52 protein-coding genes and 3 pseudogenes (2 of these 55 only partly in view) are annotated in these 55,618 nt (G+C 71.9%); 24 read left to right on the top strand and 31 right to left on the bottom strand.

Annotated elements, in window-relative coordinates; translation table 11 throughout:
- Positions 1-1,077, bottom strand: the 5' portion of a protein-coding gene (locus ABZ624_RS27845; protein WP_360094576.1) for a peptidoglycan recognition protein. 363 nt of this gene lie to the left of the window's left edge; 1,077 of the gene's 1,440 nt are visible here — the first part of the coding sequence; it begins with the start codon at positions 1,075-1,077; its stop codon lies off the left edge, out of view.
- Positions 1,078-1,188: 111 nt separating this feature from the next.
- On the opposite strand from ABZ624_RS27845, the gene ABZ624_RS27840 reads away from it, so the two are divergent.
- The 3 genes from ABZ624_RS27840 to ABZ624_RS27830 all read left to right on the top strand — a co-directional run bounded on the left by ABZ624_RS27840 (position 1,189) and on the right by ABZ624_RS27830 (position 5,186).
- On the top strand, positions 1,189-1,944 hold the full coding sequence (locus tag ABZ624_RS27840; RefSeq protein WP_360094498.1) for a TIGR03089 family protein: 756 nt from the start codon (positions 1,189-1,191) through the stop codon (positions 1,942-1,944).
- 125 nt (positions 1,945-2,069) lie between these two features.
- Positions 2,070-3,197, top strand: a complete 1,128-nt coding sequence (locus tag ABZ624_RS27835; RefSeq protein WP_360094495.1) for an LCP family protein — start codon at positions 2,070-2,072, stop codon at positions 3,195-3,197.
- A 228-nt stretch (positions 3,198-3,425) separates the two neighbouring features.
- Positions 3,426-5,186, top strand: coding sequence for an LCP family protein (locus ABZ624_RS27830; protein WP_360094492.1), 1,761 nt, complete (start codon positions 3,426-3,428; stop codon positions 5,184-5,186).
- A gap of 77 nt (positions 5,187-5,263) precedes the next feature.
- On the opposite strand, the gene ABZ624_RS27825 is transcribed toward ABZ624_RS27830, so the two are convergent.
- Positions 5,264-6,292 carry a glycosyltransferase family 2 protein gene (locus ABZ624_RS27825; RefSeq protein WP_360094489.1) on the bottom strand — a complete coding sequence of 343 codons (1,029 nt, stop codon included), beginning with the start codon at positions 6,290-6,292 and terminating at the stop codon, positions 5,264-5,266.
- 254 nt (positions 6,293-6,546) lie between these two features.
- Here ABZ624_RS27825 and ABZ624_RS27820 point away from each other — a divergent pair, with 254 nt between their 5' ends.
- The gene (locus ABZ624_RS27820) at positions 6,547-7,908 is read left to right on the top strand and encodes an LCP family protein (RefSeq protein WP_360094486.1); all 1,362 of its coding nucleotides are present in this window, start codon (positions 6,547-6,549) and stop codon (positions 7,906-7,908) included.
- A 64-nt stretch (positions 7,909-7,972) separates the two neighbouring features.
- Here ABZ624_RS27820 and ABZ624_RS27815 read toward each other — a convergent pair whose 3' ends face one another.
- Positions 7,973-8,533, bottom strand: a complete 561-nt coding sequence (locus ABZ624_RS27815) for an acyl-CoA thioesterase (protein ID WP_360094483.1) — start codon at positions 8,531-8,533, stop codon at positions 7,973-7,975.
- 119 nt (positions 8,534-8,652) lie between these two features.
- Here ABZ624_RS27815 and ABZ624_RS27810 point away from each other — a divergent pair, with 119 nt between their 5' ends.
- Both ABZ624_RS27810 and ABZ624_RS27805 read left to right on the top strand, forming a co-directional pair.
- Positions 8,653-9,969 (top strand): LCP family protein, encoded by a 1,317-nt coding sequence (locus ABZ624_RS27810; RefSeq protein WP_360094480.1) that lies wholly within the window; start codon positions 8,653-8,655, stop codon positions 9,967-9,969.
- 785 nt (positions 9,970-10,754) lie between these two features.
- Entirely contained in the window at positions 10,755-12,380 is a 1,626-nt protein-coding gene (locus tag ABZ624_RS27805) for an LCP family protein (RefSeq protein WP_360094477.1), read from the top strand.
- 90 nt (positions 12,381-12,470) lie between these two features.
- Here the strand turns inward: ABZ624_RS27805 and ABZ624_RS27800 are convergent, their stop codons facing one another.
- On the bottom strand, positions 12,471-12,833 hold the full coding sequence (locus ABZ624_RS27800; protein ID WP_360094474.1) for a four-helix bundle copper-binding protein: 363 nt from the start codon (positions 12,831-12,833) through the stop codon (positions 12,471-12,473).
- 162 nt (positions 12,834-12,995) lie between these two features.
- On the bottom strand, positions 12,996-14,153 hold the full coding sequence (locus ABZ624_RS27795) for an acyl-CoA dehydrogenase family protein (RefSeq protein ID WP_360094471.1): 1,158 nt from the start codon (positions 14,151-14,153) through the stop codon (positions 12,996-12,998).
- Positions 14,154-14,334: 181 nt separating this feature from the next.
- Between ABZ624_RS27795 and ABZ624_RS27790 the strand changes: the two genes are divergently transcribed.
- Positions 14,335-15,678, top strand: a complete 1,344-nt coding sequence (locus ABZ624_RS27790) for a UDP-glucose/GDP-mannose dehydrogenase family protein (protein ID WP_360094468.1) — start codon at positions 14,335-14,337, stop codon at positions 15,676-15,678.
- 98 nt (positions 15,679-15,776) lie between these two features.
- Here the strand turns inward: ABZ624_RS27790 and ABZ624_RS27785 are convergent, their stop codons facing one another.
- A complete protein-coding gene (locus ABZ624_RS27785; protein ID WP_360094465.1) occupies positions 15,777-16,283 on the bottom strand; it encodes a CGNR zinc finger domain-containing protein in 507 nt (168 codons plus the stop codon).
- Positions 16,284-16,381: 98 nt separating this feature from the next.
- Between ABZ624_RS27785 and ABZ624_RS27780 the strand changes: the two genes are divergently transcribed.
- Both ABZ624_RS27780 and ABZ624_RS27775 read left to right on the top strand, forming a co-directional pair.
- Complete coding sequence (locus ABZ624_RS27780) at positions 16,382-16,753, top strand: VOC family protein (RefSeq protein ID WP_360094462.1); 372 nt, start codon at positions 16,382-16,384, stop codon at positions 16,751-16,753.
- A gap of 20 nt (positions 16,754-16,773) precedes the next feature.
- Positions 16,774-17,160 carry a VOC family protein gene (locus ABZ624_RS27775; RefSeq protein ID WP_360094459.1) on the top strand — a complete coding sequence of 129 codons (387 nt, stop codon included), beginning with the start codon at positions 16,774-16,776 and terminating at the stop codon, positions 17,158-17,160.
- A gap of 96 nt (positions 17,161-17,256) precedes the next feature.
- Here ABZ624_RS27775 and ABZ624_RS27770 read toward each other — a convergent pair whose 3' ends face one another.
- Genes ABZ624_RS27770 through ABZ624_RS27760 form a run of 3 tightly spaced genes read right to left on the bottom strand, consistent with a single transcriptional unit; the run spans position 17,257 to position 20,107 of the window.
- Positions 17,257-18,444: a dipeptidase gene (locus ABZ624_RS27770; RefSeq protein WP_360094456.1), complete on the bottom strand. Its 1,188-nt coding sequence runs from the start codon at positions 18,442-18,444 to the stop codon at positions 17,257-17,259.
- Between the two features lie 5 nt (positions 18,445-18,449).
- Positions 18,450-18,971: a 5-(carboxyamino)imidazole ribonucleotide mutase gene (gene purE, locus ABZ624_RS27765; RefSeq protein WP_360094453.1), complete on the bottom strand. Its 522-nt coding sequence runs from the start codon at positions 18,969-18,971 to the stop codon at positions 18,450-18,452.
- A complete protein-coding gene (locus ABZ624_RS27760; protein WP_360094450.1) occupies positions 18,968-20,107 on the bottom strand; it encodes a 5-(carboxyamino)imidazole ribonucleotide synthase in 1,140 nt (379 codons plus the stop codon). The genes purE and ABZ624_RS27760 overlap by 4 nt, the downstream gene beginning before the upstream one ends.
- A 182-nt stretch (positions 20,108-20,289) precedes the next feature.
- On the opposite strand from ABZ624_RS27760, the gene ABZ624_RS27755 reads away from it, so the two are divergent.
- Positions 20,290-20,796, top strand: a complete 507-nt coding sequence (locus ABZ624_RS27755) for a GtrA family protein (RefSeq protein WP_360094447.1) — start codon at positions 20,290-20,292, stop codon at positions 20,794-20,796.
- Between the two features lie 6 nt (positions 20,797-20,802).
- On the opposite strand, the gene ABZ624_RS27750 is transcribed toward ABZ624_RS27755, so the two are convergent.
- Together ABZ624_RS27750 and ABZ624_RS27745 are read right to left on the bottom strand one after the other, a co-directional pair.
- The gene (locus ABZ624_RS27750; protein ID WP_360094444.1) at positions 20,803-22,074 is read right to left on the bottom strand and encodes an ATP-binding protein; all 1,272 of its coding nucleotides are present in this window, start codon (positions 22,072-22,074) and stop codon (positions 20,803-20,805) included.
- A gap of 54 nt (positions 22,075-22,128) precedes the next feature.
- The gene (locus tag ABZ624_RS27745; RefSeq protein WP_020940464.1) at positions 22,129-22,806 is read right to left on the bottom strand and encodes a response regulator transcription factor; all 678 of its coding nucleotides are present in this window, start codon (positions 22,804-22,806) and stop codon (positions 22,129-22,131) included.
- A gap of 493 nt (positions 22,807-23,299) precedes the next feature.
- Here ABZ624_RS27745 and ABZ624_RS27740 point away from each other — a divergent pair, with 493 nt between their 5' ends.
- On the top strand, positions 23,300-24,805 hold the full coding sequence (locus tag ABZ624_RS27740) for an oligopeptide:H+ symporter (RefSeq protein ID WP_360094440.1): 1,506 nt from the start codon (positions 23,300-23,302) through the stop codon (positions 24,803-24,805).
- 64 nt (positions 24,806-24,869) lie between these two features.
- Here ABZ624_RS27740 and ABZ624_RS27735 read toward each other — a convergent pair whose 3' ends face one another.
- The 8 genes and pseudogenes from ABZ624_RS27735 to ABZ624_RS27700 all read right to left on the bottom strand — a co-directional run bounded on the left by ABZ624_RS27735 (position 24,870) and on the right by ABZ624_RS27700 (position 31,708).
- Positions 24,870-26,135 (bottom strand): hypothetical protein, encoded by a 1,266-nt coding sequence (locus tag ABZ624_RS27735; protein WP_360094573.1) that lies wholly within the window; start codon positions 26,133-26,135, stop codon positions 24,870-24,872.
- Positions 26,136-26,137: 2 nt separating this feature from the next.
- Positions 26,138-27,247 (bottom strand): hypothetical protein, encoded by a 1,110-nt coding sequence (locus ABZ624_RS27730; protein WP_360094437.1) that lies wholly within the window; start codon positions 27,245-27,247, stop codon positions 26,138-26,140.
- A gap of 64 nt (positions 27,248-27,311) precedes the next feature.
- Positions 27,312-27,683: a hypothetical protein gene (locus ABZ624_RS27725; protein WP_360094570.1), complete on the bottom strand. Its 372-nt coding sequence runs from the start codon at positions 27,681-27,683 to the stop codon at positions 27,312-27,314.
- Positions 27,684-27,804: 121 nt separating this feature from the next.
- A pseudogene (locus ABZ624_RS27720) lies at positions 27,805-28,536 on the bottom strand (hypothetical protein); the annotation flags it as partial.
- Between the two features lie 216 nt (positions 28,537-28,752).
- On the bottom strand, positions 28,753-29,463 hold the full coding sequence (locus tag ABZ624_RS27715) for an LPXTG cell wall anchor domain-containing protein (RefSeq protein ID WP_360094434.1): 711 nt from the start codon (positions 29,461-29,463) through the stop codon (positions 28,753-28,755).
- 331 nt (positions 29,464-29,794) lie between these two features.
- Positions 29,795-30,397 carry an aminoacyl--tRNA ligase-related protein gene (locus ABZ624_RS27710; protein ID WP_360094431.1) on the bottom strand — a complete coding sequence of 201 codons (603 nt, stop codon included), beginning with the start codon at positions 30,395-30,397 and terminating at the stop codon, positions 29,795-29,797.
- A gap of 51 nt (positions 30,398-30,448) precedes the next feature.
- Positions 30,449-31,009: an ATP-binding protein gene (locus ABZ624_RS27705; protein WP_360094428.1), complete on the bottom strand. Its 561-nt coding sequence runs from the start codon at positions 31,007-31,009 to the stop codon at positions 30,449-30,451.
- Between the two features lie 321 nt (positions 31,010-31,330).
- Positions 31,331-31,708 (bottom strand): STAS domain-containing protein, encoded by a 378-nt coding sequence (locus ABZ624_RS27700; RefSeq protein WP_360094425.1) that lies wholly within the window; start codon positions 31,706-31,708, stop codon positions 31,331-31,333.
- Positions 31,709-31,954: 246 nt separating this feature from the next.
- On the opposite strand from ABZ624_RS27700, the gene ABZ624_RS27695 reads away from it, so the two are divergent.
- Together ABZ624_RS27695 and ABZ624_RS27690 are read left to right on the top strand one after the other, a co-directional pair.
- Positions 31,955-32,851 (top strand): RNA polymerase sigma factor SigF, encoded by an 897-nt coding sequence (locus tag ABZ624_RS27695; RefSeq protein WP_360094567.1) that lies wholly within the window; start codon positions 31,955-31,957, stop codon positions 32,849-32,851.
- A 304-nt stretch (positions 32,852-33,155) separates the two neighbouring features.
- Positions 33,156-34,754 carry an RICIN domain-containing protein gene (locus ABZ624_RS27690; RefSeq protein WP_360094422.1) on the top strand — a complete coding sequence of 533 codons (1,599 nt, stop codon included), beginning with the start codon at positions 33,156-33,158 and terminating at the stop codon, positions 34,752-34,754.
- Between the two features lie 15 nt (positions 34,755-34,769).
- Here the strand turns inward: ABZ624_RS27690 and hutI are convergent, their stop codons facing one another.
- From hutI to hutU, 4 genes are all read right to left on the bottom strand, one after another.
- On the bottom strand, positions 34,770-35,945 hold the full coding sequence (gene hutI / locus ABZ624_RS27685) for an imidazolonepropionase (RefSeq protein ID WP_360094419.1): 1,176 nt from the start codon (positions 35,943-35,945) through the stop codon (positions 34,770-34,772).
- Positions 35,946-35,965: 20 nt separating this feature from the next.
- The gene (locus ABZ624_RS27680) at positions 35,966-37,309 is read right to left on the bottom strand and encodes a formimidoylglutamate deiminase (protein WP_360094564.1); all 1,344 of its coding nucleotides are present in this window, start codon (positions 37,307-37,309) and stop codon (positions 35,966-35,968) included.
- Positions 37,300-38,502 carry an allantoate amidohydrolase gene (locus tag ABZ624_RS27675; RefSeq protein WP_360094561.1) on the bottom strand — a complete coding sequence of 401 codons (1,203 nt, stop codon included), beginning with the start codon at positions 38,500-38,502 and terminating at the stop codon, positions 37,300-37,302. The genes ABZ624_RS27680 and ABZ624_RS27675 overlap by 10 nt, the downstream gene beginning before the upstream one ends.
- A gap of 98 nt (positions 38,503-38,600) precedes the next feature.
- A complete protein-coding gene (gene hutU / locus ABZ624_RS27670) occupies positions 38,601-40,265 on the bottom strand; it encodes a urocanate hydratase (RefSeq protein ID WP_360094416.1) in 1,665 nt (554 codons plus the stop codon).
- Positions 40,266-40,411: 146 nt separating this feature from the next.
- On the opposite strand from hutU, the gene ABZ624_RS27665 reads away from it, so the two are divergent.
- From ABZ624_RS27665 to ABZ624_RS27645, 5 genes are all read left to right on the top strand, one after another.
- The gene (locus tag ABZ624_RS27665; protein ID WP_360094413.1) at positions 40,412-41,806 is read left to right on the top strand and encodes a diaminopimelate decarboxylase; all 1,395 of its coding nucleotides are present in this window, start codon (positions 40,412-40,414) and stop codon (positions 41,804-41,806) included.
- A 179-nt stretch (positions 41,807-41,985) separates the two neighbouring features.
- Positions 41,986-42,369, top strand: a complete 384-nt coding sequence (locus ABZ624_RS27660) for a hypothetical protein (RefSeq protein ID WP_360094410.1) — start codon at positions 41,986-41,988, stop codon at positions 42,367-42,369.
- Positions 42,366-43,181, top strand: coding sequence for a transcriptional regulator (locus ABZ624_RS27655; protein WP_360094407.1), 816 nt, complete (start codon positions 42,366-42,368; stop codon positions 43,179-43,181). The genes ABZ624_RS27660 and ABZ624_RS27655 overlap by 4 nt, the downstream gene beginning before the upstream one ends.
- A 31-nt stretch (positions 43,182-43,212) precedes the next feature.
- Positions 43,213-43,716: a roadblock/LC7 domain-containing protein gene (locus ABZ624_RS27650; protein WP_360094404.1), complete on the top strand. Its 504-nt coding sequence runs from the start codon at positions 43,213-43,215 to the stop codon at positions 43,714-43,716.
- A gap of 45 nt (positions 43,717-43,761) precedes the next feature.
- On the top strand, positions 43,762-44,136 hold the full coding sequence (locus ABZ624_RS27645; protein ID WP_360094401.1) for a hypothetical protein: 375 nt from the start codon (positions 43,762-43,764) through the stop codon (positions 44,134-44,136).
- Here ABZ624_RS27645 and ABZ624_RS27640 read toward each other — a convergent pair whose 3' ends face one another.
- The 3 genes and pseudogenes from ABZ624_RS27640 to ABZ624_RS27630 form a co-directional block, all read right to left on the bottom strand.
- Complete coding sequence (locus ABZ624_RS27640; protein ID WP_360094398.1) at positions 44,137-44,721, bottom strand: hypothetical protein; 585 nt, start codon at positions 44,719-44,721, stop codon at positions 44,137-44,139.
- A gap of 99 nt (positions 44,722-44,820) precedes the next feature.
- Positions 44,821-45,693: a MurR/RpiR family transcriptional regulator gene (locus ABZ624_RS27635; protein ID WP_360094395.1), complete on the bottom strand. Its 873-nt coding sequence runs from the start codon at positions 45,691-45,693 to the stop codon at positions 44,821-44,823.
- Positions 45,690-46,067 (bottom strand): annotated as a pseudogene (locus tag ABZ624_RS27630) (histidine ammonia-lyase); the annotation flags it as partial. The pseudogene ABZ624_RS27630 and the gene ABZ624_RS27635, both read right to left, overlap by 4 nt.
- Before the next feature lie 155 nt (positions 46,068-46,222).
- On the opposite strand from ABZ624_RS27630, the gene ABZ624_RS27625 reads away from it, so the two are divergent.
- On the top strand, positions 46,223-46,663 hold the full coding sequence (locus ABZ624_RS27625; RefSeq protein ID WP_360094392.1) for a hypothetical protein: 441 nt from the start codon (positions 46,223-46,225) through the stop codon (positions 46,661-46,663).
- A gap of 6 nt (positions 46,664-46,669) precedes the next feature.
- Here ABZ624_RS27625 and ABZ624_RS27620 read toward each other — a convergent pair whose 3' ends face one another.
- Positions 46,670-47,431: an SDR family oxidoreductase gene (locus ABZ624_RS27620; protein WP_360094389.1), complete on the bottom strand. Its 762-nt coding sequence runs from the start codon at positions 47,429-47,431 to the stop codon at positions 46,670-46,672.
- A 146-nt stretch (positions 47,432-47,577) separates the two neighbouring features.
- Here ABZ624_RS27620 and ABZ624_RS27615 point away from each other — a divergent pair, with 146 nt between their 5' ends.
- Positions 47,578-48,429 (top strand): helix-turn-helix transcriptional regulator, encoded by an 852-nt coding sequence (locus tag ABZ624_RS27615; RefSeq protein WP_360094386.1) that lies wholly within the window; start codon positions 47,578-47,580, stop codon positions 48,427-48,429.
- 298 nt (positions 48,430-48,727) lie between these two features.
- Here ABZ624_RS27615 and ABZ624_RS27610 read toward each other — a convergent pair whose 3' ends face one another.
- The gene (locus ABZ624_RS27610) at positions 48,728-50,119 is read right to left on the bottom strand and encodes a cystathionine beta-synthase (RefSeq protein ID WP_360094383.1); all 1,392 of its coding nucleotides are present in this window, start codon (positions 50,117-50,119) and stop codon (positions 48,728-48,730) included.
- 160 nt (positions 50,120-50,279) lie between these two features.
- On the opposite strand from ABZ624_RS27610, the gene ABZ624_RS27605 reads away from it, so the two are divergent.
- The 3 genes from ABZ624_RS27605 to ABZ624_RS27595 all read left to right on the top strand — a co-directional run bounded on the left by ABZ624_RS27605 (position 50,280) and on the right by ABZ624_RS27595 (position 53,705).
- Complete coding sequence (locus tag ABZ624_RS27605; RefSeq protein WP_360094380.1) at positions 50,280-51,299, top strand: SGNH/GDSL hydrolase family protein; 1,020 nt, start codon at positions 50,280-50,282, stop codon at positions 51,297-51,299.
- A gap of 122 nt (positions 51,300-51,421) precedes the next feature.
- Positions 51,422-52,639 (top strand): acetyl-CoA C-acetyltransferase, encoded by a 1,218-nt coding sequence (locus tag ABZ624_RS27600; protein WP_360094377.1) that lies wholly within the window; start codon positions 51,422-51,424, stop codon positions 52,637-52,639.
- A gap of 283 nt (positions 52,640-52,922) precedes the next feature.
- Positions 52,923-53,705: a hypothetical protein gene (locus ABZ624_RS27595; protein WP_360094374.1), complete on the top strand. Its 783-nt coding sequence runs from the start codon at positions 52,923-52,925 to the stop codon at positions 53,703-53,705.
- Positions 53,706-53,727: 22 nt separating this feature from the next.
- Here ABZ624_RS27595 and ABZ624_RS27590 read toward each other — a convergent pair whose 3' ends face one another.
- On the bottom strand, positions 53,728-54,039 hold the full coding sequence (locus tag ABZ624_RS27590) for a hypothetical protein (RefSeq protein ID WP_360094371.1): 312 nt from the start codon (positions 54,037-54,039) through the stop codon (positions 53,728-53,730).
- A gap of 99 nt (positions 54,040-54,138) precedes the next feature.
- On the opposite strand from ABZ624_RS27590, the gene ABZ624_RS27585 reads away from it, so the two are divergent.
- On the top strand, positions 54,139-54,369 hold the full coding sequence (locus ABZ624_RS27585) for a DUF4287 domain-containing protein (protein WP_061919219.1): 231 nt from the start codon (positions 54,139-54,141) through the stop codon (positions 54,367-54,369).
- Between the two features lie 65 nt (positions 54,370-54,434).
- Here ABZ624_RS27585 and ABZ624_RS27580 read toward each other — a convergent pair whose 3' ends face one another.
- Both ABZ624_RS27580 and ABZ624_RS27575 read right to left on the bottom strand, forming a co-directional pair.
- Positions 54,435-55,295, bottom strand: a complete 861-nt coding sequence (locus ABZ624_RS27580) for a Bax inhibitor-1/YccA family protein (RefSeq protein WP_360094368.1) — start codon at positions 55,293-55,295, stop codon at positions 54,435-54,437.
- A gap of 175 nt (positions 55,296-55,470) precedes the next feature.
- Positions 55,471-55,618, bottom strand: a pseudogene (locus ABZ624_RS27575) (FAD-dependent monooxygenase) (its annotated part continues 91 nt past the right edge of the window); the annotation flags it as partial.

The raw sequence follows: 55,618 nt of genomic DNA, 5'->3' as shown, positions 1-55,618 counted from the left end.
GGTTCCGCACTTGTCGACGAGGAAGTTGTAGCCCATGTCCCGCCAGCCCATGCTCGTGACGTGGTAGCGGTAGATACTGCGGATGACGGAGGGGGCCTGGGAGCAGGAGTACTTGTTGCCCGAGGCCGTGTGGTGCACGAAGGCCGCCTTGACCTTCTTGGCGTAGACGAACCCGCGTTGGCGCAGTGACTCGTCCGCGCCCCAGCCGCGGCGCGTGACGATCCGCGGGCGCGGCCCGATGTGCGGCTTGCCCCGCACCGGCCCCTGCAGGCGGGTGAGTTCCCGCTCGGTGGCCCCCTTGCTCAGCGCCGGGATCTGCAGGGCGCCGAAGCCGGTGATGTCGGTGTTGGCGGCCGAGGCCTCCCGCGCCGCGGCCGTGTGCAGACCGGTGTGCGGCGCGTCGGCCGGCGCGCCCGCGGGCGGCGCCTGGTCGCCGGGGTCGACGAGTTCCAGGCGCAGCCCCGACGGCAACGGCGGCCGCGACGGCCGCGGCTCGCCCTTACGGTCGCCCCGCGCATCGGTACGGCGGCCCCCCGCGCCCGTGCCAGCGGCGCGGACCCGTACGTCCACGCCGTCCGCATCGCCGACCCACAGCGGTGCGGTCGCCCCGCGCACCCGCCGGGCGTCCCGTTCCGCCGTGCCCGGGTCGGCGCCGTGGTCGTCGTTGTGCGTCTCGAGGTCCTGCCAGCCGGACCACTCCCCCGTCCCGGCCGACCGGGTGCGCACCTGGACCCGGCCGCGCAGTTCGCTGCCCGGGTCGCGCCAGACGACCCCGACCAGCGAGAAGTGCTCGCCTTCGGGCCGGTACAGCCCCTGCTCCGGGGCGGTGCCGAGGACGCGCTCGCCGGAGAGCGGGACGAGCGGCAGCGAGCGGGTGCTTCCGGGGACCGCGGCATCGGTGGCGCTCGGGGCGACGACAGCGGGTGCGGGCGCGGCGGACGCGGGCGGGGGCAGCGCGAGTGCGAGGGCCGCGGCGCAGGGCACGCCGATCGAGCAGACGGCGATCGACGGTGTACCGGGGGACGGTGCGCCGATGGACGAAGTCAGGAATCCACGCATGCTGACGATCCTGAACATAGTCATACAAATCTGTCCAACGGTGAACTGACGGCCCGTCGGCAACCGTTGCGCCGAACCGGTGCCCCCACCGCACGCTGTGCGCGTCCGCCCGCGCGTACCCTTTCCCGGGTGAACGCCACCGATCGCACCCCTGCCGACCTGCTGGCTTCCGCGCTCGCCGCGGACCCCGGCCGCCCGCTGGTGACCTTCTACGACGACGCCACGGGCGAACGCGTCGAACTGTCCGTGGCCACCTTCGCCAATTGGGTGGCCAAGACCGCGAACCTCCTCCAGGGCGACCTCTCCGCCGGGCCCGGTGACCGGGTCGCGCTGCTGCTGCCCGCGCACTGGCAGACGGCGGCGTGGCTGCTGGCCTGTTCGTCGGTGGGCGCGGTCGCGGACCTCGGCGGGGACCCGGCCGCCGCGGATGTCGTCGTCAGCGGGCCGGATGCGCTGGACGCGGCGCGGGCGTGCCGCGGGGAGCGGGTCGCGCTCGCGCTGCGGCCGCTGGGCGGGCGGTTCCCCCAGCCTCCCGAGGGATTCGTCGACTACGCCGTGGAAGTGCCGGGGCAGGGTGACCGGTTCATGCCGTTCGCTCCGGTGGATGCGCAGGAGGCCGCGCTGATCGTGGCCGGGCGGGAGTTCAGTGGGGCGGAGGTCGTCGAGCGGGCGTTGGCGGAGGCGCCTGCGCTGGAACTGACGGGGCCGGGGTCGAGGTTGCTGTCGGGGCTGTCGTACGACACGTGGGAGGGGGTCGCTGCGGGGTTGTACGCGCCGTTGGCCGTCGGGGGGTCGGTGGTGTTGTGCCGGCATCTGGAGCGGCTGGACGAGGAGGCGCTCGGCAAGCGGGTGGAGAGCGAGCGGGTGACTGCGGTGCGCCGCTGAGAAGGGGGGCAAGGAACTGCCGTTCCCCCGGTTGGAGCAGCAAAGGGCGCTGTCGCACCCCTTCCCCCGTCATCGTCGTAAGAGCAGGACATGACGCTCGTACGCCATGAGGGGGTGCCCCGGCCGTGACCGACTCCGCTCGCAAGGTTTCCGGTACCGGCCGGCGGCGGTGGGTGAAGGGGGCGGCGTTCGGGCTGGCCCTGCTCGTCGCGGCCGCCGCGGGGACCGGCTGGGCCGTCTACGCCAAGCTCAGTGCGAACATCACCCCGGACGAGGCGGCCGCCCGTGAACTGGCCCGGTACGAGCGGGAGCGGCCCACCGCGCTGGTGCGGGGGGCGCAGAACATCCTGCTGATCGGGTCCGACACGCGGGCCGGGGACGGGAACTCCGCGTACGGGCGGGATCTGGGCAGCGAGCGGTCGGACACGACGATCCTGCTGCATCTGGCCGCCGACCGGCGCAGCGCCACCGCCGTGTCGCTGCCGAGGGATCTGATGGTGGACATCCCCGGCTGCCGGCAGCAGGACGGCAGCCGCAGCCTGCCGGTGTTCGCGATGTTCAACCACGCGTTCCAGGTGGGCGGTTCGGCGTGCACGATCCGGACGGTCGAAAAGCTGACGGACATTCGGATCGACCATCACGTGGTCGTGGACTTCAGCGGCTTCAAGGAGATGGTGGACGCCGTCGACGGGGTGCAGGTCTGCCTGAAGGAGCCCGTCGACGACAAGGCGGCCAAGCTGAAGCTGCCCGCGGGGAAGGTCGTGCTCGACGGGGAGCAGGCGCTCGGGTATGTGCGGGCCCGCAAGTCGCTCGGCGACGGCAGCGACACCGAGCGGATGGAACGCCAGCAGCGGTTCCTCGGCGCGCTGGTCGACAAGGTGCAGAGCAACGACGTCCTGCTGAACCCGGTGAAGCTGTATCCGGTGCTGGACGCGGCGACCTCCTCGCTGACCGCCGATCCGGAACTGGCCAGTCTGCGCGGCTTGTACCAGTTGGTGCGCGGACTGCGCGGCATCCCCACCGAACGGGTGCAGTTCCTGACCGTACCGAGGGAGTCGTACGTCTACGACGCCAACCGTGACCAGCTCGTGGAGCCGGAAGCCGAGCGGCTGTTCGCACGGCTGCGGACCGACCAGCCCGTGGCGGTGGCCCGGACGACGCCGCAGGACGCGTCGGGGGCGGACGGCAAGAGCGACCCCTCGCCCGCGCCCACGTTCCGGGGGAACACCGCCGCCGAACACAGCTGCGAGTAATGCGCACATCAAGACACCGAACCTCTATCCAGGAAATGCGCCGGATTGCCCAGTTGTAGGAAGGTGGAATTTGTCACCGGCGTCGCTCGACGCTGAACTGGGCGGATAGGGTGAGCGACCCGGTGCACCTGACCGCGAGGTCCGTCCTGGGGTCGTGCACTGTTTCACCGAGACCCGAGCGCCTTGGGGGAAGGCGCCGCGTGGCCCCGACGGAGGATTCGGACAACCGTGGACGCGCAAGGCCGTGGGCGGGCGGACAACATCGACCCCGCAGATCAGTGGGTGCTCAATCCGAACACCGGCGAATACGAACTGCGACTGGGCCCTTCCGCAGCGCAGTCGTCGGTCCCCAGTCCCCGCAGACCCGCTCCCGGTGACAACGCGCGTGGGCCGCGCCGCCGTGATGACGCGGCGCCCGGCGCGGCCCGTGAGACGCGCCAGGCGCGCGGCGGTGACGTGCCGGCGCCGCGCTCGGCCCGGCGGCGGGGCGGCGAGCCGGAGACGCCGCAGGGCCGGCGGGCGGCCCGGCGGCCGGTGAAGAAGAAGTCCAAGGCGAAGAAGGTGCTGGTGTGGACCGCCGGCGGCACGGCGTTCGTACTGGTCGCCATCGGCACCGCCGGCTATCTGTACCTCAAGCACCTCGAGGGCAACGTCACCACGACGGACGTCGGCAGCGCCGCCAAGGACGGCTTCAGCAAGGACGACGCCTTCAACATCCTGATCATCGGCACCGACAAACGCACCGGCAAGGGCAACGAGGGCTACGGCGACAAGGGCAGCGTCGGGCACGCCGACACCAACATCCTGCTGCACGTCTCCAAGGACCGGACCAACGCGACCGCGCTCAGCATTCCGCGCGACCTGATCGTGAACGTGCCGGACTGCCCGACCAAGCAGCCGGACGGCAGCGAGAAGGTCATCCCCGGCACGGACAACGTGCGCTTCAACACCAGCCTGGGCCAGGACGGCCGCGACCCCGGCTGCACCATGCGCACCGTGCAGGAAGTCACCGGGATCGTGCCGGACCACTTCATGATGGTCGACTTCAACGCGGTGAAGACGCTGACGACGGCGGTCGGCGGGGTGGATGTGTGTCTCGCCCACGCGGTGAACGACAAGGACTCGCACCTGAACCTGCCCGCGGGCGAGCACAAGATCGAGGGCGAGCAGGCCCTGGCCTTCGTCCGGACCCGGCACAGCTGGGGCAACCAGGGCGACCTGGACCGGATCAAGGTGCAGCAGCAGTTCATGGCCTCGCTGATGCGCAAGATGTCCTCCAGCGACACGCTGACCAACCCGAGCAAGCTGATCGACCTCGCCGAGGCCGCCACGAAGGCGCTGACCGTCGACAAGGGCATCGGCAACGTGGGCACGCTCAAGGACATCGCGCTGGAGCTGAAGAAGGTACCGCCGAAGAACATCTCGTTCGTGACGGTGCCCGTGATCGACAACCCGGCCGACGGCGTCGTCCACAAGACCGTCATCGTCAACCAGACCACCGCTCCCCAGGTCTTCGACGCGATCAAGAACGACGTCTCCTTCACCGAGGTGAAGAAGAAGCAGAAGGCGGAGAAGGACGCGGAGGCCGCACGCCTCAAGGGCAGCCGGTCCGCGCCCTCCGACGTCCGGGTGCGGATCCTCAACGGCGGTGCCGACGCCGGCAGCGCGCAGGAGACCCTGTCCTGGCTGCAGACCAAGGAGGGCGTGCTCAAGTCCGAGAACGCGGGCAACGCGCCGGCGCCGCTGGACCGGACCACCCTTGAGTACGCGCCCGACCAGGCCGCTCAGGCACGGGAGTTGGCCCACCTGATGGGCCTGCCCGGTGCCGCGCTCAAGCCCGGCAGGAGCGTGACCAACTCCCAGGGCCTGCCGGCGATGACGCTGACCCTGGGCAAGGACTTCAAGGGCGCGGGGGTCCTCCTCACCGGTCCCTCGAAGGCACCGTCGGTCGACAAGTCGACGGCGGACAAGGTCCAGTGCGCCAGCTGAGATGAGAGCCGGGAAGGGCCCCTCCCCGGTGTGGAGAGGGGCCCTTCCGGATGTCCGGGCGGGGGCACCGCAGCCGTTCAGTGTGCGGCGGGCACCGCCGGTCGCCGTGCCGCGATGACCTTCCTGGCCAGTGACTTCGGGCTGGTCAGAAAGCCCCAGCCCCACGACATGTGCATGGTGGCCAGGGCCACCGGTATCTGCAGCCGGGCCTTCAGGGGCAGCCCCCTGCCCGCCGGGACCGAGCCCGCGACGATCGCCGCGAGATAGCCGCCGGGGACGACGAAGCCCCACGGGGTGAGCGCCGCGCCGACCACGATCCCGGCGGCGACCGCGCACACCGCCGCCGGCGGGGCGAGATAGCGCAGGTTGATGGAGCCGGAGTGGTAGCGGGCGACGACGTGCCGCCAGCGGCCGTAGTCCTTGTACTGCTTGGCGAGAGCGCGCACGCTCGGCCGCGGCCGGTACGACACCTTCAGCTCGGGCGAGAACCAGATCAGGCCGCCCGCCTCACGGATGCGGAAGTTCAGCTCCCAGTCCTGGGCGCGGATGAACTCCTCGTTGTATCCGCCCTGCTGTTCCAGGGCCTCGCGGCGGAACACACCGAGGTAGACGGTCTCGGCGGGGGCCGCCTCGCCGCCGGTGTGGAAGGCGGCGTTGCCGACACCGATCTTCGAGGTCATCGCGGCGGCGACCGCGTGCTCCCAGTCGTTCTCGCCCTCGGCGTGCATGAGGCCGCCGACGTTCTGCGCGCCGGTCTCCTCCAGGAGCCGCACGGCGGTGGCGATGTAGTTGGGCGAGAGCATGCCGTGGCCGTCGACACGCACCACGATCGGATGCCGTGAGGCCTTGATCGCCGCGTTCAGCGCGGCGGGGGTGCGGCCGGTGGGGTTCGGGACGGTGTGCACACGCGCGTCTTCGGCCACGAGCTGGGCCGCGATCTCGTCCGTGCGGTCCGTGGACGGACCGAGGGCGACGACGACCTCCATCTCGCCGGCGTACTCCTGCGCGAGGATCGCCTGGACGGCCGCGCGCAGATGCCGCTCCTCGTTGAGGACGGGCATGATCACGGAAACAGCGGGGAGCTGCACGTCGGGCTTGGCGTTCATAGGGGCCTCACGTTACCGCGAACGGGGGACACCGGTGCGCGCCGCAGGGGCGTAGGACCGGGCTGGAGATCGTATCGGCCTACGGTGCTCACGGATCCCACGTACGGCCTCGTCCGGAGGTGTCCCCTTTGGCCAGCCCGCCTCGGTCCCCTGCGCGTCCGCAGCGCCGACCGCAGCCGTCCCGCCATGTGCCGCGCCCGCCCGAGCGGCCCGTGCGGTCCGTCCGGCCGCCCCGGCCCCGGCCCCGCTGGGCCATGCGGGCGGTGACCACGCTGTCGGTGGTGGTGCTCGCCTCCGCCGGGATCGGGCACGCGGTGATGAGCAGCCTGGACGCGGGCATCGCCCGGGTCGACGCCTTCAAGGACATGAAGAACCGCCCGCGTGCGGGCCACGGCACGAACGTCCTGCTGGTCGGCACCGACGGCCGGGACCGGATCACCGAGCAGCAACGGCGGGCGTACCGGCTGGGCGGGGCGCCCTGCCACTGCACCGACACCATGATGATCGTGCACATCTCGGAGAACCGGGACCGGGCCACCGTGGTGAGCCTGCCCCGCGACTCCTACGCCGAGGTGCCCGCGCACACCGACCCGGCCACCGGACTGCCGCACGGACCGCATCCGATCAGGCTCAACGCGGCCTACGCCGAGGGCGGCCCCCAGCTGACCGTGCGCACGGTGGAGAACATGACCCATGTGAAGATCGACCACTATCTGGAGGTCGACTTCGCCAGCTTCATGAAGACCGTGGACGTCCTCGGCGGGGTCCCCGTGTGTACGACGACACCGCTGAAGGACTCCTACACCGGCCTCGACCTCGCCCCCGGCACACATACCCTCATGGGCGGTCAGGCCCTGCAGTACGTGCGGGCCCGGCACATCGACGGGGCGAGCGACCTGGGCCGGATGAAGCGGCAGCAGCAGTTCCTGGCCGAGCTGATCGACAGGGCCACCTCCTCGGGGGTGCTGCTGAACCCGATGCGGTTCCGGGACGTGACCCGGGCGGTGCTCGGCTCGGTCCGCGCCGACGTGGGGTTCGGCACCGACGAGCTGCTCGACCTCGGCCGGGCCATGCGGAACCTCTCCCCGTCCTCCTCCGAGTTCACCACCGTGCCCATCGCGCAGCTGAACTACCAGGTCAAGGGCATCGGCTCGACCCTGAAGTGGGACGAGGCCAGGACGGCCCAGCTCTTCGCGTCCCTGCGCGACGACAAGCCGCTCACCGCGGACCGCCCGCAGCACGGCCCGTCGGCTGCACCGGTCGAGGTGGATCCGCGGCAGATCCGGGTCCTGGTGGCGAACGGCACCGGCACGGCCGGCCTGGCCAAACGGGTCGACGCGGCGCTCGCGGCGACCGGCTTCGCCACCACCCACCAGCCGGTGGACGCCCCCGCCCACGTGCCGCGCACGGTCATCTCGTACGACCCCCGCTGGGACCGCTCCGCCCGCTCCCTGGCCACCGCCCTGCCCGGCGCCGAGCTGAGCCCCGTACCGGGCCAGGGGCCACTGCTGAAGGTGATCGCCGGGGCCGACTTCAAGGACGTGCGCAAGGTCCGCTTCGACGACCCGCAGCAGCCGCAGCAGAACGTGGTGCGCGGCAACGAGGTGGTGTGCTGAGCGCTCCGCCGTGCGTACAGCGGGCCGCTCCCCCTCAGTCCTGCCCAGGCCCCCTCAGTGGTCCTCAGTCCTCGTAGCCTTCGGCGGCGCGCCGCTCCCGCAGCTCGCGGATCGCGCGGCGGCGGGCCAGGCGGTGGGTGCGGCGGATCTGGGCCTCCTGGTAGCGGCGGCGGTCACGGTCGGTCTCCGCGAGCACCGGCGGCACCCGGCGCGGCTTGCCGTCGGCGTCGACGGCGGCGAAGACCAGATAGGCGGAACCGACCTGGGTGGGCGGGGTCGACTCGTTCCAGCGCTCGGCGAGGACGCGCACACCGACCTCCATGGAGGTCCGGCCGGTCCAGTTCACCTGTGCCTTCACATGGACCAGGTCGCCGACGCGGACCGGTTCCAGGAAGGCCATCTCGTCCATGGACGCGGTGACGGCGGGGCCGCCGGAGTGCCGGCCGGCCACGGCGCCCGCCGCGTCGTCGACCAGCTTCATGATCACACCGCCGTGCACCGTCCCCAGCAGGTTGGTGTCGCTGTGGGTCATGATGTGGCTGAGAGTGGTGCGCGAGGCGGAGGTCGGCTTGCCGGGGATGTCCGGTTCGATGTCCGGATCCGCGTCCGTGGCCTGGTCTGTCATGCCCTCCACCTTATGCCGAAGTGACAATCGCGGAATTTGTGTCAGCTTCGCAACAGCGGCGCTCTTATTTTCCGACAGCCCTTGTACGGCACACCGCGGCGCCCTGCACACTGGGGCGCATGAATGACTGGCCCGAGGGATGGTCCGACGACAACCGCGGCCCGCGGTACGGACGCGGCAGTGGCGGCGCGCAGCCGGAGAGCGCCCGCGTGATGCGTCAGGTGCGGCGCGGCCCGGGGGTGCCGCCCGGGCAGCGCTCGTACGGCGATCCCGGCCCGTCGGCACCGCCGTACGGGGCCGGTGTCCCGCAGCAGCCGTCGTACGTGGACGGCCGGGGATATGACGAGGGCGCCGGTTACGACAGCGGTTACAACACCGGCCAGGTCTACGGCGGCGGGCACCGCGGCGGCGGCTTCGGACCCGACGACCCGGACCCGGACACCGGCCGGTACCGGCCGCGCCCGAACTGGCGCCGCCGGATCAAGTGGACCGCGATCACCCTGGGGACCGTGCTGGTCGTCACCTCGGTCGCGACCTACTTCTGGGCCGACTCCAAGCTGCGCCGCGAGGTCGACCTGTCCACGGTCATCGACCGGCCCGCCTCGGGCTCCGGCACGAACTATCTGATCGTCGGCTCGGACAGCCGTGAGGGCATGTCCAAGGCGGACGAGAAGAAGCTGCACACGGGCAGCGCCGAGGGCAAGCGCACCGACTCGATGATGATCCTGCACGTCGGCGACAACGGCGACACGCTGGTCTCGCTGCCGCGCGACTCGAACGTGACCGTCCCGTCGTTCAAGGGGACGTCCGGCAAGACCTACCCGGCCACGGGCCGGCAGGAGAAGCTCAACGCGACCTACGCCGAGGACGGCCCGACCCTGCTGGTCCGCACGATCGAGGCCAACACCGGTCTGCACATCGACCACTATGTGGAGATCGGCTTCCAGGGCTTCGCCAGCATCGTGGACGCGGTGGGCGGCGTCGAGATCAATATCGACAAGGGCTTCAAGGACAAGTGGTCCGGCGCCGACTTCAAGGCCGGCAACCAGACCCTGAACGGCCAGCAGGCCCTCGCCTTCGTCCGCACCCGGCACGCCTTCGCCGCCTCCGACCTGCAGCGCACCAAGAACCAGCAGAAGTTCCTGTCGGCACTGGCCCACCAGGTGGCCACGCCGTCCACGGTGCTCAACCCCTTCACGTTCTACCCGGTCATGGGCGCGGGCCTGGACTCCCTGATCGTCGACAAGGACATGTCCCTGTGGGACCTGGCCTCGATGTTCTGGGCGATGAAGGGCGTCCAGGGCGGTGACGGCACGTCGTTGAACATGCCGGTCTCCGGTTCCGTCGGCGGCAACCTCGTCTGGGACAAGGCGAAGGTGAAGACGCTCGTCAACGAGCTGAACAACGACGAGAAGGTGACGGTCACCGGCAACTAGGCGGCCGGAAGCCTGTCCACGGTCACGCCCCCGGGACCACCGGCGTCATGACCGGGTAAAGCATGGGCCAAAGCACGCCTCCCATTCGCCGCATACCAGACCAGTCGGACGGTTGTACGCGCGTGGGGTTTGTCACCGCTGCGTCCAGGCGCTGAACTGTGCGCATAGTGTGTGCGATCCGGTGCGGAACTGCCGTGACATCGTGCACCGTTCGACCGACTGCACTGAGGGTCTTTGGGGGGCGACTCGTCGCGCGGCCCCGACGGAGGGCGAAGCGACCGTGGACACGCAGGACCGTGGGCGGGGGGACGGCATCGCCCCGTCGGAACACCGGGTACCGCTGCACGCCCCCCGTGCGAAGCGCACTTCACGACGTCGGCGTGCCCACGCGTGAGCCCGCCGATGTCACGGGCCGTTCGGCGTCCGCCCTGAAGCCCGGCGAGGACCGGACCGATGCAACAGGGGCTGCCTGCAGGGATGCTGAGTACCCGTCAGGACTGCCGGGACGGTGCCGTGCCTCCCGGGCAGCCCGCGAAGGCACCGAGCCGCCGAGGTGAAGCCGACGGCCGACGAAGTCACATGTGCCCTGTGACGTCCGGGCTTCCTTCTGCGTCTAACTGAACGCAGCGCCACGGGGCGGCCCTGGGCCGGCCCCGCGCTTCGGCCGGTGCCCGGCGACCGGGGCACGGTCGACAGACAACGACAGGGGCGCCGTACACCTCCGGAGGACGGTGGGCGCGCAACGAAGCCGCGGTGTAAGGGTGCCGAGGGCGGGAAGGCAGGAGATGGCACACAGCAGCGTGGACCAGGAAGGGGCGGTGCCGCGGGCTCGGCACGCCGGCGAACCCGGTGCGGAGAGCGAGGCGGAGGGCGGGCGGAGCGCCCGCAGGCGGAGCGGCGGACGCAGACGTCGTCCGGAGCCCGGATCGCCGAAGCCCAAGCGCCGGATACTGCGCTGGTCGGCGTTGACCCTGGCGGTCGTCATACTCGGCACCGCCGGCGCGGCTTACCTCTACTACGAGCACCTCAACGCCAACATCCAGAAGGACAAGCTGAACCTGGGCGACTCCGATGTGCCCGAGGCGACCCCCAACGCCGCCGGCCAGACACCGCTGAACGTCCTGCTGATCGGCTCGGACAGCCGGAACAGCGCGGCGGACGTGGCGCTCGGAGGGGCCAAGCAGGAGGCGGGCCGCCCGGGGCTCGCGGACGTACAGATGCTGGTGCACGTGTCCGCCGACCGCACCAACATGTCCGTGGTCAGCCTGCCCCGCGACACGGAGATCCCGATCCCCAGGTGCACCGACCCGCACAACGGCCACAAGTACCCGGCGCTCTCCCTCGCCATGGCGAACGAGTCGCTGGCCCGCGGCGGCCCCGGCTGCACGGTCGCCACCTGGCAGAAGCTGACCAACATCCACATCGACCACTTCATGATGGTCGACTTCTCCGGCGTGGTCGACATGGCGGACGCCATCGGCGGTGTCCCGGTGTGCGTCAAGCAGAACGTCTGGTCGCACACCTCCAGCGGTCACGGCTCGGGCCTGAAGCTGAAGAAGGGCACCACGTACGTCAAGGGCGAGCAGGCCCTGCAGTGGCTGCGCACCCGCTACGGCTTCGAGGACGGCACCGACCTCGGCCGTACCCACGCCCAGCACATGTACATGAACGCGATGGTGCGCCAGCTGCGCGAGAAGGCGACGCTGGACAACCCCGGCGCGATGCGTGACCTGGCGGAGACCGCGACGAAGGCACTCAAGGTCGACGAGGGCCTGGGGACGATCAAGAAGCTGTACGACCTGTCCGAGGAGTTCAAGCGGGTCCCCACCAAGCGCATCACGATGACGACGCTGCCGACCGTGGAGTGGTCGCAGGACAAAGACCGGCTCGTGCCCGCGCCCCAGGACGCCGACCAGCTCATCTCGATGGTCCGTGACGACACCCCGCTGGACGGACGCGGCGTGAAGAAGAAGGCCGAGGAGAAGGCGAAGACCCCCGCGGACCCGGACGGCAGGATCGCGGTGCAGGTCCGCAACGGCACCGGAACGGACGGCCAGGCCCCGGCGCAGCAGCGGGCGCTCGCGGTCGTCCAGATCCTTCAGGGCAAGGGGTTCGCCCGGGCCGCGGCGGACTCCACGCCCGCCTCGCAGGCCAAGACCACCGTCCTGTATCCCAGCGCCGATCTGGAAGGCGACGCCCAAGCGGTGGCCCAGGCGCTCGGGGTACCGCTGAAGCAGGTGCAGAAGTCGACCGACGTCTCGGGTGTCACGCTGCTCGTGGGCGCCGACTGGCGCACCGGCACCGCGTACAAGGCGCCCTCCCAGCCGACGAAGGCCCCCACGTCGGCGGCCGTGCTCCCCGGCGACCAGAAGGGCGCCTGCATGGAGGTCCAGAAGGGCTTCACCTGGTGAGCGGGGCCCGGTGAGCGGAGCCCGGTGAGCGGGGCGTACCCCCGGTGAGGGACCGCGACCCGAAGGGAGTCGCGGCCCCCGCGGCGGGCGTCACATCTTGGCGCCCGCCATCGCACGACAGGTCTCCGCACAGCGGCGACACGCCTCCGCGCAGCGCATCATCTGCTGGTCGTCGGGCATGGACATACACGCCTCGGCGCACATGTCGCACACCTTGGCGCAGACCATGCACATCTCGCCGGACATGGGCGAGCGGCGCATCATCATGTCGGCGCACATGCGGGTCGTCTCGGAGCAGTCCATCAGCGCACGCATGACCTGCATCTGCTGCTGGCCGCCCTTCTGCATGCAGGAGCTCATGGTCTCCTCGCACATGCTGTGGCAGTTCATGCACGCCTCGATGCAGTCCTGCATCTGCGGCGTGAGGGCAGGCATCGTCTGGGACTGGGTCATGGCTCCTCCTCGGAGGCGGGGACCCGGGACGGGTCCCGTGTGCTTCCGTCCTACGTCCCCACGGCATACCCCGCATGTGACCGACCGGTCGGCAGGTGTGCCCGGACAGCGGAAAGGCGCCCCGGAGGGCGCCTTCCCCGAAGAACCGTGCGGCGCCGGCCGTTACGGCAGGTTGCGGGCCATGACGATCCGCTGAACCTGATTCGTGCCCTCATAAATCTGCGTGATCTTGGCGTCGCGCATCATCCGCTCCACCGGGTAGTCGCGCGTGTAGCCGTAGCCGCCGAGCAGCTGGACGGCGTCCGTGGTGACCTCCATGGCCACGTCCGAGGCGAAGCACTTGGCGGCGGCGCCCAGGTAGGTGAGGTCGGCGTCGCCGCGCTCGGAGGCGGCGGCGGCCTGGTAGGTGAGGGCGCGGGCCGCCGAGATCTTCATCGACATGTCGGCGAGCATGAACTGGATGCCCTGGAAGTCGGCGATCGCCTTGCCGAACTGCTTGCGCTCCTGGACGTAGCCCTTGGCGTAGTCGAGGGCGCCCTGGGCGACACCGAGCGCCTGCGCGGCGATGGTGATGCGGGTGTGGTCCAGGGTCTTCATCGCGGTCGCGAAGCCGGTGCCCTCCTCGCCGATCATGCGGTCGGCGGGGATGCGGACGTTGTCGAAGTAGACCTCGCGGGTCGGGGAGCCCTTGATGCCGAGCTTCTTCTCCGGGGCGCCGAAGGACACGCCCGGGTCGGACTTCTCGACGACGAAGGCGGAGATGCCCTTGGAGCGCTTCTCCGGGTCGGTCACGGCCATGACCGTGTAGTACTCCGACACGCCGGCGTTGGTGATCCAGCGCTTGACGCCGTTGAGGATCCAGTGGTCGCCGTCGCGGACCGCCCTGGTCTTCATGCCGGCCGCGTCCGAGCCCGCCTCCGGCTCGGACAGGCAGTACGAGAACATCGCGTCGCCCTTGGCCAGCGGGGTCAGGTACTTCTTCTTCAATTCCTCGCCGCCGGAGAGGATCACCGGGAGGGAGCCCAGCTTGTTCACGGCGGGGATGAGGGAGGAGGACACGCAGGCGCGGGCCACCTCCTCGATCACGATGACCGTGGCGAGCGCGTCGGCGCCGGCGCCGCCGTACTCCTCGGGGACGTGCACCGCGTGCAGGTCGCCTGCGACGAGGGCGTCGAGGGCCTCCTGCGGGAAGCGGGCCTCCTCGTCCACCGCCGCGGCGAACGGCGCGATCTTCGCCTCGACCAGGGAACGGACGGCGTCCCGGAGCATGTCGTGCTCCTCGGACGGGCGGTACAGGTCGAAGTCAGCCGATCCGGCCACGGTCTCTCACGCTCCAAAGACGCAGTGATACTGACGCTAATTACCGTTAAGTAACTCAAATTTTAGAGGGCGGCCCGGGGGACGCCTACGTGAGCTTGGCGACAGCGGGGAAATTGCCCGGTGGACGGCCCGACTATGCTCGGCTCCGCATCACCGACGTACCCCGATCTGGAGCACATCCATGAGCCTGAAGATCACCGTGATCGGCACCGGCTACCTAGGCGCCACGCACGCCGCGGCCATGGCCGAGCTGGGATTCGAGGTGCTGGGGCTCGATGTCGTACCCGAGAAGATCGCCATGCTGGAGCGCGGCGAGACCCCGATGTACGAGCCGGGGCTGGAGGAGCTGCTGCGCAAGCACGTCCCGGGCTTCGAGGGCTCCACGGGGCGGCTGCGGTTCACCACCGACTGGGCCGAGGTCGGCGCTTTCGGCGACGTCCACTTCGTGTGTGTGAACACGCCGCAGAAGCACGGCGAGTACGCCTGCGACATGGGGTACGTCGACGCCGCGATCTCCTCGCTCGCCCCGCATCTGCACGGCCCGGCCCTGGTCGTCGGCAAGTCGACCGTGCCGGTGGGCTCCGCCGACCGGCTGGCCCGCTACCTCGCCGGGCACGCCCCGGCGGGCGGGGACGCCGAGCTGGCCTGGAACCCGGAGTTCCTGCGCGAGGGCTTCGCCGTGCAGGACACCCTGCACCCGGACCGGATCGTGGCGGGCGTGCGCAGCGAGCGGGCCGAGAAGCTGCTGCGCGAGGTGTACGCCACGCCGATCGGCGAGGGCACGCCGTTCGTCGTGACCGACTTCCCCACCGCGGAGCTGGTGAAGACGGCCGCGAACTCCTTCCTCGCCACGAAGATCTCCTTCATCAACGCGATGGCGGAGGTGTGCGAGGCCGCGGGCGGTGACGTGGCGAAGCTGGCGGAGGCCATCGGGCACGACGACCGGATCGGGGCGAAGTTCCTGCGCGCCGGGATCGGCTTCGGCGGCGGCTGTCTGCCGAAGGACATCCGGGCGTTCATGGCGCGGGCCGGCGAGCTGGGCGCGGACCAGGCGCTGACCTTCCTGCGTGAGATCGACTCCATCAACATGCGCCGGCGCGGCCAGATGGTGGAAATGACCCGGGAGGCGCTCGGCGGCGGTTCCTTCCTCGGCAAGCGGGTCGCGGTGCTCGGCGCCACGTTCAAGCCCGACTCGGACGACGTGCGTGACTCGCCGGCGCTGAACGTGGCCGGCCAGATCCACCTCCAGGGCGGCCAGGTCACCGTGTACGACCCGAAGGGCATGGAGAACGCCCGCCGGATCTTCCCCACCCTCGGGTACGCCGACTCGGCGCTGGACGCGGTCCGGGGCGCCGATGTCGTCCTGCACCTCACCGAGTGGCGGGAGTTCCGCGAGCTGGACCCGGCGGCGCTCGGCGAGGCAGCGGCGGACCGGGTGATCCTGGACGGCCGCAACACGCTCGACCCGGAGCTGTGGCGCCGGGCGGGCTGGACGTACCGGGCGATGGGCCGCCCGACGGCCTGAGGGCCTGAGGAGATGGGGCCACACGGGTGACGCCGGTTCGGCCGAGGCTCAGTCGGCCGAACCGGCGTCTTCCGCATTCTGCACCAAGGAGCTGTGCGTCACGCACCCTTCGCCCGGTAGCGCCGCATCTTCGCGCGCGCCCCGCACACCTGCATCGAGCACCAGCGGCCACGTCCGGCGGGGCTGCGGTCGTAGTAGGCCCAGTGGCAGGTCTCGGCCTCGCAGGCCTTGAGCCGCATCCAGGTGCCTTCCGTCAGGCCCTCGGCGACGGCCGCGGCAACGCGGCAGAGCAGGGGACCGCCGGGGGCGGGGGCCAGCGCCGCGGAGCCGTCCCGCTCGTCGACGGCGACGTACAGGGGGGCGCGGGACAGCAGCTCGCCGAGCGGGGTCACCGCCCGGTGCGCCGGGTGCCCGGCGTGCGCGAGCAGCACGGCCCGCAGCGACTCCCGCAGCTCCCGTGCCTCCTCGAGCCCGTCTTCGGTGATCCCGAAGCGCTCCCGGCCCGCCTCGGTGTCCAGCGTGTCCGTGCCGGCTTCGATGTCCAGCGTGTTGACCAGGGACTCGACCAGCGCGAGGGCTCCGGGAGCGGCCGATCTCTCACTCATGCTTGCGACGTTACCCCCCATGCGGGAGCATGCAGTAACCGTTACTGGTTACCCCTTGCTACGGGTAACCCTCCTGCAGGTAACCCGAGGAGGTAGTCATGGCTCTCGCCAAGCTCGACGTCGTGGTGCTGGACTGTCCCGACCCCCATGCGCTGGCCGGCTTCTACGCCGCGGTGCTGGGCGGCACGGTGGAGGCGAACTGCGACGACAGCGGCGAGTGGGTGTACCTGAAGGTGCCCGGCGGCCCGGCGCTGGCCTTCCAGGAGGCGCCGGGGCACGTGCCGCCGAAGTGGCCCTCGCCGGACGGCTCGCAGCAGTTCCATCTGGACCTGGTCGTGGAGGACCTGGACGCGGCGGAGAAGGGGGTGCTGGAGCTGGGGGCGCGCCCCCTGGACACCGAGGACCGCGAGCGGACCTTCCGTGTGTACGCCGATCCGGCGGGGCACCCGTTCTGCCTGTGCGCCTGCTGAGCCGTCCGAAGGAGGAGATCATGGCGTCCGTCGCCCGATTCCGTTCCGTCGTCCTCGACTGTCCCGATCCGCACGCGCTGGCCGCGTTCTACGCGGCGGTGGCCGGGGGCACCCCGCAGGCCGAGGACGACGACTGGGTCGTGCTGAAGGTCCCGGACGGGCCGCGGCTGGCCTTCCAGCGGGCCGAGGGGTACACCCCGCCGGAGTGGCCGCGCGCGGACCGCAACAGCCAGCAGTTCCACCTCGACTTCGACGCGGGCAAGACCTGGGCGGAGGTCGACGCGGCCCATGAGCGGGTGCTCGCGCTGGGCGCCCGGCCGCTGGATCTGGAGGACCGGGAGAAGAAGGACTTCCAGGTGTATGCCGATCCGGCCGGGCATCCGTTCTGTCTGTGCCGGATCGAGTGAGACGTCCGGGGTGGTCCGCTCAGCTCTCGCCGGCCGTGCGGTCACCATGTACGTGGGCAGGGCCGAGGGCTACAACGACTACCCCACCCTGGACGGTCAGGCGGCGCCGTTGTCGAGTGACTCGATGGTGGCGTTGGAGGGCGCGCGCGTGGCCTGAAGGCCGCGGGCCACGTCCTCCGCCGCGCCCAGCACCCGCACCGCGTTCTGCCAGGTCAGCTTGGCCAGGTCGGCCTTGGACCAGCCGCGGTCCAGCAGTTCGGCGAGCAGGTTCGGGTAGCCGGAGACGTCGCTGAGGCCGTCCGGGGTGAACGCGGTGCCGTCGTAGTCGCCGCCGATGCCCAGGTGGTCGATGCCGGCCACCTCGCGCATGTGGTCCAGATGGTCCGCGATCGTGGACACCGTGGCGACCGGGCGCGGGCTGCGCTCCTCGAAGGCACGGTGCAGTCTCATCGCCTCGGCGCCGGTGTCCAGGTGGTGGAAGCCGTGGGCGCGCAGGTTCTCGTCGGCCGCGGCTGTCCAGTCCACGGCCGCCTGGAGCACGAACTTCGGCACGAACGTCACCATCGCCACCCCGCCGTTGGCGGGCAGCCGCTCCAGGACGTCGTCGGGGATGTTGCGCGGGTGGTCGCAGACCGCGCGGGACGAGGAGTGCGAGAAGACCACCGGCGCGGAGGTCGCGTCCAGCGCGTCCCGCATCGTCGTCGCCGCCACGTGCGAGAGGTCGACCAGCATGCCGAGCCGGTTCATCTCGCGGACGACCTCGCGGCCGAAGGCGGTCAGGCCGCCGGCCTTCGGCTCGTCGGTCGCGGAGTCCGCCCAGTCCACATTGGAGTTGTGGGTGAGCGTCATGTAGCGCACGCCCAGCGCGTACAGGCCGCGCAGGGTGCCGAGCGAGTTGGCGATGGAGTGGCCGCCCTCGGCGCCCATCAGGGAGGCGATACGGCCGTCCCGGCGCGCCGCCGCCATGTCACCGGCGGTCAGCGCGGGCGCCAGATCCGCCGGGTAGCGGGCCAGCAGCTGCCGTACGCAGTCGATCTGCTCCAGCGTCGCCGCCACCGGCTCCGGCTGCTCGCAGGGCACGTACACCGACCAGTACTGGGCCCCGACCCCGCCCTCGCGCAGCCGCGGGAGGTCGGTGTGCAGATGCGCGTTCTGGCGGCCGGCGATGTCCAGCTTGTCCAGGTCGTAGCCGGCCTTCTTGCGCAGCGCCCACGGCAGGTCGTTGTGGCCGTCGACGACCGGGAACTCACGCAGCAGCGCGCGGGCCTCGTCCAGGGAGGTCATCCGCGTCACTTCCCGAAGCCGAAGTGGCCCTGGCCCTCGACCTTGGAGCGCAGCCGCTTGCCCTTCTCGGTGGCCTGGTCGTTGAGGTCCTGCTGGAAGTCGCGCATCTTGTGCAGCAGGTCCTCGTCGTGCGCGGCGAGCATGCGGGCCGCGAGGAGACCGGCGTTGCGGGCGCCGGCGACGGAGACGGTGGCGACGGGCACGCCGGCCGGCATCTGCACGATCGACAGCAGGGAGTCCATGCCGTCGAGGTACTTCAGCGGCACGGGCACGCCGATGACCGGAAGCGGGGTGACGGAGGCGAGCATGCCCGGCAGGTGGGCGGCGCCCCCGGCACCGGCGATGATCACCTTCAGGCCGCGGTCGGCGGCCTGCTCGCCGTACGTGATCATCTCGCGGGGCATGCGGTGCGCGGAGACGACGTCGACCTCGTAGGCGATCTCGAACTCGTCCAGGGCCTTGGCGGCGGCCTCCATGACGGGCCAGTCGCTGTCCGACCCCATGACGATGCCAACAACAGGGCTCATTCGGTGATCGTGCCTCTCAGGTAGCCGGCTGCGTGACGGGCGCGCTCCAGCACGTCGTCCAGGTCGTCGCCGTAGGTGTTGACGTGTCCGACCTTGCGGCCGGGCTTCACGTCCTTGCCGTACATGTGGATCTTGAGCTTGGGGTCACGGGCCATGCAGTGCAAGTACGCGGAGTACATGTCCGGGTAGTCGCCGCCGAGGACGTTGACCATGACCGTCCACCTGGCGCGCGGGCGCGGGTCGCCGAGCGGGAGGTCGAGGACCGCCCGGACGTGGTTGGCGAACTGCGAGGTGATCGCGCCGTCCTGGGTCCAGTGGCCGGAGTTGTGCGGGCGCATCGCCAGTTCGTTGACGAGGATGCGGCCGTCGCGGGTCTGGAACAGCTCCACGGCGAGGTGCCCGACGACGTCCAGCTCCTTGGCGATGGTCAGCGCCATCCGCTCGGCCTGCAGCGCGAGGGAATCGTCCAGGTCCGGGGCGGGGGCGATGACCGTGTCGCAGACCCCCTTGACCTGCTGCGACTCCACCACCGGGTAGGCGACGGCCTGGCCGTGCGGGGAGCGTACGACGTTGGCGGCCAGCTCGCGGACGTAGTCGACCTTCTCCTCGGCGAGGACCGGGACGCCGGCCCGGAACGGGTCGGAGGCCTCCTCGGCGGTCTCCACCACCCACACGCCCTTGCCGTCGTAGCCGCCGCGGACGGTCTTGAGGACGACCGGGAAGCCGTCCCCTTCCGCCGCGAACCGGACCACGTCCTCCGGATCGGTGACGATCCGGTGCCGTGGGCACGGGATGCCGATCGCGTCGAGCTTCGCGCGCATCACGCCCTTGTCCTGGGCGTGCACCAGCGCGTCGGGCCCCGGACGCACGGGGATGCCGTCCGCCTGCAGGGCCCTGAGGTGCTCGGTGGGTACATGTTCGTGATCGAAGGTGATCACGTCGCAACCGCGCGCGAACTCACGCAGCGTGTCCAGGTCGCGATAGTCGCCGATGACGACATCGCTCACGACCTGCGCCGCCGAGTCCAGAGGGGTGTCACTGAGAAGCTTGAACCTGATGCCCAACGGGATGCCCGCCTCGTGCGTCATACGCGCGAGCTGCCCCCCGCCGACCATGCCGACTACCGGGAACGTCACGCCTCTAGCGTATCGGCCACGGCGGGGCGGCCGGATCGCGTCCCTCTCACGGTCTCTTACCGGTAGCTTTCCGGCCTCTTTCCGACCTGTTTCCGAGCTGTGGCCCGGTGCGGAGGCATCGGCGAGCGCACCTGGATAGCATGGCTGGGCTGACGAAACCTACCGACGGGAGCTGCACAGCCATGGAACCTCGTTCCTCGGGGCTGCAACGGCTCGTACGCGAGGTGGCCAAGTTCGGCACCGTCGGCGTTGCGGGCATCTTCGTCAACCTCGGCGTCTTCAACCTCGTCCGGCACGTCTCCGACCTGCCGGTGGTGCGCGCGAGCATCATCGCGACGGTGGTCGCGATCGCGTTCAACTACGTCGGCTTCCGTTACTGGACGTACCGGGACCGCGACAAGGGCGGCCGCACCAAGGAACTCACGCTGTTCCTGTTCTTCAGCGCGATCGGCCTGGTGATCGAGAACGGCGTGCTGTACGCGGCGACCTACGGGTTCGGCTGGGACAGCCCGCTGCAGAGCAACGTCTTCAAGTTCGTCGGCATCGGCGTCGCGACCCTGTTCCGTTTCTGGTCGTACCGCACGTGGGTGTTCCGCGTGCAGCCGACGAAGGAGGCGGAGTCGATCCTGGTGGCCGAGTCGAAGAAGCCCCACCCCGAGCCGGAGCCGAAGTCGCAGCGGGTTCCGTGACCCCGTTCAGCGGACCGTCGGCCGGTCCTCCTCCGGCTTGCGGGCCGGCGGGGTACGCGACAGGAACAGACCGAACACCGGCGGCTGGGCCTGGAGCAGCTCCAGACGGCCGCCGTCGGCCTCCGCGAGGTCGCGGGCGACGGCCAGGCCGATCCCCGTGGAGTTCCGTCCGCTGATCGTCCGCTCGAAGATCCGCGCGCCCAGGTCGGCCGGGACGCCGGGGCCCTCGTCGGTGACCTCGACCACGGCCTGGTTGCCGGTGACCCGGGTGCGCAGCGCGACCGTGCCGCCGCCGTGCATGAGGGAGTTCTCGATCAGTGCCGCCAGCACCTGGGCGACCGCTCCCGGCGTGCCGACGGCCTGCAGATGCCGCTTGCCGGAGCTGACGATGGCCCGGCCGGCGCTGCGGTAGGCGGGCCGCCACTCGGCGAGCTGCTGCTGGATGACCTCGTCCAGGTCGAAGGTGACGGCGGAGCCGGTACGCGGGTCGCGGGAGTTGGTCAGCAGCCGCTCGACCACGTCCGTGAGCCGCTCGACCTGGGTGAGCGCGACGTTCGCCTCTTCCTTCACGGTGTCCGGGTCGTCGGTGAGGGTGATCTCCTCCAGCCGCATGGACAGCGCGGTCAGCGGGGTGCGCAGCTGGTGGGAGGCGTCCGCCGCGAGACGCCGCTCGGCGGTCAGCATCCGCCCGATCCGCTCGGCGGAGGAGTCCAGCACATCGGCGACCCGGTCCAGCTCGGGGACGCCGTACCGCTTGTGCCGCGGGCGCGGGTCGCCGGAGCCGAGCCGTTCGGCGGTCTCGGCGAGGTCGGTCAGCGGGGAGGCGAGCCGGTTGGCCTGCCGTACGGCGAGCAGGACGGCGGCGACGACCGCGAGCAGCGCCACCAGCGCGATGATCAGCAGGGTCCGGCCGACCTCGCGGGTCACCGAGGAGCGGGGCTCCTGCACGGTGACCTGCTCGCCCTCCTCGCCCGTCTGCGAGGCGGTGATGACGTCGCCCCGCGGCTGGGTGCCGATCTCTATCGGCGGCCTGCCGGGCATGCGGATCACCGCGTACTGGTCCTTGCTGACCGGGTTGCGCAGCACGTTCGCGTTGACGTTCTCGACGGCGAGGATCCGGCTGTCCACGATGCTGGCCAGCCGCACCGCCTCGGACTCCACCCGCTCCTGGGCGCTGTTGCTGATCGTGCGGGTCTCGACGATCACCAGGGAGATGCCGAAGACGGCGATCACCACGAGGACGACGGCGAGGGTGGACTGGATGAGACGTCGGCGCATGTTCCGTTACCTGGGTGATCGCCGGGCGCCCCGGGCGGGCCCCCGGGGCGGGGCTCAGCTCTTCTCGAAGCGGAAGCCCACGCCTCGTACGGTGGCGATGTAGCGCGGGTTCGCCGCGTCGTCGCCGAGCTTCTTGCGCAGCCAGGAGATGTGCATGTCCAGGGTCTTGGTGGACGACCACCAGGTGGTGTCCCAGACCTCGCGCATCAGCTGGTCGCGGGTGACGACCCGGCCGGCGTCCCGCACCAGCACCCGCAGCAGGTCGAACTCCTTGGCGGTGAGCTGCAGTTCCTCGTCGCCCATCCATGCCCGGTGCGACTCGACGTCGATCCGCACCCCGTGCGTGGCCGGCGGCTGCTGCGGCTCGGCGGCACCGCGCCGGAGCAGCGCCCGCACCCGGGCGAGCAGTTCGGCGAGGCGGAAGGGCTTGGTGACGTAGTCGTCGGCGCCCGCGTCCAGGCCGACGACGGTGTCCACCTCGTCGGCCCGCGCGGTCAGGATGAGGATCGGCACGGTGTGGCCGTCGGCCCGCAGCCGGCGGGCGACCTCCAGGCCGTCCATGCCCGGCAGGCCCAGGTCCAGTACGACCAGATCGACGCCGCCCTGCATTCCGGCGTCGAGCGCGGTGGGTCCGTCCTCGCGCACCTCGACCTCGTAACCTTCCCGGCGCAGGGCGCGGGCCAGCGGCTCCGAGATGGACGCGTCGTCCTCGGCGAGCAGTACACGGGTCATGGAGTGATGGTAGACCGCCCGCGCAGGGTGCTGGGGTGTGATCGCTTGCACGGACTCTTACCTTCGTACGCTGCTGGTACGAACCATTGCTCCGGGGATGCGATCGTAGGAGAGACCTTCGAATCCGGTTCTGCGGTTCCCCCGACACCTGTGATCCGCGTCTCAAGTCCTTCCATATCCGGCAGTGTCCTGCCGTATGGTGACCTGAACGCCTGTAGTACACCGGGGACCTTTGGCGAGCACGTGACGCTGAGGGTCTCTTTTGTGTGCGGGCTGATCAAGATCAGCCTTGAAAGGAATGACCTCTGGCCGGGCTCCGGACGCATCGTCGCGTCGGGGCGTGGATCCCGGTGGTCGTCGTCCGCCGCTTCCGCGATCCGGGAACGGGCTCCCCCTGGGCGTTGGGGGTGGACGGCCGACCCCGCCGGTGCCGGCCGCACCCCACCGGGCGCGCAACGCTCCAGCAGCGCGTCCCGACCAGCAAGGAACGACCATGGCGTCCAGCCTGACGAAGGACTCGGTCCGCCCGGGCACCCCCGGTTCCGAGAAGACCTTCTTCGGCCACCCCCGCGGCCTGTCCACTCTCTTCATGACCGAGATGTGGGAGCGTTTCTCCTACTACGGCATGAGGGCCCTGCTCCCGCTGTACCTGGTGGCGCCGGGCGGCCTGCACATGAACGCGGGCACGGCGACCGCGATCTACTCGGTGTACGTGTCGCTCGTGTACCTGCTCACCCTCCCCGGCGGCTGGGTCGCGGACCGCTTCCTCGGCCCCCGCAAGACGGTCGCCGTCGCGGGCATGATCATCATGCTCGGCCACCTGTGCCTCGCGCTGCCCGTGACCGCCAGCTTCTTCGTCGGCCTGGGTCTCGTCGCCATCGGTTCGGGTCTGCTGAAGGCCAACATCTCCACGATGGTCGGCCACCTCTACAAGGGCCCGGAGGACCCGCGCCGGGACGGTGGCTTCACCATCTTCTACATCGGCATCAACGCCGGTGCCTTCGTCGCACCGCTGGTCATCGGCACCGTCGGTGAGAACGTCAACTGGCACCTGGGCTTCGCCCTTGCCGCGCTCGGCATGGCGCTGGGTCTGGCCCAGTACCTGCTGGGCGGCCGCCACCTGAGCGCGAAGAGCAGCGAGGTCCCCACCCCGCTGTCGCCCGCGGAGAAGTCCGCCACCCTGCGCAAGGGCCTGATCTGGCTGGCGCTCGCCGCGGTCTTCTACGGCGTCGTCGGTGGCACCGGTCACTTCACCCTGAACTGGGCGCTGATCCCGCTCACCATCATCGGTCTGGTCGTGCCGATCCTGGTCATCTCACGGATGCTGCGCGACAAGGACCTGGACTCGGGCGAGAAGTCGAAGGTGCGGGCGTACATCTGGTTCTTCGTCGCCGCCGCCGTCTTCTGGATGATCTACGACCAGGGCGGTTCGACCCTGTCGCTCTTCGCGAGCAGCTCGGCCAACAACTCGGTCCTCGGCTGGAACTTCCCGGTCTCCTGGTACCAGTCGGTCAACCCGGTCATGATCATGGCGCTGGCGCCGGTCTTCGCCTGGCTGTGGCTGTGGCTGAACCGGCGCGGCCAGGAGCCGAGCACCATCGTGAAGTTCGCCTCCGGCCTGGCCCTGATCGGTGTGTCCTTCTTCGTCTTCCTCGCCCCGCTGTCCATCGCCGACGGCGGTCACAAGGCCGCCGCGCTGTGGATCGTCGCGATCTACTTCGTGCAGACGATCGGTGAGCTGACGCTGTCGCCGGTGGGTCTGTCCGTGACGACGAAGATGGCGCCGAAGAAGTACGCCTCGCAGATGATGGGCGTCTGGTTCCTCGCGGTCACCGCGGGCGACTCGATCACCGCGCTGCTGTCGAACCCGGCCGTCGGTGGGATCAACCTCGACAAGATGGGCTTCGTCGCCCTGGAGGCGGTGCTCGCCGTGCTCGCCGGTGTGGCGGTGTGGATGTACCGCAAGAAGGTCAACAAGCTCATGGGCGACGTTCGCTGACGTCCCCCGCTGAAGAGGGCCACCGCATCTCCGGATGCGGTGGCCCTCTTTCGTTCGTCCGGAACTAGCGTGTCCTTCGTCCCGGCATGAACGTGAACACCGCGCCGCCCAGCAGGATCGCCGTGCCCGCCACCAGGCCCAGTGCCTTCAGGGCGCCGTGGTCGCTCGCGCCGGTTTCGGCGAGGCCGCCGGAGCCGCCGCTGCCGCCGGTCGAGGAGGTGCCCCCTGACGTCGACGTGCCTCCGGACGAGCCGCCCGGCTGCCGGCTGGTGTCCAGGGTGAGCGAGACCTCGGTCCTGGTCGGTGTGCACGTCGTGGTCGTGCCGAGCGCCTTGATCGTCAGGATGCCCGGGGACAGCGTCGAACTGCCGCTCGCGCCGGGCTTGTAGGTGCCGGTGAGGTCGGGGATCTCGATCGGGTCGCCGGACTTGATGGGGCCGGCGTTCGCCGGGCCCTCCACATGCACGGTGCCCTTGTCGGCGCCGCCCAGCACCACCTCCATGGACGGCTTCACGGAGTCCTTCGGGATGTCGGCGGGGCTGTTCATCACCGACTTCTTGAACTGCACGGTGAGGCCGAAGCTCCCGCCGCTCTTCCTCGCGTTGATCTGCACCGGCGAGGTCGCGTTCTTGTCGCCGATCGGGGTCTTGCAGGCGTAGGGGATCTGCACCTCCTTGCCGGTGAAGTCGCTCTGGCCGCTGCCGCCGGTCGCGGTGGCCGTGGGGGTGGCCGACCGGGTGGGGGTGCTCGACTGCGTCGGTGTCGCCGACCGGGTCGGCGTGCTGCTCGACGTGCCGCCACCACCCGTCACCTGGATCGTCGCCGCCTTCTGCACGGTCTCCTTCGGTGTGCACTTGGTGTCCGTCGACATCGCGTTGACGGTGTACGCGTCCGGCGTCAGCGTCACCGCACCGGCCGCCGTCAGCTTCAGGCTGCCCTTCATGTCGGACAGGACCATGTCACCGCCCTTGGGGATCGCGGGGTTCGTGCGCGTCCCCTGCATCGCGATGCCGGCGGTCTGCGCGCCGGCCGCCTTCAGCACGCCGGACGGCTGGACCGAGTTGGCGGGCAGGTCGATGATGTCGGGGTTCTTGGACGCGGCCTGGACGAACTTCCACACGACGTCCACCGTGTCACCGACCTTCGCCGTGGCCGGCGCGGTGATCTCGACCTTCGTGGTGCCGTCGACGGGGCTGATGCCCGCCGGCGGCACACAGTGGGTGGCGTACGACACCTCGGCCGCCTGCGCGGGGCTCGCGGCGAGGCCCAGCAGGACGCCCGCACCGCTCAGCGCCAGCGCGGCGCCCGCGGCCGTCCCTCTCCTTCGGATGCTCACGTGGGTCCCTTCGTGGTGGGAGTCGTAGGACTCGACGGGCTGTCGGTGTGCGGTGCGGAGAGCCGGCCGGCCGGGTCGCCCGGGACGGAGTCCGGGGTGAACCACGGCAGGGTCGGGTTCGTGGGGGGCGGCGGTTCGGGGCTGCGGAAGCGCGGCAGCGACAGCGGCAGCGACAGCCACGGGGCGGGCCGGGGCAGCAGCCTGTGGCCGCCGCTGCGGGAACCGCCCGGGCGGCGCGGCCGTACCCGGTTCACCACGGCCATGCCGATACGGAACAGCGCGGCCGGGACCACCAGGCAGAGCAGGATCCAGAACAGCGTCACGCCCCAGGGGCGGCCCACGCCCCACGGCTGTTCGGCGAGGACCTTGCCGTCGTACTTGAGGGACACGGTGTAGTCGCCGTGCGCTCCGGCGGACAGCTCGACCGGCAGCCGGACCTCGGCGCGTCTGCCGGGCGCCAGGGTGCCGTGCCACTGCCGGTCGTCCCACTGCGGGGCGAAGACGCCGTGTGCGGAGCCGACCTGGAAGACGGGGTCCTTGATCGGGCTCGTGCCGGTGTTGCCGACGGTGAAGACCAGGGTGCGGCTCGGTGGCGCCCCGAACCAGGTGAGCGGACCGCTCGACCCGGTCAGCCGGGTGTCGGACAGCACCGCCAGCCGGCCCCCGGCCTGGTCGGCGGGCAGCGGGGCGACGGGGTGCCCGGCGACCCGCAGGACGGCGTCCGCCTGCGCCTCGGCGCCGGTGACGGTGGCCACGTGCACCACGCAGGGGCAGGGTACGGGCGGTTCGGCGACCGGGAGTTTCCGGCTGAAGCGGCCCCGGGCGTCGGTGGTCACGGCGCGGCCGTCGCCGTTGGCGCAGGAGTTGGTGCCGCCGATGACACCCCGGGACGGTGTGGCCTGTCCACACACCAACAGCATCAGCAACGTGTGCGACCGCCAGCCACTACCGCTGACGGTGACCGCTCCCCCGGCACCCCCCTGCGACGCGGACAACGTCACCACCGGCCCGTCCGCGGCGACCGCCCACCCGGAGAACGGCACCACGAGCAGCGCGAGCACCACCGCCGGCACCGACAGCCGCAGAGCCCGTACCTTCCCGCTCACTTCACCACCCCTTCCGCCGCCGCACCACCACAAGGCCTGCCCTCGGCCCCACCGCTCCTCCTGCTCATCGGAGCACCGGGCGCCGCGAGTTCGGCCGATGGGTGGTCGGCAGCCGGGCGGCCGGTCGCCGGCGCACCGCCCCGCACCGGACGGGCCGGCGGCGGACCGGCAGGCGGCGGGGCCCCGGCCGTCGGGCCACCGGTCGGCATGTGGTCGGCCGACGGGCCGAGAGGCACCGAGCCACCAGCCGTCTGGCAACCAGCAGCCAAGCCCCCACCCGGCGGACCGGCAGGCGGCGGGGCCCCGGCCGTCGGGCCACCGGTCGGCAAGCCGTCAAGCGGCGGGCCGAGGAGTGCCGAGCCGCCGGGCGCCGGGCGGTCGGGCGCCGGGCGGTCGGGCGTCGGGCGGTCGGGCGTCGAGGCCGCGGCTGCCAGATCGTCCGGCGCCGGGGCGCCGGGGGCCGAGTCGCCGGACGGCGTACGGCGGCGGTGTCGGTGTGCGGCGAGCAGGGCGCCCGTGGTCAGCAGCAGGGAGCCGGCCGTGATCGCCGGCGTCGGCCACGGCAGGAAGTGTGCCGTCGCGGTCGCCGTGTCATGGGCTCCGCCCGGGGCCGTCACCGTCAGGCGTACGCCGACGGCGTCCAGCGCGGGCCGGTCGGGCCAGGGCTCGGTGAGCTTCAGGCGTGCACCGGGGCGCAGGCGGACGGGGAGAGTGCGGGGTGCGCGGTCCAGGACCCGGCCGAGGATGCCGTCGGCACGCACGGCGACCCTCGGCACGAGGACGGTCGTACCGCGGTTGACCAACTCGTACGTGATGCGGTCGGCGCGCACGGCGAGGTGCTCGACGGTCAGCGCGGCGAGCGCGGGGCCGCCCACGCGCAGCCGGACCGGGACGGTCGCCGTATGCCCCCGCGTGTCCCGTGCGACGACGGTACCGGAGCGGTCGCCGGGCGCCGCCCCGGCCGGCACGGTCACCGTGAAGGGCACGTCGGCGCGGGTGCGGGCCGGGACGCGTATCCCCTTCCCGGCCTTCTCGGCGAAGACGGTCCGCGGACCGGTGCCGGACAGCCGTACGACGACCGGCGCCCGTCCGGGATTGGTGACGGACACCGTGTCCTGCAGGACCGTCCCGGGCGTGCCCTCGGCGTAGAAGGACGGGCGGCCACCGCCGGCGGGCGCGACGGACCAGCCCACGGCGGCCGAGGCACGGGGCGCGGCGCACAGGCACAGGGCCGCGGGCAGGACGGCACCGGCCTGGAACAAGGTGCGGGCGCGGGCGGCGGACGGCATGGGCGGCTCCAGCGGGGCCTGGGGTGCGGTGGGTCCTCGGTCCGGCGAGGCGTGCGCTCGTCGGGGCGGGGCTCGGCGCAGCCTGGATTCAGCGGGTCTCGGTTCGGCGGGCGTGGAGGGCGCGATGCTGAGCTGTGCAAGGCCGGGGCCGGCGAAGCCCGGCTCCGGCGTCGGCGGCCCGGAGGCCACCGGCGTACGTGCCGTCGGCCCCGCACCTCAACGCCGCACCGTCTGCCCTCGTCGGGTCACCCACAGCACCCCCGCCGCGCCGGCGAGGAGCACCGTGCCGCCGAGTGTGCCCAGGGCGAGGGCGGAGTCCTCGGGGCCGGTCTGCGGGAGCTGTCCGCCGGAGGAGGAGCCACCCGAGGAGCCACCGGAAGCCGAGGACGGAGAAGACGACGAGGACGAGGAGCCGCCGGCTGCGGTCACGTCCAGGGTCAGGCCGGGTCCGGGGCTGTTCGTCGGCGTGCAGGTGGTCGTCGTATCGAGCGCCTTGATGACGAGCGTGCCCGGCGTGAAGGTGACCTTGCCGGTCTTCTTCGGCGTGTACGTGCCGCTCAGGTCGCTGATCCTGATGGGCGTGTCGGCGGGGATCGCGGCCGCGTTCGGGGGCCCGCTGACCGCAAGTGTGCCGCTGTCGGCGCCGCCCAGCCTGATGGTGGCGCTCGGGCTCATCGCGCCCTTGCCCAGCTCGACCGGGCTGGAGGAGACACCCTTCTGCCAGCTCATGGTGATCTTGTAGCCGCTGCCGCTCCTGACGCCCGTGATGTCGATGGGCGAGACGGCGCTCTTGACGCCGATCGGGGTGTGACAGCGGTAGTCGACATCGACGACGTCGGCGTGCGCGGCCGGCGCGGACAGCAGCACCGCCGAGCCGGCCAGGGCCGCGGCGGACGCGAGCGCGGCGGTGCGTTTCGGGTACGACACGGTCGGTCCACCCCATTCATTGCCGATGACAGTTCCCGGCAGCATTCCTGACGGGACATCAGATTCGGCCGTCAAGGTACGCCCGGCGCCGTGAGGAGGGAAGACGCATCACACGCCGGAGTTGTGGCGATCCGGCGTGTGTGACGGGTGGCTGGAGTGGAGGGTGGGCCCGGACCTCACGGCCTTCCGGGCCCCCGGCCTCACGTCCTGCGCAGCACCTCCGGCAGACCGCAGCGCCGCAGCACCTCGGGCACGGCGACGGTGCCGTCGGGCCGCTGGTGCTGTTCCAGCAGGGCCGGCACCAGACGGCTGGTGGCCAGGCCCGACGCATTCAGGATGTGGACGTACGCCGTTCTGCCGCCGTCGGCCGGGCGGTACCGGATGCCGCCGCGCCGGGCCTGGTAGTCGCGGGCGTTCGGCACCGAGCCGACCTCCGCGTAGGCGCCCAGGCTGGGCAGCCAGACTCGACGTCGTACGTGCTCGCCCGGGCGGAGCCGGTATCCCCGGCGGCGAGCCGGGTGACCCGGTAGTGCAGGCCCAGGCCGGCGACCAGCTCCTCCGCCCGGCCGAGCAGTTCGCGCCGGGCCGCCCCCGAGTCGGCGGGCCGGGCGAGCTGGAACAGTTCGACCTTGTTGAACTGGTGGCCGCGCAGGGTGCCCCGCTCGGCGGTGCGGTGTCCGCCGGCCTCCTTGCGGTAACAGGGCGTGCAGGAGACGTACTTGAGGGGCAGCTCGCGCTCGTCCAGGGTCTCGCCGTGGTGCAGTGCGGCGAGCGCGGTCTCGGCGGTGGGCAGCAGGAACCGCTCGGCACGGCCGTCGGGCGCGCGGTCCGTGACGAAGACGTCGTCGGCGAACTCGGGGAACCGGCCCGCCGTGCAGCCGGCCTGCCGTACCCGGCGGAAACCGGATTTCCACGCGCCGCGTGCGGACGGCACCCGAGGGGCCGCTTCCGGGAACCCGACGGCCTGCGCCCGGAACCCGATGGCCTAGGCCGGTGCGCCCAGCTCCGCCCATACCGTCTTGCCCGGCCGGCCCGCTGCGCGGACGACGCCCCAGTCCAGGCACAGCCGCTGCACGATGAACATGCCGTGACCGCCGGGGCGGCCGGCGCGGTGCGGGGTGCGGGGCGCCGGCTGGCCGGTGCCGCGGTCCGACACCTCCACCCGGATCACCTTGTTGTCGCAGGCCAGGAGCAGGTCGTCGGGCCCCTCGGCGTGCAGGCAGGCATTGGTGACCAGTTCGGAGACGACGAGCAGCACGTCCTCGGCGGCGGCCCGCTGGTCGGCGCCGGCGGCGGGCAGCCAGCCCCACGCGTACAGCGCCTGGCGGGCGAAGTCGCGGGCGAGCGGGACGACCCCGCTCTCGCCGCGCAGGCCGAGTCTGCGGACCTGCGGTCCGCCGGTGCCCCGAGTGCCGCCGGCAGCTCCGGACGGCGCGGCTGCCCCCGTGGGCACGCCTGTGGTCGGCGCGCCCCCTTCGGACGCCCCGGAAGCGCCGCTGGGCTCCGGGCCGCGGTCGCCCGGCGAGTAAGGCCGGGTGGTGCTCATCAGCGCTTCACCTCACCGATTCACCGGTTCACGATTCAAAAGGCCGGTCCGTGCCGGCCGGTCCGTAGGTCGTCCGCCCGTCATCCGCCCGGCGTCCGGCCGCCGCCCGCGCGGGGTGTCCTGCTCGCCCGTCCGTCGCACGTACGTCCCGTCCAGTCGTTTCGCCGGTCCCGGGGCGGTCCGGGGGCCGGCGGTCGTCGGGGGTCTCCCGCTTCTCCTGCCCTCTCCTGCCCGGCCGATCCGGCACGACACCCCTGTCTTCGGCGTGACGAACGCAACGCCCGGGGGCCGGCGGCACACGGGAGGGCGGGGACGGCGGGCTCAGTCGGCGCCGTCGACCAGGGCCGCCTCCACGGAGTCATGGACGGTGAAGACCGCCTCGGCACCGGTGATCTCGAAGACGCGGGCGACCACCGGCTGCATCCCGGCCAGATGGACCCCGCCGCCGGCGGCCTCCGCCTTCAGCCGGGCGCCGAGCAGGACGTTCAGGCCCGTGGAGTCGCAGAACTCCAGGCGCGAGCAGTCCACGACGAGGCGCGAGAAGCCCTTGTCCAGAAGGTCGTCGAGGGGCTCACGCAAAAGATCGGCGGTGTGGTGGTCGAGTTCACCCGCCGGTGTCACAACGGCGCTGGAGCCCTCTTCCCGAACCTCCACCAGAAGTCGGCCCGACTGTGCGCTGCCGACCGTCCCGTGGTCCATGCCGTCTCTTCTCCCGAGGTCGTGGACGCTGACTGCTCTGGAACATTACGCCTTCCCTGCGCACTCCGGCACCCGAAGAACCTCACAGAAACGGACATACCTGAACAGAACGCACTTGCGATCGTCCTGGTGAAGCGGGTAGGGCTAGTAAGGACACCTGCCCCTACACGTGGCTTTGGAGGCGCCGCCCACCGCAGTGCACGCACTGGCTTCGGCAGCCATATGCCGAGAACGATGGAGGACACCATGTCACCCCGGCTCGACGCATCGCATACCCCGATCGCGACGTCGACACCCCCACCGGAACAACTGGATCATCCCATCGACGCCCTCGACGCCTTCGAGGGACTCCCGGAGATCCCCCCGTACGACGAGATCGGCCCGGTCGACGCGCGGGCCTTGTCCAAGACCCTCTTCGAGCGCCTGGAGTCGCTGGAGGAAGGGACGCACGAATACTCGTACGTCCGCAACACCCTCGTCGAGCTGAATCTCGCGCTCGTCAAGTTCGCCGCCTCCCGCTTCCGCTCCCGCAGCGAGCCGATGGAGGACATCATCCAGGTCGGCACCATCGGCCTGATCAAGGCGATCGACCGCTTCGAACTCGCTCGCGGCGTGGAGTTCCCCACCTTCGCGATGCCGACCATCATCGGCGAGATCAAGCGTTTCTTCCGTGACACCTCGTGGTCCGTGCGCGTGCCGCGCAGACTGCAGGAGCTGCGCCTGGACCTGGCCAAGGCCGGGGACGAGCTGGCCCAGCGGCTGGACCGCGCGCCGACGGTCACGGAACTGGCCGAGCAGCTCGGCATCTCCAACGACCAGGTCGTCGAGGGCATGGCCGCCTCGAACGCCTACACCGCCTCCTCGCTGGACGCCCAGCCCGAGGAGGACGAGACCGAGGGCGCGCTCGCGGACCGCATCGGGTACGAGGACCACGGGCTGGAGGGTATCGAGTACATCGAGTCCCTCAAGCCGCTGATCGCCGAACTCCCGCAACGGGACCGGAAGATCCTCTCCCTGCGTTTCGTGGCGAACATGACCCAGTCGGAGATCGGCGAGGAGCTCGGCATCTCCCAGATGCACGTCTCCCGGCTGCTGTCGCGCACGCTGGTACGGCTGCGCAAGGGGCTGACGCTGGACGAGTGACCGGCGGACCCCGCCGCGGTGACACCACCGGGAGCGGCCCGGCCGTCGGTGCCGGGCCGTTTCCGTGTGTGTGCCGTGGCCCACTCCGCCGAGTGCGCGGGTATCCACGGTCCGTGCGGCCATTCCCGGATTCCCGCCGCCGTTTCGGCCCAACTCGCCCCGACGTCCCAACCGTTATGCGGTTACCCGCGGAAACCTCTTTTCCCGGGCGTCCCCCTCGACCACTATGGCCCCCCATACCGGCTGGTAGGCCGGGCCGGGGCCGCAACGGCGCGGACGCCCGGTGGCGCGAGGAGGCTGGACGATGGCTCAGGGGGACGGGGCCGGGACGGGCGGAACCGAGGCGGGCGGGGAGTACGAGGACGTACCCGACGCCCGGCTGACCGGACTGCTGCGCTCCCCCGCCGTGACGGCGTACCCCGCGCTGCAGGAACTGCGCCGCCGCCACCACCCGGCGGTGCTGGCCTACGCCCGGCTGTGCGCCGCGAGCGAGTCCGCCGCCCACCGGCTGGCGGCCGAGGCCGTCACCGCGGCGGCCCGCGAGACGGCCCGGGGGGTCGAGCCGGCCGTCCCGCTGCGCCACCGGCTCCTGCTGCTGACCGCCGGGCTGGCGGCCGCCTGGGCCCGCGACGAGCGCGCCACCGGCCTCGATCCCGGACTGCTGCTGGTCCTCAGCGCGTCCGGCCTCCCCGACGGCCCCGCCCCGCCCCTCCTGCCCGCGTTCCAGTCGCTGCCGTCCCGCACCCAGGGCCTGATCTGGTACGGCGTCCTGGAGGAGGAGCCGCAGGAGCGGACCGCCGCGTTGCTCGGGCTGAGCCGCGCGGACGTGGCCCACGGCACCCCGCAGGCCCTCAAGGCGCTCGACCAGGCCTGCCTGCGCCTGCGTCTCGCCGCCTCCGACGACCCGCGCTGCGCCGACTTCCGGCGGCTGATCGCGGAGGCGGTACGGCCGGACGGGCCGCGCTACAGCGCCGACCTGGACGCCCACATGGCCCGCTGCCCGCACTGCACGGCCGCGTTCGAGGAGCTGCGGGACCTGCGGGACGCGCCCCGGCAGACCCTGGCGGAGGGGCTGCTGCCGTGGAGCGGAACGGCGTACCTGCGCGCCGGCGTCCGCGCCGGGGAGCCGCCGGCCGTCCCCGGCCGGCCTGCCGTGGGGGCGACCTGGCCGCCCCGGCGCCGCGTCCTGCTGGCCTCGGCGGCCCTGGGCGTGGCCCTGACTCCGCTGCTGGTGTTCCTGCTCACCCCGGCGCACGGCGACGACCGGCAGCCGGCGGCCGCGACCCCCGAGCCTCCCCCGGTGACGGTGACCGCGACGGTCTCCGTCACCCCGTCCCCGACGGCCTCCCCCACGAAGTCCCCCTCGGCATCCCCGTCGAAGTCTCCGTCGACATCTCCGTCGAAGTCCGCTTCCCCGGCGCCGGGTCCGCCCCGTCCGGCGACCCCGCCACCGCCCCGGCACACCACCGCCCCCGGGCCGACACCGGACTTCGCGCCGCCCGGCACCTCCTTCACCCAGGTGGTGAACCTGGCGACGGGCCGCTGCCTGGACATCCGCGACGGCGATCTGTCCGAGGGCAACGACGTCATCACGGCCCCCTGCTCCTCCGCCGGCACCCAGCGCTGGCGCTTCGACCCCTACCTGGGCGTGCTCCGCTCGGCAGCCGACGACCGCTTCTGCCTGGACAGCCGGGGCTCGGTCGACCGGGGCGTCGGCATCTGGGAGTGCGACGCGGTCTACGGCGACAACGGCGACAACCTGCGCTTCACCATCGACCCCGACGGCACGGTCCGCCCGGACATCGCCATCGAGACAGCGGTGACCCCGGACGGCCGGCACGGGGTGGCCCTGCAGCCGCTGGACGACAGCGGCGACCAGCGGTGGCGGGCCGGGGCGAGATGAGCGACGGACCGCCCGTCAGACCACCCGCACCCCGCGCCGCCACACCCCGGTCACCAGCGGCACGCCCGGTCGGTACGCCAGGTGGACGTGGCTGGGGGCGTCCAGCAGGGTGAGGTCCGCGTAGGCGCCGGGGGTGAGGCGGCCGATGTCGGTGCGGCGCAGGGCCGCCGCGCCGCCCGCCGTGGCCGACCAGACCGCCTCGTCCGGGGTCATCCGCATGTCTCGGACGGCCAGGGCGATGCAGAAGGGCACGGAGGAGGTGAAGGAGGAGCCCGGGTTGCAGTCCGTGGACAGGGCGACCGTGACGCCCGCGTCCAGCAGGCGGCGGGCGTCCGGCCACTCGGCGCGGGTGGAGAACTCGGCGCCGGGCAGGAGCGTGGCCACCGTGTTGCCGTTCGCCAGGGCGGCCACGTCCGCGTCCGTGAGGTGGGTGCAGTGGTCGGCGCTGGCCGCGTCCAGCTCGACGGCGAGCTGGACACCGGGGCCGTAGGAAAGCTGGTTGGCGTGGATGCGCGGGTGCAGGCCCTTCGCCTTGCCGGCGGTGAGGATCGCGCGGGCCTGGTCGCCGTCGAAGGCGCCCTTCTCGCAGAAGACGTCGATCCAGCGGGCGTGCGGCGCGCAGGCGTCCAGCATCTCGCCGGTGACCAGAGCGACATACGCGGCCGGGTCGTCGGCGTAGTCCGGGGAGACGATGTGCGCGCCGAGGTAGGTCACCTCGTCGGTGTGCTGTGCGGCGATCCGCAGCGCGCGGGACTCGTCCTCGACCGTGAGGCCGTATCCCGACTTGGTCTCGAAGGTGGTGGTGCCCTGGCGGAGGGCCTCGCCGAGGTAACGGGTGAGGTTCGCCTCCAGTTCCGCGTCCGTCGCGGCGCGGGTGGCGGCGACGGTGGTGCGGATGCCGCCCGCCGTGTAGGAACGGCCGGACATGCGGGCGTTGAACTCCTGGGTGCGGTCCCCCGCGAAGACCAGGTGCGAGTGCGAGTCCACGAAGCCCGGCAGCACCGCCCGGCCGCCCGCGTCGACCCGGTTGTCAGTGGCGGGTGCTTTGCTGGATTCACCGGTCCACGCGACGCGGTCGCCGTCGATGACGACGGCCGCGTCCTGGACCAGACCGAGGGGGGAGTTGTCACCGAGGGAGGGGTCGTTGGTGACCAGCGTGGCGATGTTGGTGATGACGGTGCTGCTGCTCATGGTGTCCTCATGGGTGGTCGTCAGGCGCGGAGGGCTTCGACCGCCCGCGCGAGAGCTTGCGGCACATCGGGTACGAGGGTGTGCGCCCCGTCCCGTACGACATGCCGGCCGCCCACGACCGTATGCCGTACGTCCGCCGCGCCCGCCGCGAATACGGCCGTCTCGGCGCCGAGGCGCGGCACCGGCCCCGCGGTTCTGACCGAGTCGAGGGCGATCGTGGTGAAGTCGGCGAGGGCGCCGGGTTCGAGGGCGCCGGCCTCCTCCCAGCCGAGGGCGGCGTGACCGTCGGCGGTGGCGGCCCGCAGCAGGGCCGCGGCCGTCCAGTGCCCCCGGGTGCGGGTGCGCAGCCGCTCGTTCAGCTCCATCGCGCGTGCCTCTTCGAGCAGGTCGATGACGGCGTGGCTGTCGGAGCCGAGGGAGAGCGGTGAGCCGGCCCGCTGCAGGGCGACGGCCGGACCGATGCCGTCGGCGAGGTCCCGCTCGGTCGTCGGGCACATGCAGGTGCCGGTGCCGGAGCCGCCGAGCAGTGCGATGTCCTCGTCGGTGAGGTGGGTGTTGTGCACACCGGTGGTGCGCGCACCGAGGACACCGTGGTCGGCGAGCAGCCGGGTGGGCGTGCAGCCGTGCGCGGCGAGGCAGGCGTCGTTCTCGGCCGTCTGCTCCGACAGGTGCACATGCAGCGGCGCCCGGCGCTCCCCGGCCCACCCGGCGACGGTCGCCAACTGGTCGGCCGGTACGGCCCGTACGGAGTGAATCGCCGCCCCGATCCGCGCGTGATCCCGCTCCTTGAGAACTGCACAGCGTTCGGCCCAGGCCTCCGCGCTGCCGTCGGAGAAACGCAGCTGGTGGTCGTTGGGGGCCTCACCGAAGCCGGCCGAGAGGTAACAGGTGTCGAGGAGGGTGATCCGGATGCCGGCCTCGGCGGCGGCGTCGATCAGCGCCTCGCCCATGGCGTTGGGGTCGGCGTAGGGGGTGCCGCCGGGTGCGTGGTGCACGTAGTGGAACTCGCCGACACCGGTGATGCCGGCCAGGGCCATCTCGGCGTACACCGCGCGCGCCAGGGCGTGGTAGGTGTCCGGGGTCAGGCGGTCGGCGACGGAGTACATCACCTCGCGCCAGGTCCAGAAGGTGCCGGAGCCTACCTGTACGGTGCCGCGCAGCGCCCGGTGGAAGGCGTGGCTGTGGGCGTTGGCGAGCCCCGGAAGGGTGAGCCCGCGCAGCACCTCGGCGCCGGGCGGCGGGGTGGGGACGCCGGTGCGGACGGCGCCGATCCGCCCGTCCCCGACCTCGAGCACGACCCCCGGCTCGACGTTCGTGCCGAGCCAGGCGTGCTCCGACCAGTAGGTCCGTTTGGTCACCTGCAGGCCAGCCCTTCCAGTACGTCGGCGAGCGCGTGCACCCCGGCCACGCAGTCGTCCTCGGCGGCGAACTCGGCCGGGGAGTGCGAGACGCCGGTGGGGTTGCGCACGAACAGCATGGCGGTGGGAATGCTGCCGGAGAGGATTCCGGCGTCGTGTCCGGCCCCGGTCCCCAGGACGGGCGCCTTCAGGCCGGTGTCCTTGCCGAGGAGGCGGCCGAGTTCGTCGCGCAGCGCGTGATCGAACTCCACGACCGGCGTGAAGGACTCGCGGACGACGTCCAGGTCGATGCCGTGGGCGTCGGCGTACTCGCGTGCGGCCTTCTCCACTCCCCCGACCACCGTGTCCAGGGTCTCCTGGTCGGCGGCGCGGGAGTCGAGCCACCCGCGCACGAGGGAGGGAATCGCGTTCACCCCGTTGGGCTCCACCGCGATCTTCCCGAAGGTGGCGACGGCGCCGGCGAGTTCGGCCTCGCGGCGGGCGGCGAGGACGGTCTCGGCGTAGGACAGCATCGGGTCGCGCCGGTCGGCCAGCCGGGTGGTGCCGGCGTGGTTGGCCTCGCCCCGGAAGTCGAACCGCCAGCGGCCGTGCGGCCAGATGGCACTGGCGACGCCCACCCGGTCCCCGGACAGGTCCAAGGCCCGTCCCTGCTCGACGTGCAGTTCGACGAAGGCGCCGATCCGGGCCAGCCGCTCGGGGTCGGCTCCGATGCCCTCGGGGTCGTACCCGGCGGCCTCCATGGCCTGCGGCAGCGTGACCCCGTCCCCGTCGGTGAGCCGGTGGGCCTGCTCGACGCTCAACTGCCCGGCGGTGAGCCGGGACCCGACACAGGCGAGCCCGAACCGTGCCCCTTCCTCGTCACCGAAGTTGACGATGGCCAGGGGCTTGCCGAACCGCACGCCCCGGCCGCGCAGCTCGTCCAGCGCGGCGAAGGAGGACACGACCCCGAGCGGCCCGTCGAAGGCCCCGCCGTCCGGCACGGAGTCGAGATGCGACCCGGTGACCACGGCGTCCCCGGCGGCGGGATCCCCCAGCCAGGCCCACTGGTTCCCGTTCCGGTCGACCTCGTAGGTCAGCCCCCGGGCCTCGGCCTGCTGCTTGAACCAGGCGCGGCAGTCGGCGTCGGCACCGGTCCAGGCGAAGCGGCGGTAGCCGCCGGAGTCGGCGTGCCGCCCGACGGGAAGCAACTCGCGCCACATCTCCTGGAAGGAGGGCGTGTTGTGGCCGGGGGCCCCGCCGGGCTGTGGGCAGTCGTTCCGCAGGGCGACGGGGGTCCCCCCGCTCGAACCGCTGACGGTCACGCCTCGTCACCCTCACGCATCGGCACCCGAACCCCCCGCTCCTGCGCAACCGACTCCGCGATGTCGTATCCGGCGTCCACATGCCGGATGACACCCATGCCCGGGTCGTTGGTGAGAACGCGCCGGATCTTCTCGCCACCCAGCTTCGTACCGTCGGCCACCGTGACCTGGCCGGCGTGAATGGACCGCCCCATCCCCACACCGCCACCGTGGTGGAGGGACACCCACGACGCACCGGAAGCCACGTTGACCATCGCGTTCAGCAGCGGCCAGTCGGCGATCGCGTCGGACCCGTCGAGCATCGCCTCGGTCTCGCGGTACGGCGAGGCCACCGACCCGCAGTCCAGGTGGTCGCGGCCGATCGCCAGCGGAGCCGCCAGCTCACCGGAGGCCACCATGTCGTTGAAGCGCTCACCGGCCTTGTCGCGCTCGCCGTAGCCGAGCCAGCAGATACGCGCGGGCAGACCCTGGAAGTGGACGCGCTCGCCGGCCATCTTGATCCAGCGGGCCAGGGACTCGTTCTCCGGGAACAGCTCCAGGATCGCCTTGTCGGTCTTGGCGATGTCGGCGGGGTCGCCGGACAGGGCAGCCCAGCGGAACGGGCCCCTGCCCTCGCAGAAGAGCGGACGGATGTAGGCGGGCACGAAACCGGGGAAGGCGAACGCCCGGTCGTATCCGGCGAGTTGGGCCTCGCCACGGATGGAGTTGCCGTAGTCGAACACCTCGGCGCCGGCGTCCATGAAGCCGACCATCGCTTCCACATGGCGCGCCATGGACTCCCGCGCACGCGTGGTGAAGCCGGCCGGGTCCTTCGCGGCGGCGTCGGCCATGTCCTCGAAGGCCACGCCCACGGGCAGGTAGGCCAGGGGGTCGTGGGCGGAGGTCTGGTCGGTGACGATGTCGATGGGGGCGTTCATCGCGAGCAGTTGCGGGACCAGCTCGGCGGCGTTGCCGAGGACACCGATGGACAGCGGGCGACGGGCGTCGCGCGCCTCGGTGGCCAGCTGGAGCGCGTGGTCGAGGGAGTCGGCCCTGACGTCCAGGTACCGGTGCTCGATGCGGCGGTCGATGGCGCGCGGGTCGCAGTCGATACAGATCGCGACGCCGTCGTTCATCGTCACGGCGAGCGGCTGGGCGCCGCCCATGCCGCCGAGGCCGGCGGTCAGGGTGATGGTGCCCGCGAGGGTGCCGTTGAACTTCTTCGCGGCGACGGCGGCGAAGGTCTCGTAGGTGCCCTGGAGGATGCCCTGGGTGCCGATGTAGATCCAGGAGCCGGCGGTCATCTGGCCGTACATGGTCAGGCCGAGGGCCTCCAGGCGGCGGAACTCCTCCCAGTTGGCCCAGTCGCCGACGAGGTTGGAGTTGGCGATGAGGACGCGCGGGGCCCACTCGTGGGTCTGCATCACACCGACCGGGCGGCCGGACTGGACCAGCATGGTCTCGTCCTGCTTGAGGGTCCTCAGAGTGCGCACCATCGCGTCGAAGGAGCGCCAGTCACGGGCGGCCTTGCCGGTGCCGCCGTAGACGACGAGCTTGTCGGGGTGCTCGGCGACCTCGGGGTCGAGGTTGTTCTGCAGCATGCGCAGGGCGGCTTCCTGCTGCCATCCCAGGGCGCTGAGTTCCGAGCCGCGCGGCGCTCGTACGGGGCGGGGTCCCGACATCGTCTGCCTCCTCCTGTTACTACGTCTATTCACATCCTGTACGTCTGAATAGAACTAGTCAATACATCGGGGCGCACCCGTCCGCGCGCCGTCGGTGTTTGGCTGGATGTACGCGAGCGGGCAGAGGGGACACGAAGGAGAGGGACGTGGAGCGGGACGTGGAGCGGGACATCCAGACGGAGGCCGCCGAGGCGTGGGAGCGCGCCGCCCGGCGGGACGACGCGGTGCGCGCCGCCGTCGAGCAGGGGCTGCTGGGGCCGGACGCCGCCGTGGTGGGGCTGCTGGACGTGACCGGGATCCGGGAGTCGGCGGCGGCCCTGCGGGCGGCGTTCGACGCGGTCCTGCCGCCCGGGACACCGGTGCTGCACGCCTTCGCGGTGAAGGCGACCCCACTGGTGCCGGTGCTGCGGCTGCTGCACGAGGCGGGCATCGGCGCCGAGGTGGCCAGCCCGGGCGAGCTGGCGCTGGCCCGCGCGGCCGGGGTGCCGGCCGGCCGGACCGTGCTGGACTCGCCCGCCAAGACCCCGGCGGAACTGCGCGAGGCACTGGCGCTGGGGATCGCGGTGAACGCCGACAACCCGCAGGAGCTGGACCGCCTGGACACCCTGGTCAGGTCCGCGCCCAGCCGGTCCCCGCTCGGCATCCGGGTGAACCCGCAGGTCGGCGGCGGCACGATCGGGGCGACCTCGACGGCGACCGAGACCTCGAAGTTCGGGGTGGCGCTGCGCGACGAGGGGGCGCGCGAGTGGGTGGTACGGGCGTACCTGGACCGGCCGTGGCTGACCCGGCTGCACGCGCACACCGGCTCGCAGGGCATCCCGCTGTCCCTGCTGGCGCGGGGTGCGGCGGAGGCGTACGCACTCGCCGAGGAGATCAACGGGCGGGCCGGGCGGCGGCAGGTCGACACGCTCGACATCGGCGGCGGGCTGCCGGTGAACTTCGCGGCCGAGGCGACGGCGCCGTCGTACGCGGAGTATGCCCGGCTGCTGGCCGGTCAGGTGCCGGGGCTGTTCGGCGGGCGGTACGGGCTGGTGACCGAGTTCGGGCGTTCGCTGCTGGCCAAGCACGGCACGGTGGTGGCCCGGGTGGAGTACGCCAAGAGCGCGGGCGGGCGGCGGATCGCGGTGACGCACGCGGGCGTGCAGGTGGCGACGCGGACCGTGTACGCGCCGGGGGCGTGGCCGCTGAGGATCGGCGCGTACGACGCCAAGGGGCGGCCGAAGCCGGGGCCGGAGGTGGTGCAGGACGTGGCCGGGCCCGCCTGCTTCTCGGGCGACCTGCTGGCGGAGGGCCGCGCGCTGCCCCTGCTGGAACAGGGCGACTACGCGGCGGCGCTGGACACGGGCGCGTACTACTTCACGCACCACTACGCCTACAACTCCCTTGCCCGGCCCGGCATCCACGGATTCGCACCGGACGGTTCGGGCGGGGTCACCTTCGCCACCGTACGGGAGCCGCAGACGGTCGCCGAGGTGGTGGCGGAGTCCGGCGGGGCGCACGCGTCGGCGCTCACCGCCCTCCGGGCGCCCGGGAGCCGTTGACGCACCCCCGGCACCCTCGAACAGATGGGTCAACGCGTCCGACACACACGTCAGTTGACCCACACTAGTACGCCGGACGCACGTTCCACTGGAAAATGCCAAAGGCTCCCCCATCCGCGCGCACAGTGCGTAGTGTCACTGTCACTCAGCCGGAGTCCCAGGCGGGAGGGAAACCCACGGTGCCCGGAATCGACGAGTGCCTGCTGGAAGCGATGCGGTTACCCGGTGCGCGGGGAGCGGCACTGGTGGACTGGACGAGCGGACTGGCGCTCGGCACGGTCGGGGAGGCCCCCGGCGGCGATCATGAGACGACCGCCGCCGAGGCCGCCGAACTCGCCCGGATGGCCGCCGAGCACGGTGCCTTCGCGGCTCACGGGGACGGCCACCCGCCCGTCGAGGACGTGATCGTCAGCAACCACGACAGCTATCACCTGCTGCGGTTCGTGGACACGTCCTTCGACAGCAGTGTCTTCCTTCACCTGTGGCTCGGCCGAGAGGAGGGCAATCTCGCGCTGGCCCGGATCCGGCTCGGCGAGATGGCGACCCGGCTGGTGCTGGGATGACCGTGGTGCAGACACCTCCGCCGCCGCTGCCGGTGCGGGACAAGTCGGCCACCCGGGCGCTGTCGCCGATGCTGACCCGGCTCGCCGAGGAGCGGGCCACCGGCGTCCTGGTCCGCGAACACGGGACCCTGTACCTCGCCGAGGGACGGGTGGTGCACGCCGAGAGCCCGCTCGCCCCCGGTCTCGACGTGCTCCTCACGGCCCACGGCACCCTCGCGGCCGCCGCCTGGCAGCGGGCCGCCGCCCGGACCGCCGGCCCGCTGCAGGCCGCCGAACTCCTCCTGGAGTCCGGTCTGTTGCCGGCCGGTGCGCTGGAGCTGTGCCATCTGGACGCGCTGTACGACGCCGGGTACTTCACGCTGGCCCCGAGCAGCACCCCGGGACGCTTCCGCTACGACACCGCGCGCCGCGTCGGCCCGCTGCCCTCGGTCCCGGTCGTCGCCCTGGAACGCGAGACGCTGCGCCGCCGCCTGATGCTGCACCGGCTGTGGCCGGACCCGGCCGCCGACAGCGCCCCGCTGATCCGCGCGGACCCGGCCACCGGACCGGCCGCCGCCGCGCCCGTCACTCCCCGGCAGCGGGCGGTCCTGGACCGTGTGGACGGTGTCCGCACGGCCACCGCGATCGCCCGGAACCTGGGCCGGCGGGCCTTCCACACGCTGGTCGACATACGCCGGCTCACGGCGGCCGGCCAGGTCGCCCCCCTGGCGCCCGTCACCACGGAACCCGCCCCGCCACCGCCCCCACCCCCGGTCACCGACCCCGACGTCGCGCTGCTGAAGAGGCTCAGGGATGCGCTGGAGGCGCTTTGAACGGCACCGCCCCGCCGAGAGGAGAGAGCTGATGGTGTCCGAGGAGGACCTCCAGGCCGTCCTGGCCGAGCTGCACCGGCTGCGCACCCGGGTGCCGCAGCTCACCGGCGCCCTGGCGGCAGGCGTCGACGGACTCGTCGTCGCCCACGACACTCCCGGAGTCGACCCGGAGGGCCTGTCCGCGCTCACCGCCGCCGCGCTCGGCGTCGCCGTGCGGATCACCGACGCCACCGGCAACGGCGGCTTCCGGGAACTGCTGGTGCGCGGCGAGCGCGGCTACATCGCCGGATACGCGGCCGGCCGCACCGCCGTACTGACCCTGCTCGCCGAAGGCCGGGTCAACGTGGGCCGGCTGCATCTGGAGGGCCGCCGGTCCGGGGCCCGCATCGGGGAGCTGCTGGACGCCGCCGAGGCCGCCGCCCGGGAGGCCCGCCGGCCCGCGCGGCCTCTGGGCGCCGTCAGCAGCGCACCCCCGCCCCGTACCCGCACGCCCCGCGCCCCGAGCGCCGATGCGGGCACCGCGGCCGACAGCTGAGACACCCCCGACAACCGACAACCCGACAGCCCCGAAAGGACCACCATGGCCAACACCGAGACCGCGCTGAAGGAAGCCCTCACCTCCATCGAGGGCGCCACCGGCGTCGCGCTCGTCGACTACACCAGCGGAATGGCGCTCGGCACGATGGGCGGCACCAAGAGCTTCGACCTGAACGTGGCCGCGGCGGGCAACACCGACGTGATCCGCGCCAAGATGCGCACCATGGAGATGCTGGGTCTCAAGGGCGAGATCGAGGACGTCCTGATCACCCTGACGGACCAGTACCACCTGATCCGCCTGCTCAAGAGCCGCGGCGGCAACGGCCTGTTCCTCTACCTGGTCCTCGACTCCTCCCGGGCCAACCTGGCGATGGCCCGGCACCAGCTGAAGAGGATCGAGGCGGAGCTGGAGGTCTAGTCAGACGACAGCCGCGGTACGGCGGCGGGCCCCGCCCGGGGCCGCGTCGCCGGCCGCGATGCCCGTACCGCGCAGGCCCTTCACGGCCTTGCCCGCCGGGCCTCCGCCGCACCGGTCGAGCCAGTCGACGCGCACCCACAGCAGCGTCTCCCCGTCCCGCTCCCGCTGCCCGATCCAGGCGGCCTTGAGCCGCAGCCCGGTGCCGAGCCCGGCCAGCAGCATGCCGCCGGCCGCGGGCACGGCGAAGGCGGAGCCGAGCGCGGCGGCGCAGGCCCCCAGCAGCCACCAGCGGTGCCCCCGGCGCCAGTTGCGCACGGTCACCGCACGGTCCTGCAGCACGTCGTACTTGCCCGCGCGGGCCGCGCCGCGGGCGAGGGCGCCGTAGCGCCGGCGTCGTACGAGCGCCATGACGGCCGCGCCCACGAGGAACAGCGCGGCCCCGGCGAGCACCCCGATCCGGCGCCCGGTCACCCCCTCGGGCAGCACACCGATCCCGGCGGCGAACACCCCGGACCACCACAGTGGTGCGGCACCCGCCCGTACGACGACGGCCACCCGGGCCAGCCCCTGTCCTCCGCGCGCCACGTCAGCCTCCCGTGTCACGTGTCCGCAAACAACGCCTCGTGCCGAAACCTAGCGGCAGAACGTGAGACGAATCTGAGAGCACACGCGGAAGGAGGCCGGTCACTCCACGAACAGACCGCGGGCCGCCGCCTTCGCGTCGAACTCCTCCAGCCGGGCCTGCGCCTCGGGCAGGTCGTCGCAGACCGCCTCCAGCAGCACCCGCCCGAGCAGCATCGGCGCGCACGCGGTGTCGAAGGCGAGCCCGGTGCCGACGGCGGCGGGCAGCAGCAGATCGGAGTGCTTGGCGACCGGGGCGAACGCGGAGTCGGCGACCGTGACGGTCGTCAGGCCCACGTCCTTGGCGTAGGCGAGGGTGTCGACGACCTCGCGGGGGTGCCGGGGCAGCGCGAAGCACAGCAGCGCGGAGGCGCCCGCGCGGACGGCCGCGTCGATCCGGTCCTGGATCATCGTGCCGCCCTCGTTGAGCAGCCGGACGTCCGGATGGACCTTGGCGGCGAAGTAGGCGAAGCCGTACGCCTGGGAGGCGGCGGCGCGCAGGCCGAGCACCGGCAGCGGACGCGAGGCGGCCAGGACCCGGCCGGCCTTCTGCACCGGGCGGGGGTCGGCGAGCAGGTCGGCGAGGTGCCTCAGGTTCTCGATCTCGGCCTCGACGGCCTGCTGGTACTCGTTGAAGGCACCCGCCTCCGCGGCCGGTTCGGCGGGGACCACCTCGCGCAGGTGCTTGCGCAGCGCCGGATAGCCGTCGAAGCCGAGCGCGACGGCGAACCGGGTCACCGACGGCTGGCTGACCCCCGCCAGTTCGGCCAGCTCCACGCTGGACAGGAACGGCACGTCGGCGGCCCGCCGCACCATGCTGTGCGCGATCCGGCGCTGGGTCGGTGTGAGCCGGTGCCCTTCGAAGAGCGCCTGCAGACGGTTCGCCGGACTGTCCGACGCGCCGGGCGTCCCGCCGGTACTCCTGTCCACGCTCATGCCGCGCTCCCCCTCCAGATGTCCGCGAACCGGTCGATCGGTGCGGCCGCCTCCGTCACGTCGTCCGTGAGCGGCCGGTCGGCCGGACCGGCGTCGAGGACCGTCCCGGCGAGCGCGAACGCCCGTCCGGCCGGCAGCCCGGGGTCGGGGCTGAGATCCCGCTGACGCGGCGCGCGGACGGCGGCGACGTGTTCGCAGCCGGCCACCGGACGGTACGCACCGCACGCGCGCGGGGTCTGCCGCGCGGCGAGCGAGGCGAAGCCCGCCTGTTCCTCGACGCCCCGGGAGAGTACAGCGTGGCCGGGCGAGGCGGGCGCGGAAAAGGCCCGCAGGTCACCGGGGGCCGCCCCGGCCGCGCACTCCAGGATCGTCACCACGACATCACGCCCGCACTCCCCTCACCCCAGCCTATTCAGTCACCAAGAACTCTGCATGACCTTATACAGCCAGGGCAAGGGCCGGCGGCCCGGTGCGAAGAGGGGGGTTGTCCCCAGTGCGGGGGCAGTGACCGCTCCGTACGCTCGGACCCATGAGCACACTGGACTCGCCGGACGCGAGCCTGAAGAAGGACGCGGACCTGCGCAAGGAACTCGACGCCACCGTGCGGGCCCGCACGGACCTGGGCGCCGACTACGACTCCGCGCTGGTCGACTCCTTCCTGGAGAAGGTCGAGCAGCGGATCGACGACGCGGTGGACCGCCGGGTGCGGCGGCATCTGGCCGAGCAGCGGATGGAGACCGCGCGCGGCGCCCGGCGCCCGAAGACCGCCGACAGCTGGCCGGAGCGCTTCGGGTTCGCCATCGTCTCGCTGGTCCTGGCGATCCCGCTGACCGCCGTCGGCGGCGGCATCGCGGGAACGGCCGGGACGCTCGCCACCTGGGCCGGCATCGTCGGCGTCAACTTCGCCCAGGCGGTGCGCACGAACCCGGAACTGCTCACCGGGCGGCGGCGCACGTCGTCCGAGGACTGACCGTCCTCACGCCTGCCGGGTCGGCAGCACCATGATCTGGCGGAGGTTGACGTGCCGGGGCCGGCTGGCGGCGTAGGCGACGACATCCGCGACCTCCGCCGCCGTGAGGGCGCCGACCGCCTGCAGCATGCCGTCCAGCTGCCCGGACAGCTCCGCGCTGTCGACATGGTCCTTCAGCTCGGTCTCCGTCAGTCCGGGCTCGATGTTCGTCACCCGCACGTCCTGCGGCCCGAACTCGGTGCGCAGGGACTGCGAGAGATAGGTGACGGCGGCCTTCGTGGCGCCGTACACCGCGTAGTTGGGGAAGGGCACGTGCGCGCCGATGGAGGAGACGTTGACGAGGTCGGCGGTGCGGCCCTCGGCGGCGGTGCCGACCAGGTCGGCGGTGAAGGCGCGGATGATCCGCAGTACGCCGGCGACGTTGGTGTCGAGCATCCGCTGCCACTCGTCGAGCCGTCCCTCGCCGACCGGGTTCGGCAGCATGACACCGGCGTTGTTGACGACGAGGCCGACGGGGCCGAACGTCTCGTGGACCAGGTCCCGGGCGGCCGCCACCGAGGTGTCGTCGGTGACGTCGGCGACCACGGCGAGCGCCTCGCCGCCCTCGGCCCGGATCTTCTCGACCACGCTTTCCAGCCGGTCCGCGCGCCGGGCGAGCAGCGCCACCCGGGCGCCCTCGGCGGCCAGCTGCCGGGCGACGGCCTCGCCGATGCCGCTGGCGGCTCCGGTGACGACGGCGGTGCGGCCGGACAGGTTCTGGTACGACATGGGTGTTCCCCCTGGGTTCGCACCGGGGCGGCTCCCCGGCGGCTGACACCAGCCTCGCCCGGTCCGGCGGCCGTACCCAGGGATGCGGTTTTCCTGGGTCTGCCAGTACCAGGCCGGCGTCCGGCCGTTCCCCTACGATCGACGCCATGGACGGGGACTGGCTGGAAGGGGAAGTCGGCGACTTCCTGCGCTCGCGACGTGCACGCATCCAGCCCGAGGAGGTGGGGCTGCCCAGCCATGGGCGGCGCCGCGTACCGGGCCTGCGCCGTGAGGAGGTGGCCCAGCTCGCGGGCGTCAGCGTCGACTACTACATCCGCCTGGAGCAGGGCCGGGGCACGAGCGTCAGCGACGCCGTGCTGGACGCGATCGCCCGGGTGCTGCGGCTGGACGAGACCGAGCAGGCGTATCTGCGGACGGTGGCGCGTCCCCGCCGGCAGCGCAAGGGGCGGCAGCGGCCCGAGGCGCCCCACGTCCGCCCCGGCGTGCAGCTCCTGCTGGACACCATGGAGCGCAGCCCGGCGTTCGTGCTGGGCCCCCGCATGGACGTCCTGGCCTGGAACGCCCTCGGCGACGCGGTGAACGGCTTCAGCCGCCTGGCACCGGCCGGGCGGAACATGCCCCGCCGGGTCTTCCTGGACCCGGCCGGCCGGGACCTCTACCCCGAGTGGCACGCGATCGCCGCCCAGACGGTGGCCCATCTGCGGGTGAACGCGGGCCGGTACGCCGACGACCCCGAGCTGTGCGCGCTGGTCGGCGAACTCTCCCTGAAGAGCGAGGACTTCCGCCGGCTGTGGGCGGACCACGAGGTCAGGGAGTGCGCGTACGGCGTGAAGAAGGTACGGCACCCGGTGGCGGGCCTGCTGACCCTGCCCTACGAGACCTTGACGATCCCGGCGTCCCCGGACCAGACGATCGTGGTGTACACGCCGGAACCGGGGTCGGAGACGGCGGAACGCCTTGCGCTGCTGGGGAGTTGGGAGTCCAGCACCGCCCGTTGAACCCCTCCGGAAGAGAATTGCGCGGGGACCGCCGCACCCCCGTTGCCGGGGGGCGGGACGACGGCGGTCCCCGCGAGGGACGCGGGCCGGGTCAGGCCGGGCCCCGCGTCCGTGGCGTCCATGGAGGTCCGGGAGCCGCTCCGGAGGTCCTTGGCGCCGTTCGGCGCCGGCCGGGGAGGGGAGCCGCTCCCTCCCTGCCGACACCCACCAATGTGCCGAACGCGTGTTAAGCGGGTGCTGCGCGCACATGACACGCTCGTACCACTTCCGCGAAACCCCGGTCCTCCCCCAGGGTCGGCTACTTGTTCCCGCCCTTGGCCAGGAAGGCCAGCAGGTCCTGCCGGCTGACCACGCCGGTCGGCTTGCCCTCGACCAGGACGATCGCCGCGTCGGCCGAGCCGAGCACGGACATCAGGTCGCCGACCGGCTCGCCCGAGCCGACCTGGGGCAGCGGGGCGGACATGTGCTTCTCCAGCGGGTCGTCGAGGGAGGCGCGCTTGTTGAAGAGCGCGTCCAGCAGCTCCCGCTCCACGACCGACCCGACGACCTCGGCGGCCATCACGTCCGGGTGACCGGCGCCCGGCTTGACGACCGGCATCTGCGAGACGCCGTACTCGCGCAGCACCTCGATGGCCTGGCCGACGGTCTCCTCGGGGTGCATGTGCACGAGCGAGGGGATGGTGCCGCCCGCCTTGTCGCTCAGGACGTCGGCGACCCGGGCGCTCGGGCCCTCGTCCTCCAGGAAGCCGTAGTCGGCCATCCACTCGTCGTTGAAGATCTTCGACAGGTACCCACGGCCGCTGTCCGGCAGCAGGACGACCACGACGTCGTCCGGGCCGAGCCGCTCGGCGACCCGCAGCGCGGCGACGACGGCCATGCCGCAGGAGCCGCCGACGAGGAGGCCCTCCTCCTTGGCGAGGCGGCGGGTCATCTGGAAGGCGTCCTTGTCGGACACGGCGACGATCTCGTCGGCGACGGTGCGGTCGTAGGCGCTCGGCCAGAAGTCCTCGCCGACGCCCTCGATCAGGTACGGCCGTCCGGAGCCGCCGGAGTACACCGAGCCCTCGGGGTCGGCGCCGATGACCTGGACCCTGCCGTCGCCGGCGTCCTTCAGATAGCGGCCGGTGCCGGAGATGGTGCCGCCGGTGCCGACGCCCGCCACGAAGTGGGTGATCTTCCCCTCGGTCTGCTCCCACAGCTCGGGACCGGTCGAGTGATAGTGCGACAGCGGGTTGTTGGGGTTGGAGTACTGGTCCGGCTTCCAGGCGCCCGGGGTCTCCCGGACGAGCCGGTCGGAGACGTTGTAGTAGGAGTCCGGGTGCTCGGGTGCCACGGCGGTCGGGCACACCACGACCTCCGCGCCGTACGCGCGCAGCACGTTGATCTTGTCGGTGGAGACCTTGTCAGGGCAGACGAAGATGCACTTGTAGCCCTTCTGCTGGGCGACGATCGCCAGCCCCACACCGGTGTTGCCACTGGTCGGCTCGACGATCGTGCCGCCCGGCTTCAGTTCCCCGCTCTCCTCGGCGGCCTCGATCATGCGCAGGGCGATGCGGTCCTTCACGGAGCCGCCCGGGTTGAAGTACTCCACCTTGGCCAGGACGGTGGCCTGGATGCCCTTGGTCACGTTGTTGAGCCGCACCAGCGGGGTGTTGCCGACGAGGCTGATCATCGAGTCGTGGAATTGCACCGTTGTCTCCGGTCGCTGCAAAAGAAGTGTTCGTAGTAGTGCCGCCAGCCTAAGGCCAGGTGTGTGGCCGTGGCGGTCGTTCACTCCCCGTGGAGATTGGCACACGGCCTGTACGGGGCAAGGAGTGGATGTACGGCTATGAGGGAGGTGGCGGCGACGCATGACGAGCATGTCGAGGGCGAGAGTGGCCCGCCGCATCGCGGCCGGAGCGGCGTACGGCGGTGGCGGGGTCGGGCTGGTCGGCGCGGCCGCCGTCGGTCTGCTGCTGGCGGAGGTCCGGCTGGCGCGGCGCCATGTGGGCAACGGCAGCGGCGGCCGCGTCCCGGTGGCCGACGGTGTGTACGGCCACGCGTACGACGTCCCCGGAGAACCACCCCTCCGTCTGACCATGCTCGGTGACTCCACGGCGGCCGGGCAGGGCGTGCACCGGTCGGGCCAGACACCGGGCGCGCTGCTGGCCTCGGGGCTTGCGGCGGTGGCGGAACGCCCGGTGGAACTGCGCAACGTGGCCGTGCCGGGCGCCCAGTCCGACGACCTGGACCGGCAGGTGGCCCTGGTCCTGTCGTCCTCGCCCCCCGTCCCGGACATCTGCGTGATCATGATCGGCGCGAACGACGTGACGCACCGGATGCCGCCGACCCGTTCGGTACGGCACCTGTCGACGGCGGTACGACGGCTGCGCACGGCCGGTGCCGAGGTGGTGGTCGGCACGTGTCCCGACCTCGGCACCATCGAGCCGGTGCAGCAGCCGCTGCGCTGGCTGGCGCGGCGGGCTTCCCGGCAGCTGGCGGCGGCGCAGACGATCGGGGTGGTGGAGCAGGGGGGCCGGACGGTGTCCCTGGGCGACCTGCTCGGCCCCGAGTTCGAGGCGAACCCGCGGGAGTTGTTCGGCCCCGACAACTACCACCCCTCGGCCGAGGGGTACGCGACCGCTGCCATGGCCGTCCTGCCCACGGTGTGCGCGGCGCTGGGGCTGTGGCCGGCGGAGGAGGACCGGCCGGACGTGTCGCGGCGCGAGGGGTTCCTGCCGGTGGCGCGGGCCGCCGCGGAAGCCGCGTCCGAGGCGGGCACGGAGGTGACGGCGGCGATGCCCACGGGGCCGCGTGGGCCCTGGGCTCTGCTGAAGCGGCGTCGGCGGCGTCGGGTGCCCGAGGCCGAGCCCGCGCGCCCGTCGGTGTGACCCAGCCAAGCAAGCGCTTAGAAAGTGCGGCCAGTGTCACACCGCAACACCGATGACCACGCAGGTACGGCCGGGTAACTTCCCAACCGGCCCTGCCCAAACCCGTTCACCTGGAGCCCGTGATGCCCGAAGCCGTCATCGTCTCGACCGCCCGCTCCCCCATCGGCCGCGCAGGCAAGGGCTCCCTCAAGGACCTGCGCCCCGACGACCTGACCGCCACGATCATCCAGGCCGCGCTCGCCAAGGTCCCCGAGCTGGACCCCAGGGACATCGACGACCTGATGCTCGGCTGCGGCCTGCCCGGCGGCGAGCAGGGCCACAACCTCGGCCGGATCGTCGCCGTACAGATGGGCATGGACCACCTGCCGGGCTGCACGATCACCCGCTACTGCTCCTCGTCCCTGCAGACCTCCCGCATGGCCCTGCACGCCATCAAGGCCGGCGAGGGCGACGTGTTCATCTCGGCCGGTGTCGAGACGGTCTCCCGCTACGCCCACGGCAGCTCCGACATGCCGGGCACCTACAACCCGCTGTTCGCCGAGGCGCAGGCCCGCACCGAGGCCGTCGCCCAGCAGGAGGGAACGACCTGGCACGACCCGCGCGAGGACGGCAAGCTGCCCGACCCGTACATCGCGATGGGCCAGACCGCCGAGAACCTGGCCCGCGCCAAGGGCATCACCCGCCAGGAGATGGACGAGTTCGGCGTCCGCTCGCAGAATCTCGCGGAGCAGGCCATCAAGAACGGCTTCTGGGAGCGCGAGATCACCCCGGTCACGCTTCCCGACGGCACGGTGGTCAGCAAGGACGACGGCCCCCGCCCCGGCGTCACCCTGGAGGGCGTCGCCGGTCTGAAGCCGGTCTTCCGCCCGGACGGGCTCGTCACCGCCGGCAACTGCTGCCCGCTCAACGACGGCGCCGCGGCCGTCGTCATCATGTCCGACACCAAGGCCCGGGAACTGGGCCTGACCCCGCTGGCCCGGATCGTGTCCACCGGCGTCTCCGGCCTCTCCCCCGAGATCATGGGCCTCGGCCCGGTCGAGGCGAGCCGGCAGGCCCTCCAGCGCGCCGGCCTGACCATCGACGACATCGACCTGGTCGAGATCAACGAGGCCTTCGCCGCCCAGGTGATCCCCTCCTACCGCGAGCTCGGCATCGACCTCGACAGGCTGAACGTCAACGGCGGCGCCATCGCCGTCGGCCACCCCTTCGGCATGACCGGCGCCCGGATCACCGGCACGCTCATCAACTCCCTGCAGTGGCACGACAAGCAGTTCGGCCTGGAGACGATGTGCGTCGGCGGCGGCCAGGGCATGGCGATGGTCATCGAGCGCCTCAGCTGACGCACCGTCCGTAGCGGAGCGGGCACGACACGTCAGGAACCGGCCCGGAACCGAGGAAACTCCACGGTTCTGGGCCTTTCCGTGATCCAATCTCGCCCAGGATGTGACCTATCTCGCTCGCCGGACACATCGCTGCAGGTCAGCGCAGGTCAGCGAGGCGCTCAGCCCCGGCACGAGTCCAAAGTCCTGTCCGTTTCGTGACGTTACGCACTGACAGCTGGATAGTCCGCCCTTCAAGCTGATGTAGGAAGTCGGGGGTCGACTTTGAACCGGGAGTACGTCAGTGAGCGCCATGCCGATCGCCCTGCTGCTCACCACGGCCGCCACCGGCGCCGTGGGCGTCGCCGTCCTGCGCACCGTTCTGAAGCTGCGCCGCCAGCTCGGTGAGCTGCAGGCCCAGCTCGCGGAGAACCAGTCAGCCGCCATGCGCGCGCTGCTGCCGAACGCCCGCAGCGGCTCCGACGCCGACCAGATACGCGCTGCCGTGGCCGAGGCGCTCGCCGAGGAGCGGGAGCGGGAGCTGGCCGAGGCGCGCGCCTTCTGGGCCGCGCAGGAGACCCGTGACGCCTCCGACGCCCCTACTCTGCTCGGCCTGCCCGACGCCGACCTGTTCCTGCCCCGGCAGACCGACTTCGTGGGCCTGGAGCCGGTGTCCGAGCCGACCGCCGAGACCGACGAGTTCGCCGGGGAGTCCCCGGAGCTGGCGGCGGCCCGCCGCCGCCACCCCTCGCACCCCGACTTCGTCCCGGTGCAGTCGCCGGCGGTGAACGACCACGAGCGCACGGCGACTGCACTGGAGCAGCTGGCCGCGGACCGCGTCGAACTCTCCGACGTCCGCCCGGGTCCGCTCGGCACCCTCGACGTCTACGTCTTCGCCGACGGCACCACCCTGTGCATGACCCCGGGCCACCGCGAGACCGCCGAACGCCTGGCGGCGGCGGTGAACGCGGGCGAGGCCCCGTACCTGCTGGGCGGCTCGGGCGTCTCCGGCGCCTACACGCTGACCTTCGCGTGCGGCGAGGACATGGTCTACATCCTGGCCGACAGGGTCATCGCGTCACTGTGAAACACCGCTGACGGCCCGCGCCTCAGACCCCCGCTCTCTTCCGCGCCTCCTCGACCGCGCGCACCGCTTCGGCGACCTCGTCGTCGCTCCGCACCACCACCGCCAAATCGTGCGCGGCCACGAGAATCTGATCAGCCGCCGCGAACATCCCCGCGTCCGGCATCTCCCGAGGCTCACTCCCCGGCTCCTCGACAGCCTGCGCCCGCCGAGCCAACTCCCTGGCCAGCGCCAGCGCCTCCGCGGCAGCGCCCCGCTGAAGTCGGCTCTGCGGCGCCGCACGCAACCGGTCGGCGAAATGATCCACTGCTTGGGTCAAGGGCGTCGTATCAACCACGCGCCGAGCGTAACGTGCCGCACTGTTGCCAATACGCGAACGCTCAGGCACGGTGACGTGAAGGACCGGCTTACATCCCCTTTGCGTTCGGAGGCGCCGATGTCCCAACTCTTCTCCGAGGAGACCCACCGCAATCTGCTCGCCCGCATCCCCCATTGCACCGGTCGTGAAGTCTCCGACTGGCTGCGCACCGTAGAAGACGGCCCCGCCCTGTTCCGCTTCGAGGAGAAGGTCAGCTGGCTCCGGCACGAGTACGACCTCGCGTACGGCCACGCGAAGGCGATCGTCCACGAGTACGACCTGAGGAGGGCGGCGCGCAAGCTGCTCTAGACGGCAAAGGGCCCCGGGGCGGAACCCGGGGCCCTTGCTCATGACCGGCGCACGCGCTGCTCGCGCTAGTCGTTGTTGGTGAAGATCGCCACCAGCCGGAGCATCTCGACGTAGATCCACACCAAGGTCATGGTGAGGCCGAAGGCGGCCAGCCAGGACTCGTTGCGCGGGGCGCCGTAGGCGATGCCGTCCTCGATCTGCTTGAAGTCGAGGGTCAGGAAGAACGCGCCGAGCAGGATCGCGACGATGCCGACGAGCGCGCCGAGCGGACCGAAGCTGCGCAGCCCGCCGTCCTCGGCGACGCCGAACGCGACCAGCAGCAGGTTGACCGCCATGACCACCAGGAACGCCATGGCGATGGCCATACCGATGCGGGCGTAGCGCGCGGTGACGCGGATCCAGCCGGCCTTGTAGACCAGCAGGGTCGCGGCCGAGACCGCCATGGTGCCGAGCACCGCCTGGAACGGGGCGCCGCTCCAGCGGCTGTTGTACATCTCGCTGATGACCCCGAGGAAGACGCCCTCGAAGGCGGCGTACCCGAGGATCAGCGCGGGGGAGGGGGTGCGCCTGAAGCTCTGGACCATCGCCAGGACGAACGCGACGATCGCGGAACCGACGGCCAGGCCGTAGCTGGTCGCCGTCACCGGCAGCAGCGCCCAGGCGAGTACGGCGCCGACGGCGACGGTGCCGAGCGTGATGGCCGAGCGGACGACGACGTCGTCCATGGTCATCCGGTCGGTGGTGGCGGGGGCCTGCGGCGGGGTGCCGTACTGGACACCCGGCTGGGCGTACGGGCTCTGGGCGTAGGGGTTCTGCGCGTACGGGTTGCCCTGTGCGTACCCGGCCTGCGGTGCGGTGTTGAAGCCGGCGTAGCCGTTGTCGCGGCTGAACCCCCGTCGCGAGAAGACCGGGTTACTGCTCCTCATTTCACTCCTCCATGGCTGCCGTGCGCAGCCTTGGGCTCAAGGGTAATGGATTGGCAAAGGACCGACCATGATACCTGAGGAGGATCTTTCCCCTGCCGTGCTGCGCAACACGCTACGTCGGCCGGCGATTCCCGGCCACGGCTGATCGCATTCCCTGACGAACCTGCGACCTGACGACGATGTGGGCGGCGTCGCCGGCGAGGAGGAGCCGGCCGTGGTGCATCGGCTCGTGGACGAAGGAGCGCATCGGGTGACCGACTTGTGGGTGACGGGGCCGCGTTCGAGCCGCCAGTCGTCGTCCGTCTCGAAGCGCCGCTGAAGCT

This window comes from Streptomyces sp. NPDC007205 (genome assembly GCF_040634095.1).
Taxonomy (GTDB): Bacteria; Actinomycetota; Actinomycetes; order Streptomycetales; family Streptomycetaceae; genus Streptomyces.
Note: the sequence above shows the minus strand (reverse complement) of the source record. Positions and strands in the feature narration are given on the sequence as shown.

What these genes read in the sequence shown, in the direction of transcription:
- ABZ624_RS27770 (WP_360094456.1), bottom strand. Translation starts at nt 18,444, where the DNA reads ATGACCTCCCTGGACGAGGCCCGCGCGCTGCTGCGTGAGTTCCCGGTC.
- hutI (WP_360094419.1), bottom strand. Translation starts at nt 35,945, where the DNA reads ATGAGCAGCAGCACCGTCATCACCAACATCGCCACGCTGGTCACCAAC.
- ABZ624_RS27705 (WP_360094428.1), bottom strand. Translation starts at nt 31,009, where the DNA reads ATGAGCACCACCCGGCCTTACTCGCCGGGCGACCGCGGCCCGGAGCCC.
- ABZ624_RS27580 (WP_360094368.1), bottom strand. Translation starts at nt 55,295, where the DNA reads ATGAGGAGCAGTAACCCGGTCTTCTCGCGACGGGGGTTCAGCCGCGAC.
- ABZ624_RS27805 (WP_360094477.1), top strand. Translation starts at nt 10,755, where the DNA reads ATGGCACACAGCAGCGTGGACCAGGAAGGGGCGGTGCCGCGGGCTCGG.
- ABZ624_RS27585 (WP_061919219.1), top strand. Translation starts at nt 54,139, where the DNA reads ATGTCCCAACTCTTCTCCGAGGAGACCCACCGCAATCTGCTCGCCCGC.
- ABZ624_RS27690 (WP_360094422.1), top strand. Translation starts at nt 33,156, where the DNA reads ATGGCTCAGGGGGACGGGGCCGGGACGGGCGGAACCGAGGCGGGCGGG.
- ABZ624_RS27755 (WP_360094447.1), top strand. Translation starts at nt 20,290, where the DNA reads ATGGAACCTCGTTCCTCGGGGCTGCAACGGCTCGTACGCGAGGTGGCC.
- ABZ624_RS27750 (WP_360094444.1), bottom strand. Translation starts at nt 22,074, where the DNA reads ATGCGCCGACGTCTCATCCAGTCCACCCTCGCCGTCGTCCTCGTGGTG.
- ABZ624_RS27635 (WP_360094395.1), bottom strand. Translation starts at nt 45,693, where the DNA reads ATGAGCGTGGACAGGAGTACCGGCGGGACGCCCGGCGCGTCGGACAGT.
- ABZ624_RS27695 (WP_360094567.1), top strand. Translation starts at nt 31,955, where the DNA reads ATGTCACCCCGGCTCGACGCATCGCATACCCCGATCGCGACGTCGACA.
- ABZ624_RS27775 (WP_360094459.1), top strand. Translation starts at nt 16,774, where the DNA reads ATGGCGTCCGTCGCCCGATTCCGTTCCGTCGTCCTCGACTGTCCCGAT.
- ABZ624_RS27785 (WP_360094465.1), bottom strand. Translation starts at nt 16,283, where the DNA reads ATGAGTGAGAGATCGGCCGCTCCCGGAGCCCTCGCGCTGGTCGAGTCC.
- ABZ624_RS27625 (WP_360094392.1), top strand. Translation starts at nt 46,223, where the DNA reads ATGAGCACACTGGACTCGCCGGACGCGAGCCTGAAGAAGGACGCGGAC.
- ABZ624_RS27600 (WP_360094377.1), top strand. Translation starts at nt 51,422, where the DNA reads ATGCCCGAAGCCGTCATCGTCTCGACCGCCCGCTCCCCCATCGGCCGC.
- ABZ624_RS27700 (WP_360094425.1), bottom strand. Translation starts at nt 31,708, where the DNA reads ATGGACCACGGGACGGTCGGCAGCGCACAGTCGGGCCGACTTCTGGTG.
- ABZ624_RS27615 (WP_360094386.1), top strand. Translation starts at nt 47,578, where the DNA reads ATGGACGGGGACTGGCTGGAAGGGGAAGTCGGCGACTTCCTGCGCTCG.
- ABZ624_RS27810 (WP_360094480.1), top strand. Translation starts at nt 8,653, where the DNA reads ATGAATGACTGGCCCGAGGGATGGTCCGACGACAACCGCGGCCCGCGG.
- ABZ624_RS27645 (WP_360094401.1), top strand. Translation starts at nt 43,762, where the DNA reads ATGGCCAACACCGAGACCGCGCTGAAGGAAGCCCTCACCTCCATCGAG.
- ABZ624_RS27820 (WP_360094486.1), top strand. Translation starts at nt 6,547, where the DNA reads ATGCGGGCGGTGACCACGCTGTCGGTGGTGGTGCTCGCCTCCGCCGGG.
- ABZ624_RS27790 (WP_360094468.1), top strand. Translation starts at nt 14,335, where the DNA reads ATGAGCCTGAAGATCACCGTGATCGGCACCGGCTACCTAGGCGCCACG.
- ABZ624_RS27740 (WP_360094440.1), top strand. Translation starts at nt 23,300, where the DNA reads ATGGCGTCCAGCCTGACGAAGGACTCGGTCCGCCCGGGCACCCCCGGT.
- ABZ624_RS27800 (WP_360094474.1), bottom strand. Translation starts at nt 12,833, where the DNA reads ATGACCCAGTCCCAGACGATGCCTGCCCTCACGCCGCAGATGCAGGAC.
- ABZ624_RS27650 (WP_360094404.1), top strand. Translation starts at nt 43,213, where the DNA reads ATGGTGTCCGAGGAGGACCTCCAGGCCGTCCTGGCCGAGCTGCACCGG.
- ABZ624_RS27675 (WP_360094561.1), bottom strand. Translation starts at nt 38,502, where the DNA reads ATGTGGCGCGAGTTGCTTCCCGTCGGGCGGCACGCCGACTCCGGCGGC.
- purE (WP_360094453.1), bottom strand. Translation starts at nt 18,971, where the DNA reads ATGAGCCCTGTTGTTGGCATCGTCATGGGGTCGGACAGCGACTGGCCC.
- ABZ624_RS27745 (WP_020940464.1), bottom strand. Translation starts at nt 22,806, where the DNA reads ATGACCCGTGTACTGCTCGCCGAGGACGACGCGTCCATCTCGGAGCCG.
- ABZ624_RS27815 (WP_360094483.1), bottom strand. Translation starts at nt 8,533, where the DNA reads ATGACAGACCAGGCCACGGACGCGGATCCGGACATCGAACCGGACATC.
- hutU (WP_360094416.1), bottom strand. Translation starts at nt 40,265, where the DNA reads ATGTCGGGACCCCGCCCCGTACGAGCGCCGCGCGGCTCGGAACTCAGC.
- ABZ624_RS27780 (WP_360094462.1), top strand. Translation starts at nt 16,382, where the DNA reads ATGGCTCTCGCCAAGCTCGACGTCGTGGTGCTGGACTGTCCCGACCCC.
- ABZ624_RS27605 (WP_360094380.1), top strand. Translation starts at nt 50,280, where the DNA reads ATGACGAGCATGTCGAGGGCGAGAGTGGCCCGCCGCATCGCGGCCGGA.
- ABZ624_RS27825 (WP_360094489.1), bottom strand. Translation starts at nt 6,292, where the DNA reads ATGAACGCCAAGCCCGACGTGCAGCTCCCCGCTGTTTCCGTGATCATG.
- ABZ624_RS27620 (WP_360094389.1), bottom strand. Translation starts at nt 47,431, where the DNA reads ATGTCGTACCAGAACCTGTCCGGCCGCACCGCCGTCGTCACCGGAGCC.
- ABZ624_RS27655 (WP_360094407.1), top strand. Translation starts at nt 42,366, where the DNA reads ATGACCGTGGTGCAGACACCTCCGCCGCCGCTGCCGGTGCGGGACAAG.